The organism is Salinisphaera sp., from assembly GCF_035690525.1.
Taxonomy (GTDB): Bacteria; Pseudomonadota; Gammaproteobacteria; order Nevskiales; family Salinisphaeraceae; genus Salinisphaera.
Genome location: NZ_DASSKM010000135.1, coordinates 1 through 57,098, shown reverse-complemented (window position 1 = coordinate 57,098; position 57,098 = coordinate 1). Strand labels below are relative to the sequence as shown.

At 64.3% G+C, this 57,098-nt stretch carries 55 protein-coding genes and 3 tRNA genes (1 of these 58 running past the window's edge); 19 read left to right on the top strand and 39 right to left on the bottom strand.

Going from position 1 to position 57,098, the window contains the following annotated elements; genetic code table 11:
• The 4 genes from VFJ08_RS10360 to VFJ08_RS10345 form a co-directional block, all read right to left on the bottom strand.
• A protein-coding gene (locus VFJ08_RS10360) for a polyhydroxyalkanoate depolymerase (RefSeq protein WP_324997130.1) crosses the window boundary here: on the bottom strand, positions 1–365 show its 5' end (the start). Its footprint begins 853 nt before the window's first position; only the first 365 of its 1,218 coding nucleotides appear in the window; the start codon lies at positions 363–365; its stop codon lies off the left edge, out of view.
• Positions 366–788: 423 nt separating this feature from the next.
• Positions 789–1,046, bottom strand: coding sequence for a hypothetical protein (locus tag VFJ08_RS10355; protein ID WP_324997129.1), 258 nt, complete (start codon positions 1,044–1,046; stop codon positions 789–791).
• Positions 1,047–1,115: 69 nt separating this feature from the next.
• Positions 1,116–2,132 carry a class I fructose-bisphosphate aldolase gene (locus VFJ08_RS10350; protein ID WP_324997128.1) on the bottom strand — a complete coding sequence of 339 codons (1,017 nt, stop codon included), beginning with the start codon at positions 2,130–2,132 and terminating at the stop codon, positions 1,116–1,118.
• A gap of 83 nt (positions 2,133–2,215) precedes the next feature.
• Positions 2,216–2,305 (bottom strand) — tRNA-Ser (locus VFJ08_RS10345).
• Between the two features lie 210 nt (positions 2,306–2,515).
• Here VFJ08_RS10345 and VFJ08_RS10340 point away from each other — a divergent pair.
• The 7 genes from VFJ08_RS10340 to VFJ08_RS10310 all read left to right on the top strand — a co-directional run bounded on the left by VFJ08_RS10340 (position 2,516) and on the right by VFJ08_RS10310 (position 9,653).
• A tRNA-Thr gene (locus VFJ08_RS10340) sits at positions 2,516–2,591 on the top strand.
• A gap of 188 nt (positions 2,592–2,779) precedes the next feature.
• Positions 2,780–3,298: a GspH/FimT family pseudopilin gene (locus VFJ08_RS10335; RefSeq protein WP_324997127.1), complete on the top strand. Its 519-nt coding sequence runs from the start codon at positions 2,780–2,782 to the stop codon at positions 3,296–3,298.
• Between the two features lie 2 nt (positions 3,299–3,300).
• Positions 3,301–3,846, top strand: a complete 546-nt coding sequence (gene pilV / locus VFJ08_RS10330) for a type IV pilus modification protein PilV (RefSeq protein ID WP_324997126.1) — start codon at positions 3,301–3,303, stop codon at positions 3,844–3,846.
• Complete coding sequence (locus VFJ08_RS10325) at positions 3,843–4,694, top strand: PilW family protein (RefSeq protein WP_324997125.1); 852 nt, start codon at positions 3,843–3,845, stop codon at positions 4,692–4,694. The genes pilV and VFJ08_RS10325 overlap by 4 nt, the downstream gene beginning before the upstream one ends.
• Complete coding sequence (locus VFJ08_RS10320) at positions 4,691–5,287, top strand: pilus assembly PilX family protein (RefSeq protein WP_324997124.1); 597 nt, start codon at positions 4,691–4,693, stop codon at positions 5,285–5,287. The genes VFJ08_RS10325 and VFJ08_RS10320 overlap by 4 nt, the downstream gene beginning before the upstream one ends.
• Positions 5,288–5,502: 215 nt before the next feature.
• Positions 5,503–9,231, top strand: a complete 3,729-nt coding sequence (locus VFJ08_RS10315) for a pilus assembly protein (protein WP_324997123.1) — start codon at positions 5,503–5,505, stop codon at positions 9,229–9,231.
• A 2-nt stretch (positions 9,232–9,233) separates the two neighbouring features.
• Positions 9,234–9,653 carry a type IV pilin protein gene (locus tag VFJ08_RS10310; RefSeq protein WP_324997122.1) on the top strand — a complete coding sequence of 140 codons (420 nt, stop codon included), beginning with the start codon at positions 9,234–9,236 and terminating at the stop codon, positions 9,651–9,653.
• Positions 9,654–9,660: 7 nt separating this feature from the next.
• Here the strand turns inward: VFJ08_RS10310 and lspA are convergent, their stop codons facing one another.
• The 3 genes from lspA to murJ are packed head-to-tail and all read right to left on the bottom strand — an operon-like array spanning position 9,661 to position 12,703.
• Entirely contained in the window at positions 9,661–10,179 is a 519-nt protein-coding gene (gene lspA, locus VFJ08_RS10305; RefSeq protein WP_324997121.1) for a signal peptidase II, read from the bottom strand.
• The gene (locus VFJ08_RS10300; RefSeq protein WP_324997120.1) at positions 10,176–11,114 is read right to left on the bottom strand and encodes a bifunctional riboflavin kinase/FAD synthetase; all 939 of its coding nucleotides are present in this window, start codon (positions 11,112–11,114) and stop codon (positions 10,176–10,178) included. Before VFJ08_RS10300 ends, lspA begins: the two co-directional genes overlap by 4 nt.
• Positions 11,114–12,703, bottom strand: a complete 1,590-nt coding sequence (gene murJ / locus VFJ08_RS10295; RefSeq protein ID WP_324997119.1) for a murein biosynthesis integral membrane protein MurJ — start codon at positions 12,701–12,703, stop codon at positions 11,114–11,116. Before murJ ends, VFJ08_RS10300 begins: the two co-directional genes overlap by 1 nt.
• Before the next feature lie 187 nt (positions 12,704–12,890).
• Here murJ and rpsT point away from each other — a divergent pair, with 187 nt between their 5' ends.
• Positions 12,891–13,166: a 30S ribosomal protein S20 gene (gene rpsT / locus VFJ08_RS10290; protein WP_324997118.1), complete on the top strand. Its 276-nt coding sequence runs from the start codon at positions 12,891–12,893 to the stop codon at positions 13,164–13,166.
• A gap of 180 nt (positions 13,167–13,346) precedes the next feature.
• Positions 13,347–13,619 carry a DUF2442 domain-containing protein gene (locus VFJ08_RS10285; protein WP_324997117.1) on the top strand — a complete coding sequence of 91 codons (273 nt, stop codon included), beginning with the start codon at positions 13,347–13,349 and terminating at the stop codon, positions 13,617–13,619.
• 20 nt (positions 13,620–13,639) lie between these two features.
• Here the strand turns inward: VFJ08_RS10285 and proB are convergent, their stop codons facing one another.
• From proB to rplU, 4 genes are all read right to left on the bottom strand, one after another.
• On the bottom strand, positions 13,640–14,767 hold the full coding sequence (gene proB, locus VFJ08_RS10280) for a glutamate 5-kinase (protein WP_324997116.1): 1,128 nt from the start codon (positions 14,765–14,767) through the stop codon (positions 13,640–13,642).
• Complete coding sequence (cgtA, locus tag VFJ08_RS10275) at positions 14,754–15,824, bottom strand: Obg family GTPase CgtA (RefSeq protein WP_324997115.1); 1,071 nt, start codon at positions 15,822–15,824, stop codon at positions 14,754–14,756. Before cgtA ends, proB begins: the two co-directional genes overlap by 14 nt.
• Before the next feature lie 110 nt (positions 15,825–15,934).
• Positions 15,935–16,198 (bottom strand): 50S ribosomal protein L27, encoded by a 264-nt coding sequence (rpmA, locus tag VFJ08_RS10270; RefSeq protein ID WP_324997114.1) that lies wholly within the window; start codon positions 16,196–16,198, stop codon positions 15,935–15,937.
• Between the two features lie 41 nt (positions 16,199–16,239).
• Positions 16,240–16,554 (bottom strand): 50S ribosomal protein L21, encoded by a 315-nt coding sequence (rplU, locus tag VFJ08_RS10265; protein ID WP_324997113.1) that lies wholly within the window; start codon positions 16,552–16,554, stop codon positions 16,240–16,242.
• A gap of 161 nt (positions 16,555–16,715) precedes the next feature.
• Between rplU and VFJ08_RS10260 the strand changes: the two genes are divergently transcribed.
• Both VFJ08_RS10260 and VFJ08_RS10255 read left to right on the top strand, forming a co-directional pair.
• The gene (locus tag VFJ08_RS10260) at positions 16,716–17,684 is read left to right on the top strand and encodes a polyprenyl synthetase family protein (protein WP_324997112.1); all 969 of its coding nucleotides are present in this window, start codon (positions 16,716–16,718) and stop codon (positions 17,682–17,684) included.
• A 7-nt stretch (positions 17,685–17,691) separates the two neighbouring features.
• Positions 17,692–17,768 (top strand) — tRNA-Pro (locus VFJ08_RS10255).
• Between the two features lie 59 nt (positions 17,769–17,827).
• Here the strand turns inward: VFJ08_RS10255 and VFJ08_RS10250 are convergent.
• Positions 17,828–18,508: a hypothetical protein gene (locus VFJ08_RS10250; RefSeq protein ID WP_324997111.1), complete on the bottom strand. Its 681-nt coding sequence runs from the start codon at positions 18,506–18,508 to the stop codon at positions 17,828–17,830.
• Positions 18,509–18,752: 244 nt separating this feature from the next.
• On the opposite strand from VFJ08_RS10250, the gene pilB reads away from it, so the two are divergent.
• Positions 18,753–20,483, top strand: a complete 1,731-nt coding sequence (gene pilB, locus VFJ08_RS10245; RefSeq protein WP_324997110.1) for a type IV-A pilus assembly ATPase PilB — start codon at positions 18,753–18,755, stop codon at positions 20,481–20,483.
• A gap of 105 nt (positions 20,484–20,588) precedes the next feature.
• On the opposite strand, the gene clpA is transcribed toward pilB, so the two are convergent.
• From clpA to VFJ08_RS10220, 5 genes are all read right to left on the bottom strand, one after another.
• Positions 20,589–22,856, bottom strand: coding sequence for an ATP-dependent Clp protease ATP-binding subunit ClpA (gene clpA, locus VFJ08_RS10240; protein WP_324997109.1), 2,268 nt, complete (start codon positions 22,854–22,856; stop codon positions 20,589–20,591).
• Between the two features lie 58 nt (positions 22,857–22,914).
• Entirely contained in the window at positions 22,915–23,241 is a 327-nt protein-coding gene (gene clpS, locus VFJ08_RS10235; RefSeq protein WP_324997108.1) for an ATP-dependent Clp protease adapter ClpS, read from the bottom strand.
• A gap of 248 nt (positions 23,242–23,489) precedes the next feature.
• On the bottom strand, positions 23,490–24,512 hold the full coding sequence (gene plsX / locus VFJ08_RS10230; protein WP_324997107.1) for a phosphate acyltransferase PlsX: 1,023 nt from the start codon (positions 24,510–24,512) through the stop codon (positions 23,490–23,492).
• A 135-nt stretch (positions 24,513–24,647) separates the two neighbouring features.
• On the bottom strand, positions 24,648–24,833 hold the full coding sequence (gene rpmF, locus VFJ08_RS10225) for a 50S ribosomal protein L32 (protein WP_324997106.1): 186 nt from the start codon (positions 24,831–24,833) through the stop codon (positions 24,648–24,650).
• Positions 24,834–24,862: 29 nt separating this feature from the next.
• Entirely contained in the window at positions 24,863–25,393 is a 531-nt protein-coding gene (locus VFJ08_RS10220; protein WP_324997105.1) for a YceD family protein, read from the bottom strand.
• Between the two features lie 143 nt (positions 25,394–25,536).
• On the opposite strand from VFJ08_RS10220, the gene VFJ08_RS10215 reads away from it, so the two are divergent.
• Positions 25,537–26,127 carry a nucleoside triphosphate pyrophosphatase gene (locus tag VFJ08_RS10215; protein ID WP_349256987.1) on the top strand — a complete coding sequence of 197 codons (591 nt, stop codon included), beginning with the start codon at positions 25,537–25,539 and terminating at the stop codon, positions 26,125–26,127.
• A gap of 17 nt (positions 26,128–26,144) precedes the next feature.
• Here VFJ08_RS10215 and VFJ08_RS10210 read toward each other — a convergent pair whose 3' ends face one another.
• Positions 26,145–26,795: an HAD-IA family hydrolase gene (locus VFJ08_RS10210; RefSeq protein WP_324997103.1), complete on the bottom strand. Its 651-nt coding sequence runs from the start codon at positions 26,793–26,795 to the stop codon at positions 26,145–26,147.
• A complete protein-coding gene (locus VFJ08_RS10205; RefSeq protein WP_324997102.1) occupies positions 26,792–27,700 on the bottom strand; it encodes an RluA family pseudouridine synthase in 909 nt (302 codons plus the stop codon). The genes VFJ08_RS10210 and VFJ08_RS10205 overlap by 4 nt, the downstream gene beginning before the upstream one ends.
• Positions 27,701–28,048: 348 nt before the next feature.
• On the opposite strand from VFJ08_RS10205, the gene VFJ08_RS10200 reads away from it, so the two are divergent.
• On the top strand, positions 28,049–31,486 hold the full coding sequence (locus VFJ08_RS10200; RefSeq protein ID WP_324997101.1) for an Rne/Rng family ribonuclease: 3,438 nt from the start codon (positions 28,049–28,051) through the stop codon (positions 31,484–31,486).
• Between the two features lie 211 nt (positions 31,487–31,697).
• Here the strand turns inward: VFJ08_RS10200 and VFJ08_RS10195 are convergent, their stop codons facing one another.
• The 7 genes from VFJ08_RS10195 to VFJ08_RS10165 form a co-directional block, all read right to left on the bottom strand.
• Positions 31,698–32,201 (bottom strand): low molecular weight protein-tyrosine-phosphatase, encoded by a 504-nt coding sequence (locus VFJ08_RS10195; protein WP_324997100.1) that lies wholly within the window; start codon positions 32,199–32,201, stop codon positions 31,698–31,700.
• Positions 32,198–32,941 (bottom strand): 3-deoxy-manno-octulosonate cytidylyltransferase, encoded by a 744-nt coding sequence (gene kdsB, locus VFJ08_RS10190; RefSeq protein WP_324997099.1) that lies wholly within the window; start codon positions 32,939–32,941, stop codon positions 32,198–32,200. The genes VFJ08_RS10195 and kdsB overlap by 4 nt, the downstream gene beginning before the upstream one ends.
• Positions 32,938–33,927: a tetraacyldisaccharide 4'-kinase gene (gene lpxK, locus VFJ08_RS10185; RefSeq protein WP_324997098.1), complete on the bottom strand. Its 990-nt coding sequence runs from the start codon at positions 33,925–33,927 to the stop codon at positions 32,938–32,940. The genes kdsB and lpxK overlap by 4 nt, the downstream gene beginning before the upstream one ends.
• The gene (gene msbA, locus VFJ08_RS10180; protein ID WP_324997097.1) at positions 33,924–35,690 is read right to left on the bottom strand and encodes a lipid A export permease/ATP-binding protein MsbA; all 1,767 of its coding nucleotides are present in this window, start codon (positions 35,688–35,690) and stop codon (positions 33,924–33,926) included. Before msbA ends, lpxK begins: the two co-directional genes overlap by 4 nt.
• 116 nt (positions 35,691–35,806) lie before the next feature.
• Positions 35,807–38,116 (bottom strand): DNA internalization-related competence protein ComEC/Rec2, encoded by a 2,310-nt coding sequence (locus VFJ08_RS10175; protein WP_324997096.1) that lies wholly within the window; start codon positions 38,114–38,116, stop codon positions 35,807–35,809.
• Positions 38,117–38,216: 100 nt separating this feature from the next.
• Complete coding sequence (locus tag VFJ08_RS10170; RefSeq protein ID WP_324997095.1) at positions 38,217–38,927, bottom strand: ABC transporter ATP-binding protein; 711 nt, start codon at positions 38,925–38,927, stop codon at positions 38,217–38,219.
• Complete coding sequence (locus tag VFJ08_RS10165; protein WP_324997094.1) at positions 38,920–40,170, bottom strand: lipoprotein-releasing ABC transporter permease subunit; 1,251 nt, start codon at positions 40,168–40,170, stop codon at positions 38,920–38,922. The genes VFJ08_RS10170 and VFJ08_RS10165 overlap by 8 nt, the downstream gene beginning before the upstream one ends.
• A gap of 225 nt (positions 40,171–40,395) precedes the next feature.
• Between VFJ08_RS10165 and VFJ08_RS10160 the strand changes: the two genes are divergently transcribed.
• The 5 genes from VFJ08_RS10160 (at position 40,396) to VFJ08_RS10140 (ending at position 46,579) form a co-directional block, all read left to right on the top strand.
• Positions 40,396–40,815, top strand: a complete 420-nt coding sequence (locus VFJ08_RS10160) for a hypothetical protein (protein WP_324997093.1) — start codon at positions 40,396–40,398, stop codon at positions 40,813–40,815.
• Positions 40,812–41,858 carry an agmatine deiminase family protein gene (locus VFJ08_RS10155; protein WP_324997092.1) on the top strand — a complete coding sequence of 349 codons (1,047 nt, stop codon included), beginning with the start codon at positions 40,812–40,814 and terminating at the stop codon, positions 41,856–41,858. The genes VFJ08_RS10160 and VFJ08_RS10155 overlap by 4 nt, the downstream gene beginning before the upstream one ends.
• Complete coding sequence (locus VFJ08_RS10150; protein ID WP_324997091.1) at positions 41,851–42,732, top strand: carbon-nitrogen hydrolase; 882 nt, start codon at positions 41,851–41,853, stop codon at positions 42,730–42,732. The genes VFJ08_RS10155 and VFJ08_RS10150 overlap by 8 nt, the downstream gene beginning before the upstream one ends.
• A 47-nt stretch (positions 42,733–42,779) precedes the next feature.
• On the top strand, positions 42,780–46,283 hold the full coding sequence (gene mfd / locus VFJ08_RS10145; protein WP_324997090.1) for a transcription-repair coupling factor: 3,504 nt from the start codon (positions 42,780–42,782) through the stop codon (positions 46,281–46,283).
• Positions 46,284–46,345: 62 nt separating this feature from the next.
• A complete protein-coding gene (locus tag VFJ08_RS10140; protein WP_324997089.1) occupies positions 46,346–46,579 on the top strand; it encodes a hypothetical protein in 234 nt (77 codons plus the stop codon).
• A gap of 319 nt (positions 46,580–46,898) precedes the next feature.
• Here the strand turns inward: VFJ08_RS10140 and VFJ08_RS10135 are convergent, their stop codons facing one another.
• From VFJ08_RS10135 to VFJ08_RS10075, 13 genes are all read right to left on the bottom strand, one after another.
• Positions 46,899–47,648, bottom strand: a complete 750-nt coding sequence (locus VFJ08_RS10135) for an S-methyl-5'-thioinosine phosphorylase (RefSeq protein WP_324997088.1) — start codon at positions 47,646–47,648, stop codon at positions 46,899–46,901.
• Positions 47,645–48,223: a hypoxanthine-guanine phosphoribosyltransferase gene (locus VFJ08_RS10130; protein WP_324997087.1), complete on the bottom strand. Its 579-nt coding sequence runs from the start codon at positions 48,221–48,223 to the stop codon at positions 47,645–47,647. Before VFJ08_RS10130 ends, VFJ08_RS10135 begins: the two co-directional genes overlap by 4 nt.
• A gap of 151 nt (positions 48,224–48,374) precedes the next feature.
• Positions 48,375–49,427 carry a beta-N-acetylhexosaminidase gene (gene nagZ / locus VFJ08_RS10125; RefSeq protein WP_324997086.1) on the bottom strand — a complete coding sequence of 351 codons (1,053 nt, stop codon included), beginning with the start codon at positions 49,425–49,427 and terminating at the stop codon, positions 48,375–48,377.
• Positions 49,424–49,903 carry a CYTH domain-containing protein gene (locus VFJ08_RS10120; protein WP_324997085.1) on the bottom strand — a complete coding sequence of 160 codons (480 nt, stop codon included), beginning with the start codon at positions 49,901–49,903 and terminating at the stop codon, positions 49,424–49,426. The genes nagZ and VFJ08_RS10120 overlap by 4 nt, the downstream gene beginning before the upstream one ends.
• Positions 49,903–51,243: a 23S rRNA (uracil(1939)-C(5))-methyltransferase RlmD gene (rlmD, locus tag VFJ08_RS10115; RefSeq protein ID WP_324997084.1), complete on the bottom strand. Its 1,341-nt coding sequence runs from the start codon at positions 51,241–51,243 to the stop codon at positions 49,903–49,905. Before rlmD ends, VFJ08_RS10120 begins: the two co-directional genes overlap by 1 nt.
• On the bottom strand, positions 51,240–51,881 hold the full coding sequence (locus VFJ08_RS10110; protein WP_324997083.1) for a hypothetical protein: 642 nt from the start codon (positions 51,879–51,881) through the stop codon (positions 51,240–51,242). Before VFJ08_RS10110 ends, rlmD begins: the two co-directional genes overlap by 4 nt.
• Complete coding sequence (gene cysM / locus VFJ08_RS10105) at positions 51,878–52,774, bottom strand: cysteine synthase CysM (RefSeq protein WP_324997082.1); 897 nt, start codon at positions 52,772–52,774, stop codon at positions 51,878–51,880. The genes VFJ08_RS10110 and cysM overlap by 4 nt, the downstream gene beginning before the upstream one ends.
• Positions 52,775–52,882: 108 nt before the next feature.
• Positions 52,883–53,317, bottom strand: a complete 435-nt coding sequence (locus tag VFJ08_RS10100) for a lipocalin-like domain-containing protein (protein WP_324997081.1) — start codon at positions 53,315–53,317, stop codon at positions 52,883–52,885.
• A gap of 93 nt (positions 53,318–53,410) precedes the next feature.
• The gene (locus tag VFJ08_RS10095; RefSeq protein ID WP_324997080.1) at positions 53,411–54,175 is read right to left on the bottom strand and encodes an SDR family oxidoreductase; all 765 of its coding nucleotides are present in this window, start codon (positions 54,173–54,175) and stop codon (positions 53,411–53,413) included.
• A gap of 243 nt (positions 54,176–54,418) precedes the next feature.
• Positions 54,419–54,607 (bottom strand): alpha-ketoglutarate-dependent dioxygenase AlkB, encoded by a 189-nt coding sequence (locus VFJ08_RS10090; protein WP_324997079.1) that lies wholly within the window; start codon positions 54,605–54,607, stop codon positions 54,419–54,421.
• A complete protein-coding gene (locus tag VFJ08_RS10085; RefSeq protein ID WP_324997078.1) occupies positions 54,576–54,824 on the bottom strand; it encodes an Ada metal-binding domain-containing protein in 249 nt (82 codons plus the stop codon). The genes VFJ08_RS10090 and VFJ08_RS10085 overlap by 32 nt, the downstream gene beginning before the upstream one ends.
• 103 nt (positions 54,825–54,927) lie before the next feature.
• Positions 54,928–55,545, bottom strand: a complete 618-nt coding sequence (locus tag VFJ08_RS10080) for a trimeric intracellular cation channel family protein (protein ID WP_324997077.1) — start codon at positions 55,543–55,545, stop codon at positions 54,928–54,930.
• A gap of 71 nt (positions 55,546–55,616) precedes the next feature.
• The gene (locus VFJ08_RS10075) at positions 55,617–56,897 is read right to left on the bottom strand and encodes a M20 family metallopeptidase (protein ID WP_324997076.1); all 1,281 of its coding nucleotides are present in this window, start codon (positions 56,895–56,897) and stop codon (positions 55,617–55,619) included.
• Positions 56,898–57,098: the final 201 nt, after the last annotated feature.

Here is a 57,098-nt window from a genome sequence, read left to right as displayed (position 1 = left end):
ACCGTGGCCCGCACCAGCGTCGCATAGTGGCCGGACAGCGGTGCCGCAATCAGCAACTGCGGATCGTGGCGCCGATCGGCTTCGCGTACAAAACGTTTAAGTTGCCCGAAGGGCCACCGTTTAACGATCGTTTCGGTGACCGGAACAGTTTGGCCGTCGCACACAGTGGTATTGAGGTTGAACGCTGGCTTCTGATAGCGGCGCGTCATGTCTTCGAACACACTGGTCATGGAGGCGAAACCACGCCCAAGCGCGGTATACGACAATGGGTTCGAGGGCTGGCGCAGCAGCGTCCCCTGAACATCGGCGAGCATACGCATGGGTATGGTGGCGGTACGCCCCATTTCATGAAGATAATAAAGCATTAAACCCCCCTGCTCGGTTCGCTAATCGACCCGAGATTTTGATTATTTGGCTCTTCTGAACCGGAAAAGGATGGCTGTCGCCCAACAAGCCCAATTCAAGTACAAACTGTTAGCCCCCGATTGACCGAGTTTGTACATGGCAACAATCGTCCCAAACTCGATTCTTGACCTACGCAGGCAATGCGTCAAGTCGCTGGCTTTGGAGGGGTCGCCGGTGAACGAGGTGGTAGCCGGCAGCTTGCCGCGCCCATGATCTATGCCGCGGCGCGGCATCTGAAACGGTAGCAGCACTACACGGTCCACAGCGGCGTCGACCGCCCGGCCGTCGCCGGCCGGCCAAGCGTATCGCCGCCCTCAGCGCTTGCTCACCCAGCCAGACCAAATTGCGCGAAAGAAACGGCCGCTAATCGCCCTCGGCCAAGATCAGTACTCGATCGGCTTGGCGCAGACCGCGGCGGGTCCAGCAACAAGGCGCATGAGAAGCCAGTCACATCCGCGCCCGGATGCGCCGGCCCATGGCATAGGTCCGCCCGCTCTGGACGATGTCGCGACGGCCATCGGCGCCATATCGCTCAACCGGTCGGCGATCAGACGGGTGACCTGCAACATGGCCTGCGGGCGCCGCGCGACCAGCGATTCGAACTGCGCGCGCGGGATACGCAACAGCTGGGTATCTCGCATAGCCAGCCCGTTGGCGGAAAGCCCGGACCGCCCACGGTTCGGGCTAGCGGCCGGCGCGATGCATCGATGTCAGGCCGCGCCTTCCATATCGGGACTATACTCCCCGCGCGCGGCCGCGCTATTGTTCCGAGCGCGCCTGAGATAAGCCTGCTGGGCCGCGGGCGCGTTCTCGGCCTGGCCGCGCCATGCCTTCAACGCCGGCGTCTGCAGCGCCCGTCCGAAGGAGAACGACAGCGTCCACGGCTGCGGCCCGCGACGATTCATCGCGTCGAGATGGGCCGTCGCATCCTCGTCGTCCTGGCCGCCGGATAGAAAGACGATGCCCGGCACCGCCGCCGGAACGCAGCGGTTCAAACACTGCAGCGTCGCCTCCGCGACTTCATCGATACCGGCCTGTTGCGGACAATACTTGCCGGAAACCACCATGTTGGGCTTGAGCAGCATGCCTTCGAGCAATACGCGCTGGCCCTTTAGCTCGGCGAACACCGCGTCGAGCACCGCTTCGGTGACTTGCTTGCAGCGCGCGATCGAATGCTCGGCATTCATGAGCACTTCGGGCTCGACGATTGGCACGATGCCGGCTTCCTGACACAGCGCGGCATAGCGCGCCAGCGCGTGCGCGTTGACGCGGATGCAGTAGTCGCTCGGCCGATCCTCGGCGATATCGATCACGCCGCGCCATTTCGCGAACCGCGCGCCGGCCTCGCGGTAGCGCACGAGCCGTTCACGCAGGCCGTCCAAGCCTTCGGTGATCTTTTCTTCCGGGCTGCCGGCTAGCGGCTTCGCGCCCTGATCCACCTTAATCCCCGGAATCATACCCAGGGCGGCCAGCAGCTCGGGGAACGGCCTGCCGTCATCGGCGTTCTGGAACAGCGTTTCCTCGAACAGAATCACGCCGCTGATAAACTCTTCGGCACCGGCGGTGAATAGCAGATTGCGATAAGCCCGCCGCGTCTGCTCCGTGGATTCGACATCGATACCGGAAAGCCGCTTCTCGATAGTGCCGGTCGACTCGTCCGCGGCCAGAAGGCCTTTGCCGGGCGCCATCAACGACCGGGCCGTATTGATCAAGATCTGATCCTGCATTGCGCTCCATCCTCCATAGTAGTGATAACGGTGCGTTCGCGGCCTCTCGCCGGCCGCGTCACGGATTCGCGCAACTTGTCGTATGGCGGAGAGGGTGGGATTCGAACCCACGAGGGGCTTGCACCCCTGCCGGTTTTCAAGACCGGTGCAATCAACCGCTCTGCCACCTCTCCTGAAATTCTATGGCGCGTTGGCTGAATCGCCGGTGACTTTCGGATCACCGTCATCCAGCGCATCGCTACGATATTTTCGAGTGCAGTATGCCGGCATGCAACCCGCGCCGCCAGCGCTTGCGCGGTGGTCACGATTCCATCGCCGGTACGTCGCGACCGGGCATTGTCCGATTCGTGCGCTTTCTTTATACTCCGCGCCTCGCGCGTGTCGCCGGGGTAGCTCAGTCGGTAGAGCAACTGATTCGTAATTAGTAGGTCGGAGGTTCGATTCCTCTCCCCGGCACCAACAGTGCTTTAAAATCAAAAGATATAGGCGCCAGCGACGCAAATATGCGCGCTGGCGCTTTTTTATGGGCGCCATTCGGACTGTTGGCCACCGTCCATCGGCCCTGTAACAGCGTTCGTCGCAGTCCGCAAGAAAACTGGCTGGCTGCCGATATTGTTAAGACGAACAAGCCGTCTGGGGGGCGAGTGATGGGGGTTGCCGGCGCGCGAGGATTCACCCTCCTCGAATTGATGGTCACGCTAGCCGTAGCGGCGGTGCTGCTGACTATTGCCATTCCATCTTATCGCGGCCTGGTGCAGCGCAATGCGCTAACCGCCCAGGTCAACGATCTGGTGGGTGACCTGAACTACGCGCGCAGCCAAGCTATTACACGCGGTAAGTCCGTGTATCTGTGCACGAGCGCCGACGGCAATACGTGTGAAAACCGGGGTAACTGGAGCCAGGGCTGGATCGTATATGCGCCGATACTGAGCAGCAATACGGACCCACCGGCCATCGATCAGGTACTGCGGGTTCACGGCGCGTTGGACGGGCAGATCCAGATTACCGGCAATCAGAATATCACCCATACCGCCTACTTCGATGCCAACGGCTTTGCCATGGGCAGCATAGGCCACTTCACGGCAGCGGCGGCCAACGCGGCCGACGTCTATATCATGATCTCGGGTAGCGGACGTATTCGTACCGACGATCAACCGCCGAGTTGATCATGAGTACTACAAAAACGATCCACCAACACGGCCAGCACGGTTTCACCCTGCTCGAAGTCCTGGTGACGGTCATCGTCATTTCGATTGGCCTGCTCGGTCTGCTGGGGCTGCAGAGCGAGGCGCTTGTCAGTACGCAAATCTCCAGGGCCCGAAGCCAGGCCACGTTGGCGGCCGACAGCATGGCCGATCGCATACGCGCCAATCCGGCCGGCTCGGCCGTGAACGCCTATGACCGCGACGACGGCAACGGCGCGGGCAGCGGTCAAAGCACACCGGCCGACTGTACCGCCAGTTCCTGTACCCCTACGCAAATGGCGGCCTTCGACTTCGCGGAATGGCAGCAGCGGCTTGATCAGAGTCTGCCGGGCGGCTCGGGGACGGTCGCCTGCACGAGCAACGACGGCACGGAATGCATCGAATACGTCATCACGGTCACTTGGCAAGAACGCAATCCCGACGGCACGACCATTCCCAACGACGACACCAACTGCGGCACGAGCGACGGCATCATCAATCGCTGCTTTCAAACCGTGGTGCGGCCATGAGCGCGCGCGCCCTGCCGGCCGAGCGCGGCTTCAGCCTTGTCGAATTGATGGTCACGCTGGTCATCGCGCTGCTGTTGCTCGCCGGCATTCTGCAAATTTTGCTCAGCAATCGGCAAAGCTACGGCGTCCAGCAAAGCATGGCTGGATTGCAGCAGGACGCCCGTCTGGTCAGCTTTGTGATCGAAAATGTCGTGGCCCATGCCGGCTATCGCGTCAATCTCTATGCACCCGATGAGCGCTTGTTCCCGGCGCACGGCGACGCCGGCGACGACTTGGCGATCGCCGGCGGTGCCTTCATCGCGGCTTCGCACGGCGCCGGTCGCGATAGTGACGATAGTGTACGCCTGCGTTTCCAGGCCGCGGGCGGGGTCCACGATTGCGCGGGTAGTGAAATAGACGGTTATCCGGGTGGCCGTTCCCCCAATCAAAAGCCGCGGCCGGCCAGCGCGGATTTCGCGCTCGTGCTCGATAAGAGCGATCCCAACGACATGACGCTCGATTGCGTGATCTATGAAGACAACGATAGGCCTACCGGCGGCTCGTCGAACGGCGAAATCAAGTACGAGAGATCCTTGGTCGATAACGTCGACCGCTTCAAGATCAGCTATGGCATCGATACCAATAACAATCGCTCGGTTGACCGCTATGTCAGCACGCTAACCCCGGCAAACCAGGGCCACGTACTGAGCCTACGCCTGCAACTACTGCTCCACAGCGACGCCAATGTAGCGCCCACCGCCGTCGCTCACACCTATCGGTTTCTCGACGGCACCAGCCACACGTACAACGATCGGCGTGCGCGCTTGCTTCTGGATCAAACGGTCGCGCTTAGAAACGTACTGCCATGACTGAAACCCATCCTGCAACACGGCTCGATCAGCGCGGTTTCGTTCTTGTGACCAGCCTTATTTTTCTGGTGGTTATTACCCTGATTGCTGTCTCGGCCATCAACTCCTCAACACTTCAGGAGCGCATGGCGTCGAACCTGCGTAATAAATCGCATGCCAGGCAAAACGCAGATTCCGGCTTGCGTTACGCCGAGAACCTGGTTCGCGACCAGTCAGGCCCGCGTTTTCTTCAAATTAACTATTGTATGGACAGCAAGAAAGGGAAAAACGAAGGCGCGAGCGAATTTCGCGATGGACTACGCATTTGGGCTGAGAATGCCGTGTTCGGTTGTTCGGTAAAAGATATTTCTTCCGCGTTCCTGAGCCCGGAGTTCTGGTCTGATGACTCGAAGATTCAAATATACAGCCCTGAACCAAATGATCCGACAGCGAAATTCATTGTCGAAATACTGGAATTCCAATGCCGCGATTTAAATCCGGACACCTGCGCCCTCGGCGAAGGTAACGCTTTTTACCGCATCACGGCCCGCGCGCACGGCGCGACTCCGGCGGCGATCGCGGTCACCCAAAGCATTTACGAGCAACAAAACTGATGCGCGCCAAAGCCTGTTTTCACCGACCGGACCGGCGCCTGCTCGGGCTAGCCGGCTTTTTGATCGTCATCCTCGTGCAAATCGGCATCTGCACTCAAGCCGAGGGCAAACCTAAGCCCCAGGATGAGCAACCTCTGGATCTGGCCGACCGGCCGCTGTTCTCCGGCGCCAACGTCAAACCCAACATCATGGTCGCGGTCGACGATTCCGGCTCGATGGATTTCGAGTTGCTGTTTCCGACGAACAACGGTGTTTTGTACTGGTTGCCTTCGGATGATCACGACAACCGGGGGTTCGTGCAAGCCGACGGCAGCTACAACGACGGCGCCGGAATCAGCTATGAGTACGTGTTCCCCAACGGCTGCAACGACAGCGATCCCGGCCCGCGCGATCGCCGCATCTATTGCGGTCCCGGCAGCGGCGCCGTGCCGCCGCTGCCGAAATTCGCGTTTGCCCGCTCGCCCAACTACAACCGCTCTTATTTCAATCCCACGGTAACCTACGAGCCCTGGCCCGATATGAGCGATGCGGACCCGAAGCACGCCTACTTCGACCCGCAGCTCAGAGGCCACTACGCGGACTTGACCCGGCGCGTGGGCCCGGAAGACCCGGCCAAACTCGACGGCCCGAGCCATCCGTTTACTAACGACGGGCTATTCGGGCAATTCTTGATCGTCTCCGGCATGACCATCCCGGCCGGTATCGACTTCAACCTGCACGACGGCAATGGCTGGCAGAGTTCGGGGAATTTTCTAGATTATCTATCCGACGGCGGTTATTATTATCAATATGCCTCAATTGGCTATTTTCCGGCCACGTTTTATCTCGACCCTGCTGCTGAAAAAAAAATAAAACCACCCGACGGCTATATCGGAGACACGCTGTCGGGTTCCGGGCCTGATGGACAACCGCTGATCGGCTATCAAATCAAGCCGGATAATTTCGCTTCGCCCGCGCAATATCAGAACGTCATCCAGAACTTTGCCAACTGGTTTACCTATTATCGCAAGCGCCACTTGGCGGTGCGCGGCGGCATCGCCGCGGCCTTCGGCAAGATCAGCGGCGCACGCGCGGGCGCCTGTACAACCAGTAACGCGATCACTGGCAAGCAAAATCTGGTAATGCGCGATCTGGACGCGTCCAGCGCACGCGCCGCGTTCGTCGATTCGATCCTCGGCATCGATTTCTCACATGTGCGGGGCACTCCCAACCGGCAGGCGCTCAAGTTTCTCGGCCAGCAGCTGGAAACCAACGGCAGCATCATCACCTCGCCCTGCCAACAGAATTTCGCGATCCTGTTCACCGACGGCTACAACTCCGGCACCGTGCAAGGCATCGGCAACGCCGACAAGAACAGCCGAGCCGCCCAACAATACGGCCCGCCGTTTCCGGACGGCTACGCGAATACAATCGCCGACGTGGCGATGCATTATTACGAGGACCTGGGCCCCACGCCCAACGGCACCGCCCGCAATGAGCTACACGTGCCGGTGGCCTGCGAGACCGCCAAACCCCCGCCGTCGCTGGACTGCGAGCAAGATCTACACATGGTCACCTACGGCGTAGTACTGAACCAGCAGGGAGTCTTTTACGATAATCCCAACTATCCTCAGAAAAACGCCGATCCCTACAGCAATCCGCCGACTTGGCCCGCACCGAACACCGGCGTCTACGGCAAGGAACAAATCGACGATCTCTGGCACGCCACCGTCAATACCCGCGGCGAACTGCTCAACGCCAACACGCCGCAGGAAATCGCCCGAAGATTTTCCACCGTGCTGGATAAAATCATCAATACCCCCGGCTCGGGCAGCGGTATCGCCGCCAACAGTCGCAGCCTGTCCAACGACAGTGTGAGTTACCGGGCCAGCTTTAAAAGCGCCCATTGGAGCGGTGAGCTTGCCGCCTATCCAGCCGGACCGGACGATACGGCCAGCACAGCAGAGCCGATCTGGCAGGCCTCGACTCTGCTGACTGACATGAACCCGGACGACCGCGTGATCCTGACGTCGATCCCTCGAAGCTACGGCAAAAGGAACGATAGCATTGCCGTCGCGTTTCGTCCGGATCTGCTTCCTGATACTGACTCTACTGCCAAGTACAGGGCGCAAATTGCCTATATCCGCGGCGACCGCAGCCAAGAACGAAGCCGCGGCGGCACATTCCGCGACCGCCGCAAGAATATTCTCGGCGATATCGTCCACTCGACGCCCGTCTACGTCGGCGCACCGACGCGCGTGCGCTATCCCGTGTACTGGCAGGATTTGCGATATCCGGACAAGTCAATGCCGGAAAATGCCATCGGCGCCTACAGCGACCCCGCCGACGGCACCGGCTTCGCCCAGCAATACGCCGATCGCGAACCGATGGTCTACGTCGGCGCCAACGACGGCATGCTGCATGGCTTCGACGCCAACACGGGGCGGGAAAAGCTCGCCTACGTGCCGAGCGCCGTGCTACTGAATTTAACCAAGCTCACCGACCCGGGCTATACCCACCAATACTACGTGGATGGCAGCCCGGTGGTGGGCGACGCGGTATTCGACGGCGCCTGGCATACGGTGTTGGTCGGCGGCGAGCGCAACGGCGGACGCAGCATTTTTGCACTCGATGTTACCGACCCGTCCAATTTCTCCGAATCCGACCCGGACGGTACGGTGCTCTGGGAATACACCGACGAGGACCTCGGCAAGACCTACGGCAAGCCGTCTATCGTGCGCCTGCACAACGGTGACTGGGCGGCAATGTTCGGCAACGGCTACAACAGCGACCACGGTTGCCCCGTGTTGTATCTGGTGAGCATCAAGAGCGGCAATCTCATTGAAAAAATCACCGCCGACGACGGGCCCGGGAATAGCAACCATTGCAAGGGCGGGGGCAAGCACAAAAACGGCGGCGACGGCCTCAGTTCGCCGTTTCCGGTCGACTTGGATGGCGATTTCATCACCGACTACGCCTATGCCGGCGATTTGGACGGCAACCTCTGGAAGTTCGATCTCACTTCCTCCGATCTCAAGCGATGGCGGGCCACCAAGCTGTTCACCGCTACCGACACCAACGGGGATCCCCAGCCGATCACCACCCAGCCGCAGGTCGGCATCCATCCCTATGGCAAAGACTACGGGGTGATGGTCTATTTCGGCACCGGCAAATATCTGGAAAATGACGACGCCGTCCTGGACGAATCGGTCCACAACAGCATATACGGGATTTGGGATCCCGACGTGTTCACGGCCGACGCGGCCAAACCGGGAAAACCCAAGCCCGGCAAGCAGGCCGCGATCACGCGTGAGGAGTTGACCGCGCAGACCTTGCTCCAGAACGTGTCCGTGGATGGCGCCACTTATCGCGTGGTCAGTGCCAATTCCGTCGCCTATCAGCAAACAGACAATACAAAGGCTAAGCCTTCGCGAAAGCATGACGACGATGAGGATGAAGATGACGACGAGGACGAGGATGACGACGATGAAGACCACCGGCCACCGCCGCCATCAAACGAAGACAGCCAGCGCGGCTGGGTGCTCGACCTAACGCCTGGCGAGCTCGTCATTAGCGATCTGCGGTTGCAAGGCAGCACGGTCAGCCTCAGCACCACGATCCCCAAAACACAACCATGCATTCCGGGTGGTAGCGGCTTTTTCATGTTATTGGACGCGGCAACCGGCGGACGCACCGGTTTTCCGGCGTTCGATTTAAACGGCGACCACCTTTTCAATCAGCAAGATAAGGTAGAAGCGACCGTGGACGGCGAAACCGTCCAGATCGGCGTTTCCGGCATCGGAATCACACAAGGCGCGCCCGGTGCCGCTACATTCATGATCGATCGCGAAAACGACGGCGACCGGGTTGTACTGCCGGCAAGCGACGCGTCGTCGACACAAATCAACGTTAAAACCGATGGACAACCGGACGGCCGTCGTACCTGGCACGAAATCAGGCGCTAGACATGCGAAAAAATAACAAAGGCTTCACGCTGATCGAATTGATGATCGTGGTCGCGATCGTCGGCATCCTGGCGGCAATCGCTTATCCGCTATATCTGAACCAGGTGCGCGAAGCACGGCGCGTCGACGCCAAGAGCTCGCTGTTGAAGGCCGCCAACCGCGAGGAGCAATACTACGCGGTCAAGCACCAGTATACGGGTGAATTGGCCGATCTGGGCGTTAACGGCACGACCGAAAACGACGCCTATTCGATCAGCGCATCCAGCAACGGTAGCCAAAATTACACGATCACGGCCAAGGCCGTCGGCGATCAGGAAAACGACACCTGCCGAACGTACACGCTCGATCAGACCGGGGCGAAGAAAGCCTGGACCGGCGCGCAGCCGGGCCAGGGCGACAACGTCTCCGACGAGTGCTGGTAGCCAGGCGCTATGCGCGGCGACGCGGCAGCAGCATGTCGAGCACGATCAGCGCGGCGCCGACGCAGATCCCACAGTCGGCGATGTTGAACGCCGGGTAGTGCCAGGCGCCGATATGGAAGTCGACGAAGTCCACGACGAAGCCGCGCGTCGCCCGGTCGATGGCGTTGCCGAGCGCGCCGCCGGCCACCAGGCTGAGTGCTGCGGCCAGCAGCCGGCTGTCGTGCGGATGACGCCGCATCCAGACCAGAATCCCGACGACCACGGCGATGCTCAAGCCGACGAACAACCACGGCGTCGCGCCGCGCAAAATCGAAAACGCCGCGCCGGTGTTGTGCACGAGCGTGAGGTTGAGCCAAGGCAGCAACGGCGTCGATTCGTAGAGCGCGAAATGATTGGCGACCAATTGCTTGGTCACCTGATCGGCGGCGATGACCAGCGCGGACAGCCAGAACCAGTGGACATTCTGCAGTTCGAAACCGCGCTCGGCTCCGGACTCGTCTTGGGGCTCGTCTTGAGATTGGCTCATCGTGAACTCGTGTTGGCCAGGAGCCGCCGGACCTCGGCGACATCGGTATGCATCTGACGTGTCAACGCCTCGAGCGAATCGTAGTGCGCTTCGGCGCGAACGAAGTGGTCGAAGAATACGTCAATCCGTCGGCCATATAAATCGCCGGAGAAATCGAGCAGGTAGGTTTCCAACAGCTCGTCGCGCCCATTGACCGTCGGGCGCACGCCAAAACTGGCGGCGCCGGCGTGCTCGCTGCCATCGGCCAGCCGCACCCGTACCGCGTAGACCCCGTAACGCAGCGCCGCCGGCCGCTCCAGCCGCAGGTTGGCGGTGGGAAATCCGAGCGTACGCCCGAGTCGTTCGCCGCCGATCACGCGGCCGGTTACCCGATAAGCCCGGCCGAGCAGCCGCGCCGCGCCGGGCACATCGCCCTCGTTCAGGCACTCGCGCACACGGGTCGAGCTTACGCGGTCGCCGTCGACATAGACATCGGGCACCGGCAGCAGTTCGACCCCGCGCCGGTCGGCGAAACGCTCCAGGGTATGAATACCGCCCGCCCGACGATGGCCGAAACGGAAATCGCGGCCGACCAGGATCGCGCGCGCGCCGAGCCGCCGCTCGATCAGATCATCGAGAAATGCCTCGGGCGACAATTTGGCGAACGCCCGATCGAAGCGCGCCCGCACAAAAACATCGATGCCGAAGCAAGCCGCGTCTTCCATCTTCTCGCGTAGCGAGGACAGGCGCGGCGGCGGATCGTGCGGCAAGAAGAAAGCCCTGGGGGTCGGGTCGAAGGTCATCAGCGCGGCCGGCAGCCCAAGCTCGGCGGCACGCTCGCGCGCACGCTCGATCACGGCCTGATGACCGCGGTGCAACCCGTCGAAATTGCCGATCGTCAACACGCAGCCGCTAGCGCTTGCCGGTGCCGTACGTATGGAACGGATGATGCGCATCAACCGTGCTCTCCGATCACTGACTTTGTGCCGTTGTCCAGCCGGAACTGGTGCGGCCTGATGCCGAGCAGCCCGAGCACGACGAAATAAATCGCGACACCCACGCCGATCCATGCCGCCAGACAGCCCACGCGCACGAGCGCGCTGCGCGATATCCAAACCGCCGTGGTCGCGGTGCCGATATGCAGCACCACAGCCATTACGATGCACCCCAGCACCACGCGCCACAACAGCGCGGCCCAGCCAACGCCCGGCTGATAGGCGCCGCTGGCGCGCAGATGGCGAAACAGCAAAGCGGCGTTGACGAACGCGCCCAGCGAGCCGGCGAGCGCCAGCCCGGCATGCGGCGCGGGCCAGTGCATCAACTCGAAAATGCCCACGAAGATCAGATTCATCGCCATCGCGCTGGCCATGGAAATCACGCCGCAGCGCACCGGCGTACGCGAATCCTCGCGTGAGAAAAAACCGGTCACCAATACCTTGACCAACGAAAACCCCATGAAACCGAATGAATACGCCATCAGCGCATACTGGGTCATCAAGGTGTCGTGGGCGTTGAACGACCGATAGTTGAACAATGTCGCGACCAGTGGCCCGGCAAGAACGAATAGCCCGGCCATCGCCGGCAGTCCGAGCAGCGCCAGCAGCTTGAGCGCCCAGTCCAAAATGGCCGAAAACTCGGCGACGGATGCGCTGGCGTGGCGCGCGGAAAGCGTCGGCAGAATCACGGTCGCGATCGCCACCGAGAATATGCCGAGCGGGAACTGCATCAGCCGGTCGGCATAATAGAGCCAGCTCACACTGCCGGCCGCCAGAAACGAAGCCACGATAGTATCCAACAGCAGCGTGATCTGGGCCACCGATGAACCGAACATGATCGGCAGCATCAAACGCAGAATGCGCCGGACTTTCGCATCCACCCAGCCCCAGCGCGGCCGCGGCAGCCGGTCGATGCGCATCAAGAACGGAATTTGAAACGCCAACTGCGCCACGCCGGCGATGAACACGCCGACCGCCAGCGCGATCTCCGGACGGGCGAACAGGGGCGACAGACCGAGCGCCGCGCCGATCATGCAAATATTGAGCAGAACCGGCGTGACCGCGGGTACAGCAAATTGGCCGTAAGTGTTGAGGATACCGCCGGCCAGGGCGGTCAGCGAAATGAACAGCAGATAGGGGAAAGTGATCCGTAGCAGATCGACCGCGAGCGAGAACTGATCCGGCGAGTCGGCAAAACCCGGCGCGAACGCATAGATCAAAAGCGGCGCGCCGATCACGCCGATCACCGTCAACCCGATCAGAATCACGCCAAGCGTGCCGGCCACCGCCGAAACCAGCGCCTTGACCGCATCGCCGCTTTCCTGGTCGCGCGTCGACGACAGCACCGGCACGAAAGACTGGGCGAACGCGCCCTCGGCGAACAGCCGGCGCAGGAAATTGGGGATCTTGAAGGCGACGATAAATGCGTCCATCGCCGGCCCGGCGCCGAACATCACGGCCAACACCACATCGCGCACGAAGCCCAGAATGCGCGAGCAGAACGTCATCGCGCCGACAACGCTGGTCGACCGGGCCAGGGATGAAGCCATAAAACTGCCGGAAGCCGAAACGCTGCGCACTATAGCCTTATTATTCCGGCGATCAAACAGCCGAACTTTCTCAGCTTGATCGCAGCGGAAAGACGCCGAAAGATGACGGGTCGATGTTGACAACACGCACGCAAACCACGATAATCGCGCGCCTTTCCGGCATCCAAACTCTATTCAGGAGCTGTCCGTGGCAAATACTGCCCAAGCCCGCAAACGCGTCCGCCAGGCCACCAAGCACCGTCAGCGCAATATGGCGCAACGTTCGCTGGTGCGCACGCATATCAAAAAGGTGCAGAAAGCCATTGGCGCGAACGATCTGCCGGGCGCGCAGGAAGCCTTCAAGAATGCGGTTCCCATCATCGACCGCATGGCCGGTAAGGGGCAGATCCACCGCAACAAGGCCGCGCGCCACAAGTCGCGCCTGAATGCACAGATCAAGGCGATGGCGCAAGCGACAGGCTAAACGACGGCCAGGCTTGAGCCAGCGCACAACGAACATGCAAACCCGCCGCTCGCTCGGCGGGTTTTTTTATGTTCATCGCAGATTAGCCGAACACTACAAGCACCGGTTTTTCAGCCCACGAGCTTAACGATCTATTCAAGCTGGTTGACGCGCATTAACAGACGTTAGTGGAGGCATGGAATGAGTTCTTTAGCACTTGATACGATTCCACATGCGACTCAAGTAAGATGTACGGCCGAAGAGCTCGTGGTTTTCCTTAATGACGGTCGTGTGCTGTCGGTTCCACTCGTATGGTTTCCTCGACTTGCACGTGCTAATCCCGAGCAACTGTCGAACTTCGAGCTGCTTGACGAAGGAGAAGGTATTCACTGGCCTGGCCTTGATGAAGACATATCGGTTCTAGGTCTTTTAGAGGGGAGAAAGTCGGTGGAATATCGTGCATCGGGAACCTAATAAGGCACTATCGATTCCGATCAGACGGTGACCAGATTGTCCCGGTGGATCAGTTCCGGCTCACGGTCGTAGCCGAGAATCGCCGGAATCCGCTCGCTGGGCTGGCCGGCCAGGAGACGCGCCTCGCGCGCATCATAGTTGGTCAGTCCGCGCGCGATTTCACAGCCCTCCGGGGCGACACAAGCGACCAGATCGCCACGCCGGAAATCACCTTCGATACGCGTCACGCCGATCGGCAGCAGACTTCGCCCCGCATCGCGCAACACGCGCGCCGCGCCGGCATCCACATAGACCCGGCCGCGTACGCGGCGCTGTCCGGCCAGCCAGTTCTTGCGCGCGGCCCGGCGTTCGCCGGGCCGTGGCGTGAGCAGGCTTCCCAGCTTTTCGCCCGCCGCGATACGCGCGAGCACGCGCGGCGTGCGCCCATCGACGATCACCGTCGTCGCGCCCGAATCCGCTGCCTGCCGGGCGGCGAGAATCTTGGTCTGCATGCCGCCGCGGCCGAGCGCGCCGCCGCGCGCGCCGGCCATGGTCAGCAACTCGGGCGCATAGGCTTCGATTTCATCGATGAGGGTGGCGTCCGGGTTGGCGCGCGGGTCGGCATCGAACACCCCGGCTTGATCGGTCAGGATGATCAGCCCTTCCGCGTCGATCAGGTTGACCGCCAGCGCGGCGAGCGTATCGTTATCACCCACGCGGATCTCGTCCATCGCGATGGCGTCGTTTTCGTTGACGATGGGCACGACGCCAAGCCCGAGCAGCGTCATCAGCGTGCGGCGTGCGTTCAGATAGCGCCCGCGGTGAGAGACATCATCGTGCGTGAGCAGAACCTGGGCGGCGCGCCGGTCGAAGGCGGAAAAAGCCCGGCCATAGGCCTCGACCAGCCCGGCCTGGCCCACCGAAGCCGCAGCCTGCAGTTCGTCCAGCCGCGAGGGCCGCGCTCGCCAGCCAAGCCGGGCCATGCCCTCGGCCACCGAACCGGAGGATACCAGCACCACCTCGCTGCCCCCGGCCGCCAACGTCGCGATCTGGCCGGCCCATTCATCCAATCGCGCGCGATCCAGCCCCCGGCCGTCGGCGGTCAGCAGCGCGCTACCGATCTTGACAACCCAGCGTCGAACGCTGGGCAATGCCTCACGCGCGCTCATCGTCGGGCGATCCGGAGACGCTTTCTTTGCTTACGGCCTGTGTTTCGGCAGCGGCCGCCTCGAGTGCATTCATCGCCGCGTCGATCAGCACATGCAGCGAATCGGGCCGAATCGCCGATATCGTATAGATTGGGCCCGGCCAGTCCAGTTCGGCGACGACCCGTTCGCGCAGTTCGTCCACGGCCTCGGGTTCGAGCGCGTCGATCTTATTCAACAGCAACCAGCGCGGGCGCTCGGCCAGCACCGGGTTGAAACGTTCGAGCTCTTCGCTGATGGTCCGGATCTGCGCGACCGGATCACGGCCCTCGATATCGGCCGCATCGACCAAGTGAAACAATAGCCGGGTGCGCTGCACATGACGCAGGAACCGGTGGCCGAGCCCGATGCCCTCGGCCGCACCCTCGATCAGCCCCGGCAGATCGACCAGCGTGAAGCTGCGAAGCGGCCCCGCACTCACCACGCCGACCTGGGGCACGAGCGTGGTGAACGGATAATCCGCGATGCGTGGCCGCGCCGCCGAAATAGCCGATAGCAACGTGGATTTTCCCGCGTTCGGCAGGCCGACGAGGCCGATATCGGCCAGCAGCTTCAGCTCCAGGCGCAGTTCGCGAACCTCGCCCGGGGTGCCGTCGGTCGTCTTGCGCGGCGCTTGATTGGTGCTCGACTTGAAGCGTGCGTTACCCAGCCCGTGGTAGCCGCCCTTCGCCACGCACAGCGTTTCGCCGTCGCGCGTCAGATCGCCGATCAACTCCTGGGTCTCGCGGGCGTAGCAGAGCGTACCGACCGGTACCGGAAGATAACGATTTTCGCCCTTCGCGCCGGTGCGGTTCTTGCCTGCGCCGTTCGCGCCGCGCTCGGCCTTGAACACGCGGTTGATACGGTAATCGTAGAGCGTGTTCAGATTGTGATCGGCGATCAGGTAGACGCTGCCGCCGTCGCCGCCGTCGCCGCCGTCCGGCCCGCCGTGCGGCACGTATTTTTCGCGCCGGAAACTCAGGCAGCCATGACCGCCGTCGCCGGCTTCCACGCGAAGATTGGCTTCATCAACGAATTTCATGCGATCCGCCCTCAGCGCGGGATGATGAACGGCTTATCGATGCGGCACAAGCGAACATAAAAAAGCCCCGCCGAAGCGAGGCTTTCGCGATCGCGAGCGGCGAAACTTTATCAGTCAGCGGCCGGAACGACCGAGATGAACTTACGGTTCCGCGGCCCCTTGACGGCGAAGTTCACGGTGCCGTCGACGCCGGCGTAGAGCGTGTAGTCCTTACCGGTGCCGACGTTGGCGCCCGCATGGAAGGTGCTGCCGCGCTGGCGCACGATGATATTGCCGGCCCGGACCTGCTGGCCACCGAATTTCTTCACGCCGAGGCGTTTCGATTCGGAATCGCGACCGTTGCGGGTGGAACCGCCTGCCTTTTTATGTGCCATGACTGTATTCCTCCGATTCGAGGGTATCGATTACGGGTCGCTTATGCGCCCGGAATCGCGGTGATCTTGAGCTGCGTATAGTGCTGGCGGTGGCCGTGCTTGCGACGATATTTCTTGCGACGCTTGAATTTGATCACTTCGATCTTGTCGGCACGGCCATGATTCTGCACATCGGCCGAAACCGCCTTGCCGTCGAGCACCGGGGTGCCGACCTGGACGTTATCGCCGTCGGAAATCAGCAACACGTCGGACAGCTCGATCGTGCTGCCGGTTTCGGCGTCGAGCTTCTCGACGCGTACCACATCGCCTTCAGCGACCCTGTACTGTTTTCCGCCGGTACGGATTACCGCGTGCATGTCCACTCCAAACGCAGATTGCGGGCGCATACGGCCCGTTTAAAGAGCGCGAATGATACGGCTTCGCGGCGTGCCGGTCAACGCCTGCCCGCGCCTTCCCGTTTCTTGACAGAATGCGGCCGCAGCCCTAACTTTGCCGCTGTTTTTACGATTTCGGACCGATGATTATCCAGCCGCTGTTCCAGCCGGTCGACGATGACATGCGCGCGGTCGACGCGCTGATCCGTGAGCGGCTGAGTTCCGACGTCGTTCTCATCAACACGTTGGGCGAATACATCATCTCCAGCGGCGGCAAACGCATCCGTCCCGCGCTCGTCGTACTCGCCGCCCGCGCCGCCGGTTACGTCGGCGAGGCCCATCATCTGCTGGCGGTGATCATCGAGTTCATCCATACCGCCACCCTGTTGCACGACGATGTGGTCGACGAGTCCACGTTGCGCCGGGGGCGTGAAACCGCCAACAACGTCTGGGGCAACGGCGCCAGTGTGCTCACCGGCGATTTCCTGTACTCGCGCGCGTTCCAGTTGATGGTGGAACTCGACTCGTTCGAGGTGATGAAGGTGCTGGCCGACGCCACCAACCGCATTGCCGAAGGCGAAGTCATGCAACTAATACACACGCATGACCCGGACCTGTCGGAACAGGATTATCTCGAGGTCGTCGATCGCAAGACCGCCAGCCTGTTCTCGGCCGGCTGCCGTCTGGGCGCGCTGCTCGCCGGCCGCACGCCCCGCGAATGCCAGGCCATGGCGGATTTCGGGCGCCATCTCGGCGTCGCGTTCCAGGTCGTGGACGATGCGCTCGACTACGGGCACGGCGACCACACCTATGGCAAGAATCTGGGTGACGATCTGGCCGAGGGCAAGACCACCCTGCCCCTGATCTGTGCGCTGGCGCGTTCCGAAGAGGCCGATGCGGCACCGTTGCGCCGGGCGATCCGCGATGCCGACCTCGGCGCCATGGATTCTATTAAAAAGGCCATTGAATCCACGGATGCGATGACATACACTTTTGGCCGCGCCGACGAGGCTGCCCGGAGCGCTATCGATTGCCTGGCCCCGTTCGAGTCGTCGCAGTTCAAGGATTCCTTGGTTTCACTGGCCGAATTTTCGGTTCAGCGCCGATCCTGAACAGTATCGGAGTATAGCTCAGCTTGGTAGAGCGCCACCTTCGGGAGGTGGAGGTCGTAGGTTCAAATCCTGCTACTCCGACCATTTTCAGCCGCTGCCGTACCCGGCGACATGGCGCTTTCGGCGTCTAATCGGGGCGAACCCTAAAAGAACGATTTGTTGTTCTCGATCCAGTATTGTCTCCGCGCGACATAATCAGCCGGATATTGCGCCTGTTCGATCGGGGGCAGCGCGTTGTAGTAATCGATACAAGCCTGGAAGAACTCGTCGTTCCGGCCGGTCGCACGGTATTCGGCTTGAGCGGCAGCTACGACTTTCTTGCTCCAAGCCTCATATCGATCATATTGCTCCAGCCAAGCCGCGCGGCGCTCGTTCGTAGTATAGCTGCCGCTGTCGTCGTACATCACCAGCGTGAGCTGATGGTCCGACAGCTTTTTGAACGGATTCCCCGTAGCGCCGCCCCGGCCGTAGTCTTGGGCAAAGGCGGTTGCCTGCTTGGCCCGAGCCAGCAACGCGGGGTCATCGGTATCGGGCACTTCGCGCGCCGCGGCGGCCGCATTATAGGCCGGTCCGCTGAATTGATTTCGTAATAGCGTCGCTTTTCCGGCTAGTTCCGCCCGGCTCATGGCGGGCTCGCGCCGTTTCGCGCGGACCACGCTTTGCGCGAGTTGACGCCTGGTGGCGCGCAGCGAAACATCGCCCTGAGAGACGTTATCGAACTTGAAGTTCGATGCGGTACGCTCGTCGGGCGCGAAGCCCGCACGCTCGGCGTTTTCGGGTCTTGCCGCAGCGGTTAATACGTTTGTGTCAATGCCGATGGCCACTATGCGCTCCGGTTTGCGAATATCTATCTCTGCGCCTATCGGCCACCGGGTCGGGAGCTTGAATTACAGCGCCGGTTCGAGCCGAGGCTTTCATGATCGGCCGCCGATGAGCGAATCGGCGGATTCGGCGCATGACATGCGCCCAATAAACCGCCTACAATCGAATCCGCCATTTGTACGTGCCACACGGCGTACCCGGCGGCCGGATCGAGCGGATCGGCCACTATTCGTACGTCGCGCAACCATGCCGAAAACCCAACGCCCGACGCGTCAAACGGCCCTCGGCGGCCTAGCGCGACAACTCGTCGAAGACGGCCTCATCGAACACGAGGAAGCGCTTCGTATTCAGAGCGAAGCCCAGCTTAACGAAGAGTCGTTCGTCGCCCGCGCCGTGGCCACGCGCGCGCTGAGTGCGGCGGTTCTGGCGCGCGCGCTGGCGCATGCGTTTTCCATGCCCCTGCTCGATCTGCGCGCCGTGAATCTCGATCACGCACCGGTCGACGCCGCGCCCGAGAGCCTGATCCGCAAGCACAGCGCCCTACCGATCTTTGGCCGCGGGCGTACGCTGTATCTCGCCGTCGCCGACCCCACGAATCTTCAGGCCCTGGACGAGTTCCGGTTCAACACCGGCCGGCATATCGAAGCCGTACTGGTCGAACAGGACAAGCTCGAACGTGCGATCGAGACGCGCTTCAATGCGCTCGACAGCGTCATGGCCGGGCTCGACGATGTCGCGCTGGACAATCTCGCGGTCGAACAGGACAGCGGCGAGACCAGCGGTGCCGAGTCGCTGCGGGCCGATGCCGACGACGCCCCGGTGGTGCGGTTCGTCAACAAGGTGCTGCTGGATGCGATCAACCGCGGCGCATCGGACATCCATTTCGAACCGTACGAGCAGCGCTATCGCGTACGCCTGCGCCAGGACGGCGTGCTGCAAGAGGTCGCCTCGCCGCCGGCCGCCCTCGGCATGCGCCTGTCCGCCCGTCTCAAGGTCATGGCGCGCCTGGATCTGGCCGAGCGCCGTATCCCGCAGGACGGACGCATCAAGCTGAGTCTGTCGAAGAACCGGTCGATCGACTTCCGTGTCTCGACCTGTCCGACGCTGCACGGCGAGAAGATCGTGCTGCGAATTCTCGATCCTACCAGCGCCCAAATGGGCATCGAGGCGCTGGGCTACGAAGATCACCAGCGCGCGATCTTCGAAACGACCATCCACAAGCCCTACGGCATGGTGCTGGTCACCGGCCCGACCGGCAGCGGTAAGACGGTGTCGCTGTACACCGCGCTCAATATCCTCAATACCGCCGATCGCAACATTTCGACCGCGGAGGACCCGGCCGAAATCAACCTGCCGGGCGTCAACCAGGTCAACGTGCAACCGCGCGTCGGTCTGACCTTCGCCACTTGCCTGCGCGCGTTTCTGCGTCAGGATCCCGACGTCATCATGGTCGGCGAGATCCGCGATCTGGAAACCGCGGAAATCGCGATCAAGGCCGCCCAAACCGGGCATATGGTGCTGTCGACGGTGCATACCAACGACGCGCCGCAGACGCTCACCCGCTTGATCAACATGGGCGTTCCGGCCTATAACATCGCCGCCTCGGTCACTCTGATCATCGCGCAGCGGCTGGCGCGCCGTTTGTGTCCGCAGTGCAAGACCGCGGCCGAGATTCCGCCGGACGCGCTGGTTGAGGAAGGCTTTGCCGCCGACGAACTCGATCAACTCACGGTCTACGAAGCCAATCCCAAAGGCTGCGATCATTGCACCGGCGGCCACCGCGGGCGCATCGGCGTCTACCAGGTCATGCCGGTCACCGACGCCATCGGCCAGATCATCATGTCGGGCGGCAACGCCGACAATATCGAGCGCCAGGCCGAAAGCGAAGGCGTGCTCACGCTGCGCCAGGCCGGGCTCAACAAGGTGCGCGCCGGCATCATCAGCCTGGCCGAACTCAACCGCGTAACGGTGGAATAGCCCTAAAAAGCCCGGGCGGAAACCCGCCCGGGTTGATTCCACACCCGGCCCGAAGCCGGTACGCGCTCGTCGTACCGGCTTCTTTTTCCTTCAAATCCGTGTCGTTCAGGCTTGCTCGGGCATCTTCTCGTTCGACGACACGTCCAGATCGAGTTCGCCGTCGACCACGCGGACCACGACGCGCCCGCCGTTGGCCAGTTCGCCGAACAACAACTCCTCGGCGAGCGGCTTCTTGATGTTTTCCTGGATCACGCGGCCCATCGGGCGCGCGCCCATCTGCTCGTCGTAACCGCGTTCGGCCACCCAAGCCCGGGCTTCCGGCTCGACCACCAACTCCACGTTGCGCTCCTCGAGCTGTGCTTCGAGTTGCAGGACGAACTTGTCGACCACGCGCTCGACCACCTCGCCCTTGAGCGCCGCGAACTGGATGATCGAATCCAGCCGGTTACGAAACTCCGGCGTGAAACCGCGGCGGATCGCTTCCAGGCCGTCCGAGCTGTTGTCGCTCGGATTGAAGCCGATACCGCGGCTCGCCATCGCCTCGGCGCCGGCGTTGGTCGTCATCACGAGAATCACGTTGCGGAAATCGGCCTGCCGGCCGTTGTTGTCGGTCAGGGTGCCGTGATCCATGACCTGCAACAGCAGGTTGTAGATATCCGGATGCGCCTTCTCGATCTCGTCGAGCAGCACCACCGAGTGCGGCTGCTTGGTGACCGCCTCGGTGAGCAGGCCGCCCTGGTCGTAGCCGACATAGCCGGGCGGCGCGCCGATCAGGCGCGACACCGTATGCCGCTCCATATATTCGGACATATCGAAGCGGATCAGATCGACCCCGAGATGCAGCGCCAACTGGCGCGTGACCTCAGTCTTGCCTACACCCGTCGGGCCGGCGAACAGGAAGGAGCCAATCGGCTTATCGCGGTTATCCAGGCCGGATCTGGACATTTTGATCGCGCTGGCCAGCGAGTCGACCGCTTGATCCTGACCGAAGATGACCAGCTTGAGATCGCGGTCCAGCGTGCCGAGCACCGCGCGATCGTCCCGGGAAACCGTCTTGGACGGAATCCGCGCGATGCGCGAGACCATTTCCTCGATATCGCGTACCTGCACCGTCTTGCGCCGCTTGGTCGACGGGCGCAGGCGCAGGCGCGCGCCCGCCTCGTCGATCAGGTCGATCGCCTTGTCCGGCAGGTGCCGGTCGTTGATGTGACGCGCCGCCAATTCGGCCGCCGCCTCCAGCGCCGGCTGCGTGAAACGCACCTGATGATGTTCCTCGAAGTGGTTCTTCAACCCCTTGAGGATCTGCACCGTGTCGGCCACGCTCGGCTCCGGCACGTCCACCTTCTGGAACCGGCGCGCCAGCGCGCGATCCTTTTCGAAAATGTTGCGGAATTCCTGATAGGTGGTCGCACCCATGCAGCGCAACTCGCCCGAGGCCAGCTTCGGCTTGAGCAGGTTGGACGCGTCCATGACGCCGCCCGAGGCCGCACCCGCGCCGATCACGGTATGGATCTCGTCGATGAACAGCACCGCGCCCTTCTGTTTGCCGAGTTCCGCGAGCACACCCTTGAGGCGCTTCTCGAAATCGCCGCGGTATTTGGTGCCGGCGATCAGCGCGCCGAGATCCAGCGCGTAGATCACGCTTTTCGACAGAATATCCGGGACGCGGCCTTCCACGATCATGTTGGCCAGGCCTTCGGCGATCGCGGTCTTGCCGACGCCCGCCTCGCCGACCAGCAACGGATTGTTCTTGCGTCGGCGGCACAGGGTCTGAATCACCCGCTCGATCTCGTGCTCGCGACCGATCAACGGATCCACGTCGCCTTCGGCGGCCCGGCGGTTGAGATTGGTCGCGTACTGTTCCAGCGGCGATGCGTTGGATTCGCCGCTGTCGTCGGTCTGGGCCTGGCCGGCGCCGCCGGCGTCGCCCGACTCCTCGCCCGACTTGTTCACGCCGTGCGAGACGAAGTTGACGACATCCAGCCTGGTCACGTCCTGTTCGCCGAGCAAGTAGACGGCATGCGACTCCTGCTCGGAAAAGATCGCGATCAGCACGTTGACCGCGGTCACTTCTTTCTTGCCGGAGGACTGGACATGATAGACCGCGCGCTGCAACACGCGCTGAAAGCCCAGCGTCGGCTGGACCTCATGATCCTCGCCCGCCGGCACAACCGGTACGTGCGTATCGATGTAGTTCTTGAGCTCGCGCTCGAGACGTTGAATATCCGTGTTCACGGCCTCGAGCACCTCGATCACTGCCGGGTTGTCCAGCAACGACATCAACAAATGCTCGACGGTGAGCATTTCGTGATGCTGACGGCGCGCGACCATGAAGGCGGCGTCGAGTGCAGTCTGCAGTTCTTGGCTGAGCATTTTGCGTCCCCGAACTTGGCGTTCGATTTAAACCTGCGAGGCGAATCCACAGCGCCTGTCAGGCCTCTTCCATAGTACACAACAGCGGGTGCTGGTGTGCGCGGGCGTGGTCGTTGACCATCTGCACTTTGGTCTCCGCGATCTGCGCGGTATAGGTGCCGGCCACGGCCCTGCCCCGTGTGTGAACGGTCAGCATGATCTGTACCGCTTTATCGCGGTCGTGCGTGAAATAGGTCATCAGCATTTCGACCACGAATTCCATCGGCGTGTAATCGTCGTTGTGCATGACGACCTTGTATAGCGGCGGCTTCTTGGTCTTCGGCTTGTCGGGCGCGACCGCGGTACCGCTGTCGTGCCCGATCTTCGGTTTGTCGGTGTCAGTCATGTCGATTCCTGGTACTCGTCCGGCGCGAAATTCGACGCACGGGCGGCACCCGCCGATTGAATGAAGAGATAAATACGGCGGTACAGCCGCACGAACCCGGCGCCACAAGCGCCGGCCGTGCAGGCCGTCATCGACCCGATTATGCGATCCGTAACCATCAACGGCTACAGATATAAGGTCGGAAAAGTGGCGAATCAATCGTTGCCGGCCCGATTCGCCGAACGAGATCGAACCAGACGATAGGCGGCCTATTCGCCGAGGTTGTGCGCCAATTGCTGACGGATACGGCGCGGTACGCTCTGGGCGACCTCGAGCCGCGCCACCCCGATCGCGCTGGCGAACGCGGTGGCGTCCGCATCGCCGTGCGACTTCACGACCGTGCCCTGCAGGCCGACCAGGGTAGCGCCGTTATACTGGCGCGGGTCGACGCGATTGCGAAACGCGTTGAGCACCGGCATGGCCAGCACGGCCGACGCCTTGGTCAGCCAATTGCGCGTAAATTCCTCGCGTAGATACTGGGCGATCAGCTTACCCAGGCCCTCGCTAGTCTTGAGGGCCACGTTGCCGACGAAGCCGTCGCAAACCACCACGTCGACATCGCCGATAAAAATATCGTCGCCCTCGACGAAGCCGATGTAGTTCAAGCCGCTGGCCGAAAGCAACCGGCCCGCGTCCTTGATCTGCTGATTGCCCTTGATCTCTTCGGCGCCGATATTGAGCAGGCCCACGCGCGGCTGCTCGACGCCGTGCACCGCGCTGGCCAGCACCGCGCCCATGACCGCGAACTGGAACAACTGCTCGGGGGTGCTTTCGGCGCTGGCGCCGAGATCGAGCATCAGCGTATGCCCCTGACGCGAGGGGATCGGCGAGATGATCGCGGGGCGGTCGATGCCGGACAGCGTCTTGAGCACGAAGCGCGCGGTGGCCATCAACGCACCGGTGTTGCCCGCGGACACACAGGCATCGGCTTCGTCGGCCTGCACCAGATTGACCGCCACCCGCATGGAGGAATCTTTCTTCTGACGCAGCGCCCGCGCCGGCGACTCGTCCATATCGACGACCTCGCCGGCATGCACGATATCCAGACGATCGAACAGCGCCGCGGTCTTGCTCCGGCCGCGGCGCTCGGCAACCAGGGCTTCCAGCGCAGCCGAATCGCCGACCAGCCGGAGCGCGATGTCGTCGTGCCGGCCCAGGCTCTCGATCGCGGCGTCGACCGTCACGGCGCTGCCGTGATCGCCGCTCATGGCGTCTACGGCGATCCGGATCATGCCGGGCACGCCGGTCTGAAAAATCGCTGCACCCGCTTCATCCCCCCGCCTTTTGCCGGACGCAAAAGCGCGCAACGCCCGTTGCCTGGACGCTGCACTACCGGCTTGATACGACGATATCGGTCGCTTGAACGATTAAATGTCGTCGTTGGTCTCGACCACGCGCCGGCCACGATAAAAACCGTCGCGCGTGACATGGTGACGCCGGTGGGTTTCGCCGGTCGTCTGGTCGATCGCCAGCGTCGGACGATTCATGCGCGCATGCGTGTTGCGGCGCTTGTCGCGCTTGGAGCGGGATTTACGGTTCTTTTGAACGGCCATAGCACTGCCTTCGGTTGTCCAGTTCGGTCTTATCGCGACCGGTCGTCATCGCGCTTGAGCGATGCCAACGCCGCGAACGGATTCGGTTTTTCGCGCGCCGGCCTGTCCTCCGGCGTTTCCTGTTCGGTGTCGTTGTCGTAGGCCGCCCGGCATTGCGGGCGGTCGCACTGCACGGTCATCGGCAGCGCCAACAGCAGTTCGTCATCGACCAGCGCATGCACATCGAGCATATCGCCTTCGGCCAGAATCGGCTCCCATGCACGCGGCACCGCCGCGGCCGCCTCGTCGCCGGCGACAACGATCCCGGCCACATCGGCATCGATCGCTTTTTCGGTCGGCTGCAGACAACGTTGGCAAGCCAGCACCAGCGTTGTCTGTACCCGGCCGGTGAGCACGACCCGACGCTGGGCATCTTCGTTAAACACCAACCTCACGTCGACCGGCGCGCCCGAATCGGCGACCACGACTTCCCGCGTGCGAGGCAGTTCCGAGAGCGTCAGATACCCTTCCAGAAGCACCTCGTCCAGCGCCCGCCGGCGATAATCGATCTGCCGCGTCAATGGCTGCCCTGACGACATGGCGCGCGATAATAGGCACGGCGGCGGCGCAAGTCAAAGCATTTCGCCCGATCGATGCGCGACGTTGGGCCGGCGGGCGGCTTGTTTTATGCTCGCCCGCATCTTTTTCTTCGCCCAAAGCTCTTATGCCCACTCGCCAACCTGCCGTGATCCTGGCCTCTAGCTCCGTCTGGCGCCGACAGCTGCTGCACCGGATCGGCCTACAGTTCGAGACTATATCGCCCGATATCGACGAAACGGCCCGCGCCGGCGAGGCCAGCGACGCGCTGGCCTGCCGTCTTGCCCGCGGCAAGGCCGGAAAAGTGGCGGCCGTCCGGCCGGACGCGGTGGTCATCGGCTGCGATCAGGTCGCGGATGTCGAGGGGCGAATTCTCGGCAAACCGGGTACCGCCGCCCGCGCGCGCGAACAATTGAAGATGCAATCGGGCAAGACCGTGATTTTTCATACCGGTTTGTGCGTCTATGCGCCGAACCTTGCCGAGCCCCGGTTGCATCTGGAAACGGTGACCACCCGTTTTCGCGATCTCGACGAAGCCGAGATCGCTCGCTATGTCGCCGCCGAGGATGTCACCGCCACCGCCGGCAGCCTGAAATCCGAGGGGCTCGGCATCACGCTGGTGGCGGCGATCGAATCCAACGATCCGAGCGCATTGGTCGGGCTGCCGTTGATCGGGCTACGCGCCCTGCTCGCCGAGGCCGGCATCGCCTTGCCCTGAGGCGCTGCCTGGGCGCTCTACCCGGCGAGCCAGACCGGCAATGCCCGTATATCGTCGATCACGTCGATCGCGCCGGCGCGACGCAGCCGAATCTCGTCGTGCACGCCGCAGCGTACGGCCAGCGCGTCGATACCGGCGGCCCGCGCCATCACCATGTCGTATTCGGTGTCGCCGACCATCAACGCGGCTTCGGGTTCGGTTGCGGTGCGCAACAGGATGTCGGCGATCATGTTGGGTGCGGGCTTGGGCACCGATTCGTCTGCGCAGCGGGTGATCCGGAACAGGGGCCGCGATCCGGTGGCCTGCATCGCCCGGTCCAGCCCGCGCCGGTTCTTGCCGGTGGCCACGGCCAGCTCGAAGCCCCGCACGCTCAGTTCTTCGAGCGCATCGCGCGCGCCCTCGAACAGGCGCGGCCCGGCACGTGGCCAGCCATAGCGCCGGCGGTAGCGGCTGATTCGATCGCGTACGCGCGCCGGGTCCAGCTCGGGGAACAGGCGGGCCAGCACGTCCTGAATGCCGAGCCCGACCAGTTCGCGCATTTGCGCGGGTGTGCGCTCGGGCAACCCCGTGTCCTGGATCGCCTGTTGTAGCGTGCCCACGAGTTCGCCGGCCGAGTCCATCAACGTGCCGTCCCAGTCGAAGATGATGAGCTCGTAATCGCGTTTCATCCCACACCGCTCAGCCGGTCGATGACCGCGACGAGATCGTCCGCCAGCGGCGCATTAAAGCAATGCCGCACGCCGCGAAAATCCAGTGTCACCGAAGCCGCATGCAGCGCCAACCGGTTCAGACCGCGCTCGCGCCATACCGAGGCCCGGGCGTTGGGGCCGTATTTATCGTCGGCGGCGACCGGATGCCCACAGTGCGCGGCGTGCACGCGAATCTGATGCGTGCGGCCGGTGCGGATCGCCACGTCCATGCGCGTGGCGTCGCGATAGAACGCCACCGGCCGGAAATACGACAGGCTGGCCCGCCCGCCGACGCGATCGACGGTCACCACGCGCTCGCCGGCGCGCTCGATGTCGCGCGACAACGGCGCATCCACCTCGATCGCGCCGTGCGGCCAGCGCCCCTCGACCAGCGCCACATAGCGCTTATTCGCCGCTGCGTCGTTGAGCCCGGCGCGCAGATCGTCGAGCGCGGCGCGCGAACGCGCGATCAGCAGACAGCCGCTGGTCTGGCGGTCGAGCCGATGCACGAGTTCGAAGTATTCGCCCGGGCGGGCCGCACGCAGCACTTCGATCAACCCGAAACGCAGGCCGCTGCCGGCGTGCACAGCCAGGCCCGCCGGCTTGGCGAACAGAAGATAATCCGCGGTCTCGGCCACGATCGCGGACCGGACCTTGTGCATCAAGGCGTCGGGCGGACGCCCCGGGCTCGCCTTGATCGGCTGGCGGACCGGCGGGATGCGCACATCATCGGACTCGGCAAGACGCGTGCCGGGCTTGGCGCGGCCCTTGTTCACGCGCACTTCGCCGCTGCGGATGATTTTGTAAACGCGCGACTTGGGCACGTTTTTGAACACGCGCAGCAAAAAATTATCCAGCCGCATGCCGGTATCGTCGGCATGCACGCGAACGTGTCGTACTTGAGGCCGCTGCGATGTCAGATTACACTCCCAAGGTCGCGCATACGCGGTACGTCAAAAGTTGATGTTGCCAGCGAGCGCCGACCGACAGTCATTTCGAACACGCCGGTGCTTAAGCGCGTAAAGCCTACCACGGCTTGCCGGCACGGCGGTTCCCGAGTATCGAGTCATCCATTCATCTAATGCGCTCCTGTCTGACCTTCGTAATCCCCCTTCTGCTCGCCGCGATGGGCGGCGAGCGCGCGCGGAATACGTTGCGGTCGATTGCGTGGCCGCGCGTCCATACGCGCGCGGCCCGCGTCGCCAGTCGAGCGCGCCACCGGATTCCATTCAATGAAACGTATTTTGGTCAACGCCACCCAGTCGGAAGAACTGCGTGTGGCCATCGTCGATGGACAGAAACTGCATGACCTCGACATCGAGGTCGGCTCCAGAGAACAGCGCAAAGCCAACGTCTACAAAGGTCGCGTAACCCGGGTCGAACCGAGCCTCGAAGCCGCGTTCATCGATTACGGCGGCAACCGCCACGGCTTCCTGCCGCTTAAAGAAGTCGCCAAATCCTATTTCGGCAAGGCCGATGGCGGCCAAAACAACGGCCAAAACAACGGCAAGTCCAGCCTACAGGAAGGCCAGGAAGTCATCGTTCAGGTCGAAAAGGAAGAGCGCGGCAACAAGGGTGCGGCGCTGACCACCTATATCAGCCTCGCCGGGCGCTATCTCGTGCTCATGCCCAATAACCCGCGAGCCGGGGGCGTGTCGCGCCGCATCGAAGGCGAGGAACGCGACGAACTGCGCGAGGCGCTCAACGAAGTACAGGTGCCGAACGGCATGGGCGTGATCGTGCGCACCGCCGGCGTCGGCCGCTGCGCCGAGGAACTGCAGTGGGACCTGGATTATCTGGCCCAGGTCTGGAAAGCGATCAACGAGGCCGCCGCCGAGCGCAAGGCGCCGTTCCTGATCTATCAGGAATCCAACGTCATCATCCGCGCGCTGCGCGACTATCTGCGCGACGACATCGGCGAAGTGCTTATCGATCAGCCGGATGTCTATGAGACCGGCCGCGAATTCATGCAGCAGGTCATGCCGCATGCGCTGGGCAAGCTCAAAAAATACACCGACGAAACGCCCCTGTTCTCGCGTTTCCAGGTCGAGTCGCAGATCGAGTCCGCTTTCGAACGCGAGGTCACCCTGCCCTCCGGCGGCTCGATCGTGATCGACCATACCGAGGCCATGACCTCGGTCGACATCAACTCGGCACGCGCGACCAAGGGCGCGGGGATCGAGGAAACCGCGTTCAATACCAACGTCGAGGCCGCCGAGGAGATCGCCCGCCAGCTGCGCATCCGCGATCTCGGCGGGCTGGTGGTGATCGACTTCATCGACATGGAGAGCGCCAAGAATCAGCGCGAGGTCGAGAACCGACTCAAGCAGGCGGCCAAGGTCGATCGCGCGCGGGTGCAAATCGGACGTATCTCGCGCTTCGGCCTGCTCGAAATGTCGCGCCAGCGCTTGAAGCCGTCGTTGTCCGAATATTCCAGCCAAGTGTGCCCGCGCTGCCTGGGCCGCGGCTCGATCCGCAGCGTGGAATCGCTGTCGCTGTCGATCCTCCGCCTGCTCGAAGAAGAAGCGATGAAGCCCGGCACCGGCCGCGTGATCGTGCAGTTGCCGATCCCGGTCGCCGGCTTCCTGCTCAACGAGAAACGCGGCGATCTGGCCGATGTCGAGAGCCGCGCCGGGACGCGTATCACGCTCGTGCCGAACACCGAACTCGAGACCCCGCACTACGAGATCAAACGGGTCCGCGGCGATCAGCTCGCCGAGGAAGACAACAACGCCGCCAGCTACAAAATCGACACCCAGGTCGATATCGAAAAACCGGCCGAGCCGGAACATCACAACGGCGCGAGCACGGCGCGCGAAGAGCCCGCGGTCAAGCGCGTAGTGCGCCCCGAAGCGCCGGTAATCGAGCGTGGCGGCAGCAACGAGCCACCCGCGATGCATCCTCCGGCTGTCACCATGACGGCCTGGCAACAGCTCTGGGATGCGCTGCGCCGTATCTTCGGCGGCGAAACCGACGGCCTGCCCGAATCCGGACCGACCGGCCGCGGGGCAACGACTCGAAAGACCACCGCCGACAAACGTAACGAAGACGCCGCACCGGCGCGCCCGCCCTCGCGCGCCGGCGGCGCGAACGCCGGCGCGCGCGGCGACAAGACGGGCGATGATAATGAAGCCCGCGGCACCGGTAACGGCCGTGGCCGCACGCGCCGTCGCGGCGGACGCAACCGTAGCCGCAACGGCGAAAACGCCGCCCAAGGGTCGGACAAGCCCGCGAACGACACCGCGAAGCAAACCGAAAAGCCGGCCGCCGCAGGCAGCCGGAAGAACAGCGGCAACCCGACCGAGGCGAAACGCGGCGCCGGGCAATCGCAGAAGAACGACCAACCGAACAAGGACGACAACACGCAGGCCAAGCGCAACGAAAACGATCAGCGCGGCGGCGGCCAAACAAACAGCCGCGATCAGCGCAAGAGCGACGACCGCGCCGATACATCCGAGGCCGCGAATCGCGCCCAGTCGGACGAAAGCCACCAGGACAGCAACTCGGGCGAGGCCAAGCGCGGCCGCCGACGCCGCCGGGGCGGGCGCGGCCGCCGAGGCGGGCGCAAGCGCAACAACACCGACGCGAGCGATACCGACAACCAGAATCAGGCCGGCGGCGACGATACGGCCGAGCGCGCCGGGCCCGACGACACCGGCTCGGCGGAAAACGAAAAGCGCGAAGACAAGCCGTCGTCCCCGTCGGACAAAAAGGCCGCGGCCGACAACGCCGGGCAACAAAAACAGCCTCGGCGCGAGACTTCCCCGTCGACCGACGAGCGACCCGACAACGGTGAAACGGCGTCCGAGACCAAAGACCAGACCGAAGACAAGACTAAGGCCGACAAGCGCGGGAGCGAGAACAGCGAACCGAAGCGCAAGTCCGGCGCCGAGTTGCCCGAAGTCGAGGAAAAGCCCTGGTCCGCGGTGACCGCCAGCGAAAACGCGCGCAGCGCCAGCAGCCGCCACGGCGACGCGGCAATGCGCGACGACGACGCCGTCACCCGTTCCGGCGCACAGGCCGAACAAAAGCCAGAGACCGAGGACGAAAACAAGCCGCAAAAGACCCGGCCCAAGCGCAGCCGGTCGAAGCGCAAGGACTCGGCCGTCGACGACGCCAAGGACAACCAAAGCCAGGACCAGGACCAAGCGGCGGCAGTCGAAACGCCCGCGGCGGCTACGGGCGCCGAGAATGCCGAAGCCAATGCGAAAGACCAGGCTAAAGTCGAGTCCGGGACCGGCCGCGAGCCGGCGGCCAAGCCGTCCCCGCAAGCGCCCGGCGAACACGACGCCGACAAGAACGCGGACGCGGCGCCGCCAAACGCCCAGGCCAGCCGGCCCTCGACCGCGAAGCTAAAGCAGGTCGAAACGACGGCGGACGCGGCTAAATCGCAGACCGATGTCGACGACACCGCGATCGACGACACCGCCGATACCACGGTACGGGCCGCGGACGACGAGCCGATGGCCGAAGCCGAGCCGCGCGCCAAAGCGGCGAGCGTGGTCGATGATCAGGCGCCAAAAAAGGCCGAGCGCAAGCTCAAGCAGATCGAAACCCGCGGCGCCACCGCAAACGACGCCGAAGAAAGCCCGGACCACAACAAGGATACCGAAGCCGCTACGCAAGCCGCGGCCGATAAACCCGCGGCCGAGCACGGCAAATCGAGCTGATCCCGGCTCAGCGCCAACGCCCGGTTCGGCCGGGCGCCGGCGTTATACCAACCTGCAAAAGCAATGACCTACCGGCCAAAAAACAGTCCGCTAATAAACGCGAATAAGACGCGCTTATGCGCTTTCCTCGCTTTCATTCGCGTTTATTAGCGTTCATTTGCGGACGAATTCTGGCTTCATGAAGATCGATCAATCTTTATGAGGGTTGGTATTACGCTGTGTCGAGGCGCGCGCGGATATCGGCGATCAGGCCCTCGACGCAGGTTTCGATCATGTCGAGCACGCGTTCGAAACCGTTCGGGCCGCCGTAGTAGGGGTCGCCCACCGGCTGCCCCGCGTGTATGGGGCTGAAGTCGCCGAGCAGCGCGATGCGCTCGAGCAACTCGCCGCGCCCGCCGGCCAGTGCGCAAAGATCGGCCCGATTACCCTCATCCATCGCGATCAGGTAATCGAAGGCGGCGAGATCGGCCGGCGCGACCTGACGTCCGCGTAACGCGCTCATATCGTAGCCCCGCCCGGCCGCCGCGTCCCTGGCCCGCCGATCCGGCGGATCGCCCACGTGCCAAGGCCCGGTTCCGGCCGAGTCCACCCGCACGCGGTCGGCGAGCCCGGCGGCTTGCAGACGTTGGCGCATGATGGCTTCGGCGGTCGGCGAACGACAAATATTGCCAAGACACACGAACAGGACACGGATTTCGGCGCTTGGGTTGGTCATGTGCGTTGCATTTTGCGTTCGACGAGGGCGAGATCGGCTTCGGTATCCACCCCCGGGCCCGGCAGGGCGACCGCGTCGACCAGAGCGATCGGCAGGCCGATCTCGAAGGCCCGGAGCTGTTCCAGCGATTCGCAGCGCTCCAACCGCCCCGGCGGCGCCGCGGCAAACGCGCGCAGGGCGGCCACACGATAGGCGTAGATGCCCAGATGACGGCGCGCCATGCCGGCCAAGTCGGTGTTGTCGCCATCGCGTTGAAACGGAATCGGCGCGCGACTGAAATACAGCGCCCGACCCGCGGCGGCGATCACTTTCACGATATTCGGGTTGATGAAGTCCTCGGCCGTTTCGATCGGCGTGGCGGCGGTGGCGATGGCGGCGCCCGGGTCGTCGACCAGCGCCCCGGCGACTTGATCGATCAACGCCGGCGGCATCATCGGCTCGTCGGCCTGAACATTGACCACGATCGCGTCGTCGGCCCAGGCCCGGCCGGCCACCACCTCGGCTATGCGGTCGCTGCCACAGCCGTGATCGGCGCGCGTCATCAGCGCGCGCGCGCCGGCGCCCTCGGCCACGGCCGCGATCTGCGCCGAATCCGTGGCCACGATCACCGAAGCGGCCGAACTCGCGGCCGCGGCCCGGCACACGTGCTCGATCATCGGCACGCCCGCGATCTCGCGCAGGACTTTGCCCGGCAGACGCGTACTGGCGAGCCGGGCCGGGATGACGACGTGGAAATTCATGAACTCTTACCGGCAAAGCGCGCAAGCAGCGCATCCAGCGCACGCTCGCAGGAAACGGACAGCCGCGTGATCACCGGCACCGCCCACCAGTGCGTACGCGCGAAAGCGGCGCATTTTACGGCATCCTTTTCGGTCATGAGCACCGGGCGATCGTCGCCGAAGTCCAGATCCTCGGGACGATAGCGATGATGATCGGGCACGGGATGCCGGATCAGGCTCAGGCCCGCTTGCTCCAGCATGTCGAAAAAGCGCGCCGGCTCGCCGATTCCGGCTATCGCATGGACCGCGGCACCACGGAAGTCGTCGAGCCGGCGCGTGCGCTCGTCGGCGAGACCATAGGCCGCGCCCGCCTCGAGCCAAAAATCGCGCCGCACGCCGTGCACACATTCCATATTCACCGCCGCCAGACGCGTGCGCGGTTCGCGCAGCGGCCCGGCCGGCAGCAGCCAGCCGTTACCATAGCCGCGGCGCGCATCCACCACGGCGATTTCGGCGTCGCGCGCCAGCCGGTAGTGCTGCAAACCATCGTCGGCGATGATCAGATCGACATCGGCGCGCGCCAACAGATGGCGTGCCGCCGCCACCCGATCGGGGTCCACCACGACCGGCACCGCCGCGCGCCGCGCGATCAGCACCGGCTCGTCGCCGGCTTCGGCGGCGGGCGTATCGGCCGCTACCGACAACGGATAACACGCCGACCGGCCGCCGTAACCGCGGGCGATCACGCCGGGCCGCAAGCCGAGCGCGCGCGCGCGTTCGACCACCGCGAGCGTGAGAGGTGTCTTGCCGCTGCCACCCACGCCGAGATTGCCGATCACGATCAGCGGCCGTGCGACGTGCTGCGCGCGCAGCCAACCCCGGCGATAAGCGGTCCGGCGCAGCGCGACAATCGCGCCGTAAATCGCGGCCAGGGGAATGAACGCCGCGATCGAGCGCTGGCCGTACCAGCGGCGCTGGATGGCCCTCGAAAGCGCCGACCCGCTCACACGTTGTCCGGATGCGCGAACTGGATCTCGTGCAGGCTGCGATAATGCCCACGGTGCGCCATCAGTTCGGCGTGGCTGCCCTGCTCGACCAGCCGTCCATCGTGCATCACCACGATGCGATCGGCGTCCTGAACGGTCGACAGCCGGTGCGCGATCACCAGCGTCGTCCGGTCGCGCATCAGGTTGTCCAAGCCTTGCTGAATCGCCTTTTCGGATTCGGTGTCCAGCGCCGATGTCGCCTCGTCGAGGATCAGAATCGGCGCATCCTTGAGCAGGGCCCGGGCGATCGCTATGCGCTGGCGCTGCCCGCCGGAGAGCATCAGCCCGTTCTGGCCCACCAACGTGTCGTAGCCCCTCGGCAACGATTCGATGAATTCGGCGGCGTAGGCGCGCTTGGCGGCCTCCTCGATCGTGGCCCGATCGACGCCGCCCAGCGCGCCGTAGGCGATATTGCCGGCGATGGTGTCGTTAAACAGCACGACGTTCTGGTCGACCAAACTGATCTGGCGCCGCAAGTCGGCCAGCCGATAATCGAAAACCGATACCCCGTCGAGCGCGATTCGCCCGTGCTGCGCGTCGTAGAAGCGCGGCAGCAGCGAAAGCAGCGTCGACTTGCCGCTGCCCGAGCGGCCGACAAAAGCGATCGTCCGGCCCGGCTCAACGTTGAAGCTGATATCCCGCAGTACATCGTGCTCGCTGCCCGGGTAGCGGAACGACACGCCCTCGACCTCGATCCGCCCCGCGGCCCGCTCGATCGCGCGCCTGCCGCGATCCGGCTCGCCCGGCTCGTCGATCAGCTCGAAGATCGCCCCGGCCGCGGCCATGCCGGCCTGGATGGTGGCATTGACGCCGGTCAACCGCTTGATCGGGCCCATCATGCCCATCATGGCGCCGAAAAACGTCGCCAGATCGCCCGGCGTCATCACGCCGCCGCCGGTGTTGCGCACCGCCACCGACACCACAAACGCGATGGCAATGGCGGCGATGAACTGAATCACCGGCACGCTGGCCGCACTCGTGGTCGCTTTACGCATGGCGATGCGCTGGTTGCGCTCGTTCACGCGCTCGAAGGCGCCGCGTTCGTACGCCTCGCCGCCGAACACCTTGACCACGCGCTGGCCGGTCAGCACTTCTTCGCTGATATGCGTGATGTCCCCCATCGACTGCTGGATGCTCGCGCTGTAGCGCCGGAACCGCTTGGATACGTGGCTCACGATCAGCGCGATGATCGGCCCGACGGCCAGCGTGATCAGGGCCAGCGACCAGTTGATCCAGAACATCAGCAGCGTGAAGCCGACGATACGCAGCGAATCCTGGATCACGATGGTAATCGCGCTGGTCGCCGCACCCGAGATCTGGCTCGTGTAGTAGGTCAGCATGGCGGTCGTGCGGCCGGTCGTGTTGCGGTCGAAGAAGCTCGCCGGCAGATGCAGGAACTTCTCGAACACGTCCGAGCGCACGTTGTAGACCACGCGGTTGGCCACCCAGGCCATACCGTAGTTCGACACGAAGCCCGCGATGCCGCGCATGATGAACAGGCCCAGCATGAAAATCGGGATCCAGTGGATCATCCACGGGTCGCGATCGACGATGCTGCCGTCGAGCAGCGGCTTGAGGATATAGATCAGCGCGGTGTCGGTACCGGCATAGATCGCCATGCCGATCGCCGCGAAGCCCAACCATTGTTTGTAGCGCCAGCTATAGCGCAGCAGCCGGGGGTAGATTTCCCCCATCGGCATGTCGGTATGGATCTTCTTGCGCACCAACTGGATTGCTCCCTGACGCCGGCGCCCACGGCGGCCGGCTGGCTCGGGCGAGCGATTTTGTCGAACTGCTCGCCATGACCAACGCGCATGATAATCATGCGTCTGATCCGCGGCTACCCGCTACCCGGCCGCGGCTGTTGCCAGAAGCGACGGTACCGGTAACGCCAGCGCACCACGCGTGGATCGTGCGGCGATGGCCAGGCGACCTGCAGCGCGCCTCCGGTCGCGGTGTCGAACAGCGCAATCCCGCGCGCGCGGTAGCGCTCGACGACCACCGGGCGCGGAAAGTTCCAGCGGTTGTGCCATCCCGCCGACACCAGCGCGACTCGGGGCGCCACCGTATCGAGCAGCGCCGCCGACGACGAGGTGGCGCTGCCGTGATGTGGCACCACGAGCACATCGCTGGCCAACGCCGCGCCCATGCGTGCCACCAGCTCGCGTTCGCCCGGCGCCTCGATGTCGCCGGTGAGCAGCGCGCTGGCGCGCGCAGAATGAATACGCAGCACGCATGAATGTTGGTTGCTCTCGGTTGCCGTGGCGGCCCGTTTGGCCGTGGGATACACCAGATCGAAAGTCACGCCGTCCCAGCGCCAATGCTGACCGGCGCGGCATGGATCGTCACTCCGGGCGCCTTGCCGATGAACCACGTCGGCCTTGTCCATGATGGCGGCGGCGCCACCGATATGGTCCATATCGCCGTGGCTGATCAGGAGTCGGTCGACGCGGGTGCGCCCGACTGCGCGCAGATACGGCACCACGATCATGGCGCCGGCGTCGAATCCCGTGCGGTAGGCCGGCCCGGCGTCGAACACCAGCGTGTGATGCGCGGTGCGCACCACGCTCGCCAGGCCTTGGCCGACATCGAGCACGGTCAGCCGGAAGCGCCCGGGGGCAATAACCTGCCCCGGCGGCCGCCAGCCGATCAACGCGGGCAGGACCAGCATCGCTCCGAGCGCACGAATACGCCATGGCATCGGCAGCGCGGCGAGCCCAAGACCGGCGACCGCCAGCAGCAGAGCGATTGGCCCCGGCAGCACATGATGAAACGCGGCCAGCGGCCAACGCGCGGCCCATTCCAGGCCGGGCCAGGCCGCGCCGAGCAGCGCCGTAATATGACCGAGCAACCAGCCGCCGGCGCCGCTCGGCGCGATGATCGCGGCGACCACGCCGAACAGCACCGCCGGCACGACGACACCGGCCGCCGGAATGAGCAGCGCATTGATCAGCGGCGCGGCCAGCGAGGCCTGGCCGAAGAACCAGAGCGTGAGCGGCATGAGAACGATCACCAGCCCGATCTGAAAATACAGCGCCTTCATCCACCACGGCCCGCGCGCCAGCGTGGCGATCCAGATCAGCCAGCCCACGGCCGTGAACGACAGCCAGAACCCGGGCGCAATCACCGCCGCCGGATGCCAGGCGACCACCGCCAACGCCGCCCAGGCCAGGGCGCGTCCGGCGCCGATTTCCCGTTCGACGACGATCGCGATAAAAAACGCCGCGGCCATGATCACCGCGCGCTGGGTCGGCACCGCCCAGCCGGCGAGCGCGGCGTAGGCCAGCGCGCCCGCCATGGCCGCCACGGCGGCAATCCGCCGGGCGTTGCGCGCCCAGGGCGAACGCAGCGCCAGCCACTTTGCGATCGCGAACAACAATCCGGCGATCAGGCCGATGTGCAGGCCGGAGATCGCCACCAGATGCGTGGTGCCGGTGGCGCGCAGCGTCGACCACTGCGCATCGGTGATGTGTTGGCGCACGCCCAGCGACAACGCCTCGATCAGACCGCGCATCGGCCGCTGGTCGAGTATCGGCGCCAGACGCTGCATCGCCTGGTAACGCAGCCGGTCGACGCTCCAGCGCGGCGGCGCACGGCAGGGGCTGGAATCGCGTACGTAGCCGGTGGCGTCGATGCCCTGGCGCCAGAGCCAGGCGGTATAGTCGAAGCCCCCGGGGTTGGCCGAGCCGTGCGGCGTCGAGAGCTTGGCCTTGATGTGCAGACAGTCGCCGGGCACAAGCCGCGGCGCATCGCTATACCAGGACAGCCGCAACCGGCGCGCCGGCTCAATGGTTTGCATCGGGTCGGTCTGTACCTGGAACCGCGTGCGATAGCGGCCGACCTCCGACAAACCGACCACGTGACCGGTCAGCGACACGATCTCGCCGTCGGCCGCCGCCGGCAGCCGATCGGCCATCTGATGCCGCGCCTGAATCAGGCTCCAAGCCGTCAGCATGCACGTCAACGCCAATAGCGCGCGACCCGGGAAGCGCAGCAGACAAAGCGCAAGCGGGGCGAGCAGCCAAGCGGGGCTCGGCAGGCTGGGGCATTGATAGACCGCGGCCACGGCCGCCACCGCGACGGCCGCGATCAGCCGGATATCGTCGAGCACCGCGAACGCCGGCATCGCGCCGGCCGACCGATGGCCCATCATTTCCCCCCAAGCCGCGGCCGATCGGGCGGCCGCTCTCCCCGAATCAGAGACTAGAGCTTGGCGAGGTTTTGCGCCACCGCGCGCCCGGACTCGGGAGTCAGGTCAGATCGGTGAGCGCCGCCGGCGCGAGCCGGCCGTCGGTCAGGCTCCAGATTTGGTCCATGCGCTGTGCGAGCTGGCGATCGTGGGTGACCATTACCAGGCTGGTGCCCAAATCGGCGTTCAACCCGAGCATGAGATCGAACACGCTCGCCGCGGTGCGATGATCGAGATTGCCGGTCGGCTCGTCGGCCAGAATGCAGGCCGGCCGCGTGACCAGCGCCCGGGCCACCGCCGCGCGCTGGCGCTCGCCGCCGGACAGTTCCGTCGGCTTGTGTTCGAGCCGCGCGCCGAGGCCGACCTTTTCCAGCAGTTCGCGGGCGCGCTTCAGCGCCGGGCCGTTGGGACCGCGCCGAATCAGCAGCGGCATGGCCACGTTTTCGATCGTGGTCAGCTCGGGCAACAGATGATGGAACTGATAGATGAAACCGAGCTTTTCGTTACGCAGCCGGCCGCGGGCGGCGTCCGATAGGTGGGTCATGTCCTGGCCGGCGATATGCACCGTGCCTTTGCTGGGCATATCCAACCCGCCGAGCAAATGCAGTAGGGTGGATTTGCCGGAGCCCGAAGCCCCGATCACCGCGATTCGCGCCCCGCTCGGCACATCCAGATCGACGTCTTCGAGCACCGTGACCGGTTCCCGGACCTCGGTAAATGTCTTGGTCAGCCGCTTCGACGACAGCACCAGTTCCGTTGGCTCATCACTCATAGCGCAGGGCCTCCGCCGGCTGCACGCGCGCCGCGCGCCAGGCCGGGTACAGCGTCGACAGGAACGACAGCAACAGCGACAGCCCCGAGATGCGGATCACGTCGGCCTCGTGCAGCTCGCCCTTGAGCTGGCTGATGTAGTAGACATCGGCCGACAGCAGATCGGTATGCAGCACCTTTTCCACGAACGGCACGATGTTTTCCATATTGATCGAAAGCAGCACGCCGAGGATCACGCCGATCACCGTGCCGATCACGCCGATCAGCATGCCTTGGATCATGAAGATCGCCATCACCGACTTCGGCTTCATGCCCAGCGTGCGCAGGATCGCGATATCGCCCAGCTTGTCGGTGACCACCATCACCAGCATGGACACGATATTGAACGCCGCCACCGCGATGATCAGACTCAAGATGATGAACATCATCGTCTTCTCGGTGGCGATCGCGTGGAAAAAGTTCGCGTTCTGCTCGGTCCAGTCGGTCACGCGGTAACGATAAGGCAGCGACTGCGACAGCTGATACGAGACCTGCGGCGCCTTGAACAAGTTTTTGAGCCGTAGCCGCAGTCCGGTCACGCCGTCGCCCATGTGATAGAGCGTCTCGGCGTCCTGCATCGAGATCAGGACCATGCCGTTGTCGTACTCGTACATGCCGACGGAGAAGATGCCCGACACATGAAAACGCCGGAAGCGCGGCACGATGCCCGCCGGCGTGACATTGGCCTCGGGGATCAGCAGATCGACGTCGTCGCCGATGCCGACACCGAGCCGGCGCGCCAGATCCACGCCCAGCACCATGTTGTACGTGCCGCCCTGCAGCGAATCGAACGAACCCGCGACCATATGGCTGGCCACGTCCGATACATGCTTCTCGCGCGCCGGTACCACGCCGCGCAGCAACACGCCCGAAATCGCGCGGCCGCTGCGCACCATGCCCTGGCCGGAGACATAGGGCGCCGAGGCCATCACCTGCGGTATCTTCCGGTCGACCTGCTTGCGCAGATCCTGCCAGCCTTGCAACGCGCCGTCGGTCGCCTGAATCTCGACGTGCGCCGCCATGCCCAGGATGCGATTGCGCAGTTCCGATTGGAACCCGTTCATCACCGACAGCACCGTGATCAGCAGCATCACGGCCAGCGCGATCCCGCCCATCGATATCGACGAGATGAACGATATAAAATGATTGCGCCGCTTGGCGCGCGTGTAGCGCAGGCCGAGCGCCAGTTCGAGCGGTCTAAACATGGCCGCGCATTAAATCACACAGACGACGATCGGCACAGCAACGCATCGCGTGCTCCAGTAGTAACAGGAGGGTGTTTACAAAACGTAGCGAGCGCAGTCAGTTCGAGCACGCCCGGAGCGCAGGAAGCGCAGCGTATAAATAATACGTGAGCATTTCGAGCACCGGACGGGCTCGAAATGGCAAGCGCAGTAGTTTTGCAAACACCCTCTAAGCGAGATATGAATATGCGGCTAAGAGCGCATCAAACACGATTGGTTCACGGCGCCGCGCTCTTGTTCGTGGTCAACGCCGCGGGCGCCGGAACGCTCCACGCCGCCGACTATGCCAGCGGAAGCTACGGCGCCACGAACATACCGGATGCCAGCGCGCGATCGGCCGCACCGGCGAAACCGCCGGTTACGCGCACGCCGATAACCCCAAGCATCGACGCCGGACCGCATCGGGGCGAGACCATGGCCGTGGTACGCGCCCGCTACGGCGCGCCGCGCTCGACCCGCGGCCCGGTCGGCCAGCCGCCGATCACGCGCTGGAATTACGATCGCTACCATGTTTATTTCGAAGGCGATCGCGTGGTTCACACCGTCGTGCCGGCCGATCCGGAACCGCTTTATCACGTCGATGACCTCGACCGAACCCGCCCATGAGCGAGCGCTGTCTGCCGCCCGAATGGGCGCGTCAGAGCGCTACCCTGCTGGTCTGGCCGCGGGCCGACGGCGACTGGGGCGAGGGGCTGACCGCGGCACGCGATAGCGTTCAGGCCATGGCCGCCGCGCTGGCCCGGTTTCAGCGCGTGCTCGTGGTCGCCCCGGACGACGAAGCCGCCACCGACATCGCGACACGTCAGCGGGCCGAAACTCTGCCGGGCACGCGGTTGGAGACACTTCAACTGCCCGCCGACGATATCTGGGCACGGGATACCGGCCCAATCACGATGCAAGAAGCGGGCCGTCGCGTGTTCGTGGATTTTCGCTTCGACGGCTGGGGCGGCCGCTTCGACGCGGCCGCCGACGACGCGCTCACCTTGGCCCTGTACGAAACCGGCCGGCTGGGCGCGGGCGACTACCGGCGCAGCGCGACGGTACTGGAAGCCGGCAGCATCGAATCCAACGGCCAAGGCGCGCTCTTGACCACCGAGCGCTGTCTGATCGGCGCCGGCCGGCGCAACCCGGGTTTCGAGCGTGGCCACGCCGAGACGCTGCTGGCCGACACGCTCGGCGCGAACATCGTGCACTGGCTCACCCGCGGCGATCTCATCGGCGACGACACCGACGGCCATATCGATACGCTCGCGCGCTTCGTCGCCCCCGACACCATCGCTTACCAGGGCTGCAGCGACCCGCGCGACGCGCACCACGGCGAACTGGCGGCCATGGCCGGCGAGCTGGCCGCGCTGCGCGATGCCTACGGCGCGCCCTACAAGCTGATTCAACTGCCGCTGGCCGCACCGCAATACGATCGGCACGACGGCCACCGACTGCCGGCCGGCTATGCCAACTTCCTGATCGCCAACGGCTGTGTGCTGGTGCCGGCGTTCGACGATCCGGCGGACGCCGAGGCCGCCGCGATCATCGGCCGCTGTTTTCCCGATCGCGAAATCATTTCCATCGACAGCCGCGCATTGATCCGCCAGCACGGCGGGCTGCATTGTGCGGCGATGCAAATTCCTCATGACCGGCCCCATGACTGATACCTCTATTCTTACCATCGCCGTCGCCCAGTACGCCTGCGCCGACAACGCCGAAACCAATCTGGCCACCGCCGAGCGCTATATCGCCGAGGCCGGCGCGGCCGGCGCGCGCCTCGTGCTGCTGCCGGAGCTGCACAACACGCCTTATTTTTGCCGGCGTGAGGACCCGGCGATGTTCGACTACGCGGAGCCCGTCCCCGGCCCGTCGAGCCGGCGGCTGGCGGCCGCGGCGAAAAACGCCGGCGTGGTGGTCGTGGCCTCGCTGTTCGAGCGGCGCGCGGCCGGCATTTATCACAACACCGCGGTCGTGCTCGACAGCGACGGAAGTCTCGCCGGGCGCTATCGCAAAATGCATATTCCGGACGACCCGGCGTACTACGAAAAATACTATTTCACGCCCGGCGACCTCGGCTTCACGCCGATCGATACGCAGGTCGGGCGGCTGGGCGTGCTGGTGTGCTGGGATCAGTGGTATCCCGAGGCCGCGCGCTTGATGGCGCTGGCCGGCGCCGAGCTGCTGATCTACCCATCCGCCATTGGCTGGGACGATGCCGACGACGACGCCGAACAGGCGCGCCAGTTGGCCGCCTGGCAGGGCGTACAGCGCGGGCATGCGATCGCCAATCACCTGCCGGTCGTCACCTCGAACCGGGTTGGCGTCGAGGGCGGCCCAAACGCCGAAATCCGGTTCTGGGGCCACAGCTTCGTGTTCGGGCCGCAAGGCGAAACGCTGGCCGAGGCCGGCACGGACGGCGCGCTTGTCACCGCCGAACTCGATCTGCATCGCAGCGAGACCCTGCGGCGTATCTGGCCGTTCTTCCGCGATCGGCGGATCGATGCGTTCGGCGAACTGACGCGGCGTTTTCGCGACTGAACCGGCTCGTCGCCGCCGGCTCTCTGTGCAATAATCCGCGCCCTCTCATGGCAGTCAGCACGCCCCACATCACCGCTCCGAGTCCCCTCGCCCCGCCGCCGCTCGTGCCCGGTAGCGCCGCGCGCTGGACCGGCCTGGCCGGCGCGGCCACCGCGCTCGCGTTGGTTTCGGCCGCGGCCGCGCGCGACGGGCTGACCGTGGCCGTGGTCGCCGACGAGCACCGCGCCTATCGGCTCGAAGAGGAACTGCAGTTCTTCGCGCCGGACGATCTGCCGGTTCATCATTTCCCCGACTGGGAAACGCTGCCCTACGACGTATTCTCGCCGCATGCGGATATCATCTCGCAGCGGCTGTTGCTATTGCTGCGGCTGCCGTCGATGGGGCGCGGTATCCTGATCGTCGCCGCGGACACGCTGCTCCAGCCGCTGCCGCCGCACGCTTTCGTCGATGGGCGGGCAATGGCGTTCACGCTCGGCGAGCGCCTGGATTTCCACGCTCTGCGCGAGCGTCTGCAGGCCGCCGGTTATGCCGCGGTTTCGGAAGTGCGCACGCACGGCGAATTCGCGATTCGCGGCGCGGTCATGGATTTGTACCCGACCGGTTCCGATCGGCCCTACCGGCTCGATTTGTTCGACGACGAGATCGAGACCATCCGCGCTTTCGATCCCGAAACCCAGCGCTCGACCGAGAAAATCGACTCGATCCGGCTGTTGCCGGCCCGCGAATTCCCGCTCGACGCCGAGGCGATCAAGTCGTTCCGGCAGCGCTATCGCCAACGCTTCGACGGCGACCCGGGCGCCAGCCTCATTTATCGCGATGTCTCCAGAGGTGTGCCGCCGGGTGGCATCGAATCTTATCTGGCGTTGTTCTTCGACGAGATCGCCGCGCTGACCGACTATCTGCCCGCCGACGCGGCGCTGGTCGAGCTCGGCGACGTGCACAGCGCGCTGAACACCGCCTGGGGCGCGATCGTGGATCGTTATGAGCAGCGCGGGGTGAATCCCGAGCGCCCGATCCTGGCGCCCGACGAAGCGTTCGTGACGCGGCAGACGCTGAAATCGGCCTTCGACGGCCTCACCGGCGCGCGCATCGTCGATAGCTATACCGGCGATACGGGCGGCGCGGTGTTTGCCGCGGCGCCGGCGCCGCCGCTCGCCGGCGCGGATGTCGCCGCCACCGGGCGGGCGTTGCGCGAATTCTTCGATTCCTTCGATGGGCGCATCCTGATCACCGGCGACTCGGCCGGCCGTCGCGAGGCGCTGCGCGACTGGCTGACCCAGCTCGGGCTGGCGCCCGCGCGGGCCGCGGGCTGGCGCGAGTTCGCCGATGGCAACAAGCGCATCGCGGTCACCGCCGCGACGCTGGAAGCCGGTTGTCTGCTGACGGCCGATCATTTGGCGATCATCGCCGAGAGCCAACTCACCGGCGCACGACCGCCGGCCAAGACGCGCCGGCGAGCGCCGGTGCGCGATCCCGAAACCGCGATCCGCGAGCTGACCGATCTGGCGCCCGGCGCGCCGGTGGTGCATCAAGACAACGGCGTCGGCCGCTATCAGGGCTTGATCAAGCTTGCGGCCGGCGGCATCGAGAACGAATTCGTCACCATCGAATACGCTGGCGGCGATCTGCTGTACGTGCCGGTGGCCTCGCTACATTTGGTGCATCGCTTCACCGGCGGCGATGCCGAGACCGCGCCGTTGCATCGGCTCGGCAACGATCGCTGGTCCAAGGCGCGCAAGAAAGCCGCGCAGCAAGCGCGCGATACCGCCGCCGATCTGCTCGAAATCCAGGCCAAGCGTGAATCCGCCCAAGGCGTGGCGATGCAACCGGACGAGGCCGATTACGCGAAGTTCTCGGCCGCCTTCCCGTTCGAGGAAACGCCCGATCAGCAGCGCGCCATTAACGAGGTCATGGCCGATCTGTCACGCGCGACGCCGATGGACCGGGTGGTCTGCGGCGACGTCGGCTTCGGCAAGACCGAGGTCGCGCTCAGATCCGCGTTCGTGGCCGTGTCGTCCGGGTATCAGGTGGCCGTGCTGGTGCCGACCACTCTGCTCGCCCAGCAACATTATCAGAGCTTCGCCGACCGCTTTGCCGACTGGCCGGTCAGAATCGGCGCGCTGTCGCGCATGCGCACGGCCAAGCAGCGCGACACGCTGCTCACCGAAATGGCCGCGGGCTCGCTGGATATCGTGATCGGCACGCATCGACTGCTGGCCCGCGACATCCGCTTCAAGAAGCTCGGCCTGTTGATCGTCGACGAGGAGCATCGCTTCGGCGTACGCCACAAGGAGCGGATCAAGAGCCTGCGCGCCCAGGTCGATCTGCTCACGCTGACCGCCACACCGATCCCGCGCACGCTCAATATGAGCCTGTCCGGCCTGCGCGATCTGTCGATCATCGCCACCCCGCCCGAATCGCGGCTGGCGATCGAGACGTTCGTGTCGAAATACGACGGCGTCATGATCCAGGAAGCCGCGCGCCGTGAGATGCGCCGCGGCGGCCAAATCTATTACGTGCACAACAAGGTCGCCGACATCGACCGCAAGGCGCGCGATTTGGCCGAATTGCTGCCCGAGGCCCGCATCCGGATCGCCCACGGGCAGATGCACGAGCGCGAACTCGAACAGGTGATGCTCGATTTCTATCATCGCCGCTTCGATATCCTGCTCTGCACCACGATTGTGGAATCGGGCATCGACGTGCCGAGCGCGAACACCATCATCATCGACCGCGCCGACACCTTCGGTTTGGCCCAGCTGCATCAGCTTAGAGGCCGCGTCGGGCGCTCACATCATCGGGCCTATGCCTACCTGCTCACGCCCGAGGATTCGGCCGTGATGACGAGGGACGCCGAAAAGCGGCTCGACGCCCTGGCCTCGCTGCACGATCTGGGCGCCGGCTTCGCGCTGGCCACTCACGATCTGGAGATCCGCGGCGCCGGCGAACTGCTCGGCGAAGGCCAGTCCGGCCAGATTTCCGAGATCGGCTTCGATCTGTACCGTCAGATGCTCGATCGCGCCGTGGCCGCCTACAAGCGCGGCGAAGTGCCGGACGCCGATGCCGACGAGTTGATGGGCGCTACCGAGGTGGAACTCGGCGTGGCCGCCCTTCTGCCCGAGAATTACATCCCCGACGTGCACATGCGGCTGGTGCTCTACAAGCGCATCAGCGCGGCGAGAAGCGGCAAGGCGTTGCGTGCGCTCAAGGTCGAACTCATCGACCGTTTCGGTCTGCTGCCCGGGCCGGCCGAGAATCTGTTCGCGGTCACCGGCCTCAAGCTGCAGGCCGCGCCGCTGACATTGGCCAAGCTCGAAGCCGGACCGGATGTCGGACGACTGCATTTCGGCAAGTCGAGCAAGATCGACCCGGCCACGCTGATCGCGCTGGTCCAGGCCGATGCCCAAGCCTATCGGCTGGAGGGCGATTCCAGGCTCGTGTTCTTCCGCGATATGCCGGATATCGCGACCCGTATCGAGCGCGTAGCCGAACTGCTGGAGAAATTGGGTGCGCCGCCGATTGACGACGCGACAGAGGCCATTACCGGCTGAGATCTTGCCGGCTGCCGCGATCGATACTATTGTTGAAATATTCAACAATGCCGGAGTCAGTCGTGAGCACGGTCAATTTCTCGGTGCCCGAGGATGTCAAGGAAGCCTTTAACCGTACGTTCGAAGGCCAGAACAAGAGTGCGATCGTTGCGGATCCGATGCGAGAGGCGATCGACCGCGCGAACCGCAAGGCACGCGCCCGGGACGCCTTCGAAGCGCTGACGGCAAGACGGCATCTGCGACCATCGGCGAGTGACGAGGACATCCGTCGAATCCGCGACGCGATGCGCGATTGAGCTACACGATCGATGCGAGCGTCGTCGTCAAATGGTTGTTATACCAACCTGCAAAAGCAATGACCTACCGGCCAAAACAGTCCGCAAATAAACGCAAATGCGCGCGAATAAGACGCGCTTATGCGCTTTCCTCGCTTGCATTCGCGTTTATTAGCGTTCATTTGCGGACGAATTCTGGCTTCATGAAGATCGATCAATCTTTATGAGGGTTGGTATTAGCTCTCCCATTTGGTCGACTGCACGGTTTCATACCGCGCGGTCGAAAGATATTTGATTTGCGGGCGATTTTCTTTTTATATGCCTTGGTGTTTCCCGAAAGTCAGATCGTCGGAACGACCGATTCCAGCAATCGCTCGATATCGATCATGCCGCGGGTCAGTGTCGCCTTGATTTCGGCGTGGATCGCGATTCCGCCGGTGCGGCCGGCGGCCTTGTTCACGACCACCGCCGCACAGGCGTAGGACAGGCCGGCTTCGCGGGCCAACGCGGCTTCCGGCATGCCAGTCATGCCGACGATGTCGCAGCCGTCGCGTTCCATGCGGTCGATTTCGGCCGCGGTTTCCAGTCGCGGGCCCTGGGTTACGCCGTGCACCGCCGCGTCGGCCGGTTCGAAATCCAGAGCGGTCGCCGCGTCGATCAACGCCTGTCGAAGCGCGGGCGTATACGGATCGGTGAAGTCGATGTGATCGAGTTCGCCGCCCTCCGGATCGTCGTAGAAGGTATGCGCCCGCCCCCAGCTATAGTCGACGACCTGATGCGGGATCACGATACGCCCCGGCGTCATCGTCTCGCTGATGCCGCCGACCGCGGCGATCGCGATCACTTGCCGGCAACCGGCATCGGCCAGCGCGCGGATATTGGCGCGATAGTTGATCGCATGCGGTGAGATCCGGTGGTCGCGGCCGTGCCGCATCACGAAGCAGACTTCGCGTCCGGCGAAACGGCCGCGCACCAGCGGGCCCGAGGGTGCGCCGTAGGCCGTCTCCGGCCACGCCGGCTCGTCCTGTTGGGTGACGCCGGCCAGTTCGGCCAGCGCTGTGCCGCCGATGATGCCGATCGGCGCCGTCACGTCGATTCGTGTTCGCGGCCGATCGCCCAGACCCCGGGCAGTTGCCGGAAATAGCCCTTATAGTCCATGCCCGAGCCGAAGACATAGCGATCCTCGACGGTGCAGCCCACGTAGTCGGCCTTGAGCCCGGGCGCACGGCGGTCGTGGTCCTTGAGCAGCAGCATCGCCGTGCGCACGGACGCCGCCCCCTGGCCGCGGATCGAGTCGAGAATCGCGGCCAGCGTGTGCCCCTCGTCGATGATGTCGTCCACGATCAGCACATGCCGGTCGGCCAGCCGCAGACCCGGGCTGACCTTCCACACCAACGCGCCGCCGGCGGTTTCACCGCGATAGCGCGTGGCATGCAGATAGTCGAGTTCGAAGGGAAAGGCCAGCCGTTTGCCGAGTTCGGCCGTGGCCTGCAGTCCGCCCAGCATGACGCACACCACCACCGGGTCGAGCGCGGCCAGATCGGCGGTGACCTCGGCGGCCATCCGGTCGTAGGCGGCGTCGATTTCGGCCTTGCTGATTAGGCAATCGGCGCCTGCATAGACGGCCTTGGCTTCTTCGTAGCGCTGTCGGTCGAAACCGCTCATGATCTCCCCTGATTTGTTGTTCACCGGCGTCGTCCGGGCCTACTTGGCCTTGATCGTTGGCGATGTCGTGTTACGCATCGGATTGTACCTTTTCGACATCGATCCATCGCCATGCCTCATCGTTGTCGGCCTTCCTGTTCGACTCGAACCATCATGCGGCGCTCATCAGCTGCGCGGCGATCTCGCGCGCGGCGCGCAGACGCCCAGGGTCGGACTCGGCCGGGTCGGGCTCAGCATGACGGCGCGACCGATCAAGCCGATCGCCCAGCGCCGCTCGGCGTTCACGGCCTGCATCCGGCGCGCCGTCGGCCACGATGCGGCGGGCCACCAGGGCCGCCTCCCGATCGTTGCATACCGGCAGGTAGTCGCAACCGGCGGCCAGCGCGCCGCGCGTGCGCTGGGCATAATCGCCGAGCGCGGCCGCGCCGCCCATGCTCAGGTCGTCGCAGAACACACAGCCGTCGAAGCCGAGTTCGCCGCGTAAAATCCCATCGATCCAGCGCGACGAGAGGCTGGCCGGGCGCTCGTCGACCGCGGTGAACCGCACGTGCGCCATCATCACCGAGGCGATGCCCTGATCGATCAATGCGGCGAACGGCGCCCAGTCGCGCTCGAGTTCGCCTCGCGGCCGGTCGTCGACCGGCAGTTCGGCGTGGGAATCGGCGGCGACATAGCCGTGGCCGGGAAAATGCTTGGCCGTGGCCGCACTGCCCGCCTCGGCGAGCCCCCGCGCATAAATTGCGGCCAAGTCGGCGACCGCGTCCGCGGTTTCGGCGAGCGCACGGCTGCCGATGACATCCGATACGCCGTAGTCGAGGTCGGCGACCGGCGCCAGCGGCATGTCGACGCCGGCCGAGCGCAGCTCCGAGGCCGCCAGCCAGGCCAGTTCGCGGGCCGCCGCGCGCGCAGCCTCCGGGTCTTCAAGATACGCGCGGCCAAGCGCCCGCATCGGCGGGATCGGGGTAAAACCGTCTCGGAAACGCTGTACCCGGCCGCCCTCGTAATCGGCGACGATCAGCAAGTTGGGGCGCACCGCGCGCATCGCCGCCGTCAGAGCGCCCAGCTGCCGTCGGTCCGTGTAGTTGCGCGTGAACAGGATCGCGCCGCCGACGGCCGGATCGGCCAGCAGGCGGCAATCGTCGTCGGTCAGCGACTTGCCCTCGACATCGATCAGCAACGGGCCGGGCGCCGCGGCCGCGCTCATCGATCGTCGCCCCACCGGCTGTACGGAGAAAACGCCAACGCGTGGTTGTAGTAGCGCACGTCGTCGGTGATCTCGTCGCCGAGCCAGGCGGGCCGCTCGAAGCGGGCCGCCGGGTCGTCGAGCTCGATTTCGGCGACCACCAGCGGCGCGTTGGCGCCGGCGAATTCATCGATTTCCCAGGTGTGCCCGGCATGATCCAACCAGTGGCGAACCTTCTCGACCGGCGGCGTGAGGGTAAGACGGTCCAGAATCTCGCGCGCCTCGGCCATCGGGATCGCGTATTCGTACTCGGCGCGCGACGTACCCACCTGGGCGGCCTTGATGTTGAGATTCGCGGCGTCGCCTTCGATGCGCACGCGCACCGAGGCGCGGCCCGATTCGTTGAGATAGCCCTGCGCGAAATGCCGGCTGGCATGGGCCGCCCCGCGCCAACCGTCGTCGTCGACGAGGAACTTGCGTTCGATCTCAAGTGCCATCAGGAGCCTCGGCTCGGTTTTTCGAAAACCGCCATCGATTCGATGTGCGCGGTATGCGGGAACATATCCATCACGCCGGCCGCGGCCAGACGATAACCGTGCCGTCCGACCAGCGTGGCCGCGTCGCGCGCCAGGGTCGCCGGGTGACAGGAACAGTAGACGATACGCGACGCGCCGGTGGCGGCCACATGGCCGAGAACTTCGGCCGCGCCCGAGCGCGGCGGGTCGAGCAGTACCTTGTCGGCCTTGTCCGGCTGCCAGGCCGGGCGCGGCGCCGGCTCGAACAGATTGTCGACGTGGGCGCTCACGTTGGTCGCGCCGTTGCGCGCCGCGTTCTCCCGCGCGCGCTGAACCAGCCCGGCCTCGCCTTCGACCGTGACGACCTCGCCGGCGGTGCGCGCCAGCGGCACGGAGAAATTGCCCAGCCCCGAAAACAACTCCAGCACCGTCTCCCCGGGCTGCAGATCCAGATGCGCGAGCGCGACATCGACCATCTTGCGGTTGATCTCGCCGTGGATCTGCACGAAATCGTTCGGTTCGAAGTACAGGCGCGCCCCAAAGGCCGGCAAATCATAGTACAGCGGCTCGGGGGCGCCGGTCAGCGGCGTGATGGTGGTTTCGTTGCCGGGCTGAAGATAAAGCACGAAACCGGTCGCGCGAGCGTATTCGGCCAGCCGCTCGCGATCGGCCGGGCTCGGCTGATCGAGCACACGAAAGACGAGCGCCACGTGATTGTCGCCGGCCGCGACCTCGATCTGCGGGATCGCGCTGCGGATCGACAGGTCGTCGATCAGGCGCCCGAGTTCGGTCAGCCGGTCGCCGACGTCGGCCACCAGCACCTCACAGCGCGACAATTGGGCGATAAACGGCGCGCCGCGTTCGCGAAATCCGACCAGCGTGCCGCCTTTTTTCGGCACGTGCTTCACCCCGAGCCGCGCCCGGCGGCGATAGCCCCAGCGCGCGCCGGTCAGCGGCTCGAGCATGCGCTCCGGGGCGACGCCGCCCACCCGTTCGAGCGTTTGTACGAGCTGACGCTGCTTGAATTCCACCTGTGCCGCGGGCGAGGCATGCTGCAGGACACAGCCGCCGCAAATACCGAAATGAGCGCAGCGCGGCGTCGTCCGATCGGCCGAGGCCGAGAACAGCGTGGCCATCTCGGCCTGTTCGTAGTCGCGCTTGACCTTGACCGGCCGGTAAAGCGCCTGTTCGCCGGGCAGCGTGTCGGCGACGAAGATGGCCTTGCCCTGGACGTGCCCGACGCCGCGGCCGTTACTGGCCAGATCGGTGATATCGACGACGCCGCGCTCGGGTGGCTTTTTGCGCTTAAGCCGACGGCTCATGCGCTGTTCTCGAACCGGATTTCGGACAGCCGCGCCTCGCGCTTGGCGCGCTCGCCGGCATCGATGCAACCGGTCACGTACTGCCAGCGCAGCCAGAGCCGATAGCGCGCGATCGCGCGTGCGACCGTATCCGGCGCGCCCCGGGTCGTATCCAGCCCGGCCATCAGTTGCAGACACGCCAATTCGACTTCGTCGGCCGGCGCCGGATGGCCGGCGGGCGCGGGCGCGGCGCGCTCGGCCAGAGCGCGGGCGCGCGCCGCGGCAAACGCCGCAGGCAAAACGCGCGCGTGCGCCAGCGCCCGGGCAGCCAACAGCGCGCGTGCGGCACCGTCCCAATCGACCAAATCGACCGCGCCGGCCGGCCAAGCCGCGAACAGCGCCTCCAGCCGTTCGGGCTCGGTCGCCGCCGCCGGGCCGACCAGACGCGGCCCGGCAGCCCCGTCGTCGATCACGGCGGCCAACGCGTCGATGCAGCGCAGATGGCCGGGCAGATCGGCCCGGCCCCAGCGCTGCATATGAACCTGTCCGAGCGCCCGGGCCACGCCGGCATCGTCCAGCTCACCGTAATCGGCCAGCCGGCGCGCGGCGGCCGCATCCAGTACGGTATGCGCGACCAGAACGACCGTGGCGGTCGTCACGGCTTGTCGTAAACGCCGGTCGAGAGGTAACGATCGCCGCGATCACAGATGATCATGGCGATAGTGGCGTGCTCCACCTCGGCGGCGACCGTGAGCGCGGCGAACACACTACCGCCCGACGACGGGCCGGCGAAGATGCCTTCCTCGCGCGCCAGCCGTTTCATCGTGGTCTCGGCGTCGGCCTGCTCGACATCGATAATACGATCCACGCGCCGGGGCTCATAGATTTCCGGCAGATACGCTTGCGGCCAGCGCCGAATACCGGGAATCTTGGACTCGCCGGCCGGCTGCACGCCGATGATCTGAATATCGGGATTGACTTCCTTGAGGTAGCGCGAGCAGCCCATGATCGTACCGGTGGTGCCCATGGTGGCCACGAAATGGGTGATCCGGCCGTTGGTGGCGTCCCAGATTTCCGGCCCGGTGGTTTCGTAGTGCGCACGCGGATTGTCCGGATTGGCGAACTGGTCGAGCAGATAGCCTTCGCCGTCGTCGTGCATCTGCCGGGCCCGATCGCGCGCGCCTTCCATGCCCTCGGCTTCGGATATCGGGACGATCTCGGCGCCGTAGGCGCGCATCGAGGCCCGGCGTTCCTCGCTCATGTTCTCGGGCATGAGCAGGCGCATCCGGTAGCCTTCCATGGCCGCGACCATCGCCAGCGCGATGCCGGTGTTGCCGCTGGTGGCTTCGATCAGGGTATCGCCCGGCCTGATCTCGCCGCGCTCAGCGGCGCGCCGGATCATGGAATACGCCGGGCGGTCCTTGACCGAACCGGCCGGATTGTTGCCTTCGAGCTTGGCGAGCACGACGTTGTCGGTCTCGCCCGGCATGCGCTGCAGGCGGGTCAGCGGGGTGTTGCCGACGAAGTTCTGGAGTGTGGGATAGCTTTTCATAGCGCCATTCTAGCAGCGCCCCAGCGGCGCGTTAATGGCCGTTAATGCGATTGAAAAATAAAGACGTGTAGGGTCTCGTCTCCTTGTCGGACATCCAGCGGGCGATCGTCAACTACTTGCCTTGGCGCGGCGCCATTCCAGATAAGACATCACCTCTTGTCCGCCTGACATAATCGATTCTGCGCTGCTCAGGTGGAGCACGTTGCCTTCGAGCGACACGATGCGCTGCTGCGTCTGCCCCGTCCAGTTCGGAAACAGCGAGACATGCATGGAATGGAACAGTGCCTGTTTGTCCTCGTCGACATAGTAGGCGCCGGAATAGGCGATGTAGGTCGATGCTTCTTGCCGATATTCGTCGGTCGTGCCATCGAACCAGTCGCCGGAGGCGAACGGGGCCCTATCGGGCGCCATCAACTGGGCCGACATGTAACCGTCGGGCGTGTAAAGAATCAGTCCCTTGGGATTTTCGCCCAGCGGATAGGTGGTCGGAGAACCATCGACCGGTTTCTCAACGTACGACGCCAGTTTCCAGGCGCCGATCAACTGCTCGCGAAGCGTTTTTACTCATGGCCTTCTGCCTGTTCGATTGGAAATAGCAAGAATTGCGACAGGGAGCGAATTGCCCGGCCAAGGGTTTTAGTTGCTCTGTAGATCGCCATCGATGGGCAGTATTTGGCCGGAAATCGATTGAGCCGCGTCGGAGGCGAGAAACACCGCCAGCGCGCCGATATTCGCCGGATCGACGAAGTGCTTGAGCGACTGCTTGGCCAACGCGTCCTCGGTCGCTTGTTCCAGTGTCTCGTGTGCCTGCTCGGCGCGGCCTTCAAGCACGTGGTGTATGCGTTCACCTTTGACCGCGCCCGGCGCAATTGCGTTGACGCGAATGTCATACTCGCCCAGCTCCATGGCCAGCGTCTTGGTCAGACCCAGCAGGCCCCACTTGGTCGCGCAGTACGGGCTGCGATTGGGATAGCCAAAACGCCCGGCGGCCGACGACATATTGATGATGACGCCCGCAGCGGATTGCTTGAGATGGGGAATAGCCCGCTGCGTCGTGTAGAACGTGCCGTTGAGGTTAATTTGGACCACCTGTTCCCATTGCTCGAGCGGGAGGTCTTCGGCGGCCAGGGTCGGGCCGGATATGCCGGCGTTGTTGACCAGCACATCCAAACCGCCCAATGCCTCGGTGCCGGCCTGGATCATGCCGGCGATGGCCTCCGGCTGAGACATGTCGCACTCGGCGATATGGACACCGGGCAACTCGTCGCGTACTCGCGCGAGCGCCTCCATATCGATATCGCAGATAAAAACCTGCGCGCCTGCAGCATGAAACGCTTCAGCAATGGCGTGCCCGATGCCCGAGGCCGCCGCCGTGATCAATACCCGTTGCGGCTGATTCATGATGAAAATTTCCTCTTGGGCAGGTTGTTCACATTCTTCCTATCGAGAATGAGCAGATGAAACCACCTTACTCAAGCGAATTTCATCGTGAACAATACGGATGAACCCTGTCCCTCGCTGGGCATGCACAAGCCAGTGAAACCACACGCCCAGAATCTTTTACGAGTCCGAAATCGCCTAATGCAAGGCTTGCCGCCCAGCATCCGTCGCCGCGCGCCTTTCGCGCACCGCCTCGGACAAGCCCTAAGGCCCGGCCTTGCGCAGTGTCAGGTTGATGCGATGCGATCCGGCGAAGGCGTGATCCGCCGCTTTGAGCGGCGCGATGCCGTGATAACGCAGGCGCGCCGGGCCGCCCCAGACCACGACATCGCCGTGGGTGATCGGGATGCGTAGCGGCCGATCACCGCGCCTCCAGCCGCCGAACAGGAACACGGCCGGCGCGCTCGGCGGCCTCGCGCGTTGCGTAAAACGCGACGTTCTCGCGCTTAGGCGCGCGGGAGGAGCAGCTCGGCCGGCAATACACGCCGGTCGTTTTGACTGCGTAGAAGAAATCGCCGTCGGCGGCGGCATCGTTTGCCGTGACCGCCTGCCAGCGCTGGTTATCACGTTTGGCGCTCGGCATCTTAACGGACTCTTGTAGTTCGATCATGACGGCTTTCCTTACGATGTCCTGATGTTGGACAGGTTAGAGCCGGATCAAGGCCGTCGCATTTATTGCTGCGTTAATCATTCGGCATGACCGATCCCACGACTCACGTGTCCGGCGGCCGCGCCGTGGGTAAATGCCAGCCGTAACGGAAAGCCATCACCCGTAAGGCAAAGCACAGCAACCCGCCGACAATCGTGGTGATCAACGCCGGAATACCGAGCACATGGCCGATCACCACCACGGCCGCGCCGGCCAGTCCGGCCAAGGCATAGATATCGGCGCGCAATACATTCGGTATCTGGATCGTCAGCAGGTCGCGCAGCATGCCGCCGCCGACCCCGGTCAACATGCCGAGCAATGCCGCCATCAGCGGGTTGAGGCCATAGACCAGCGCTTTTTCGGCGCCCGAGACCGCGAAGAACGCTAAACCTGCGGCATCGAACCACATCACCGGGTAGCTGAACCGGTCGACGATCCGGTACCACACATAAGTGATCGATCCGGCCAGCACTGAAACGCCGAGATAGGGCCAGTGCGCGATAGCCGCCGGCGGTACCGCGCCGATCAGCAGATCACGCGTGATACCGCCGACGTTACCCGCGGCAAACGACAGCACCAGCACACCGAAGATATCGAGCCGATGCTTGACCGCGGCGATCGCCCCGCTGATCGCGAACACGAACGTGCCTCCGAGATCAAGCAGCAGCAACAATAAATCCACCCTATATCATCCTCGGAATCCCGCGCCTGTATCGGGCGAATCTTTTTCCTATTCTGACGCGATTCAGCCCACTATAGCCGCACGCTGTACGCCGCCAGCCAGGGCCGCGTGGCGACCACCATCGCCTCGACCCCGGCTTCCAATGTCGGGTGGATCACCGGCAGGAAACCCGCGTTGTGATTGGTTGGAATTTCATTGATGCGATCTTCCGCTCTGGCTTTCTCATAAATGTCGGGGTCGGTGCCGCCGACAAACCAGAATACGGCGGGTACGTGCCACTCGGCGCCGAACGACCCGAAGTCTTCGCTCGCCGGCGCCGGCCCCGTCTCATGGACGCGATCGGCGGAAAAATGCGCACGAAACGACTCCACCACGCGCTGGCTCGCCTCTTCGTCGTTAACCACCAGATTGTAACGATCCAGCGGCGTGATCTCCGGGGCCCTGGGCGCGCCCGAGGCCGCGGCCTCGGCGTTGACGATCCGCTCGATGGCGGCGAGCACGCGCTTGCGCACGGCCTCGTCGAAGGTGCGCACATTGAGCTTGATGACGGCCTCGTCGGGGATGACGTTTTCCTTGCTACCGGCGGTCAGCGCGCCGACGGTCACCACGGCCGATTCGACGGCCGCGACCTCGCGGGAGACGATGGTCTGCAGCCGCAGCACCGTGGCCGCCGCCATGACCACGGGATCGATACTGGCCTGGGGCATCGAGCCGTGGCCGCCGCGCCCGAACAGCCGAATCTCCAGGCTGTCGGCGGCCGCGGTAATCACCCCGGTACGGCCGCCGATGGCGCCCGCCGGGCCGACCATCACGTGCTGGCCCAGCACGACATCGGGCTGGAGAAAGCGGTCGAACAAGCCATCGTCGATCATGGCCTGGGCGCCTTCCGCGGTTTCCTCGGCCGGCTGGAAGACGGCCATGACGGTGCCCTGCCAGGCATCGCGAGCCTGCGCGAACAGCGTGGCCGCCCCGACCAGCCACGCCACGTGCATGTCATGGCCGCAGGCGTGCATGACCGGCACGGTGTTGCCCTCGCCGTCGGTGGCCGTGACTTCGCTGGCATAGGCGACGCCGGTCGCCTCCCGGACCGGCAGCGCATCCATGTCGGCGCGCAGCATGACCGTCGGCCCGTCGCCGTTACGCAGCAGGCCGACGACGCCGGTCTTGCCGATGCTGGTGGTCACCTCATAACCGGCCGCGCGCAGCCGCTCGGCCGCCAGATCGGCGGTCCGGGTTTCCTGCATGGACAGCTCCGGGTGCGCGTGTATATTGGTATAGAGCTTTTCCAGGTCCGGGAGCAGGTCGTGGAGATTCGCCAGTATCGGGTCGGAAAAGTCCAGCTGTTTGTTCATGGGCTTACTCCTTTACGCCAAGACAACAGGTTTTATTCTTTGTCTCTAGCACCCCGAAAACGCCTGATATGGATTGACCTGTCAACTACGACTTGTGACTGATTCATGATTTGTGTGCTGCAGCATGCCCTTGGAACAGAACACGGACGGCTGATGCGACGGTAGATCACTCTGATATACGTGGATTGGGTACCGACCTGA

Coding starts and splice junctions, on each gene's coding strand:
- VFJ08_RS10130 (WP_324997087.1), bottom strand. CDS start 48,223: ATGAGCGGTTTCGACCGACAGCGCTACGAAGAAGCCAAGGCCGTCTAT.
- proB (WP_324997116.1), bottom strand. CDS start 14,767: ATGAGCGCGCGTGAGGCATTGCCCAGCGTTCGACGCTGGGTTGTCAAG.
- VFJ08_RS10200 (WP_324997101.1), top strand. CDS start 28,049: ATGAAACGTATTTTGGTCAACGCCACCCAGTCGGAAGAACTGCGTGTG.
- VFJ08_RS10150 (WP_324997091.1), top strand. CDS start 41,851: ATGACTGATACCTCTATTCTTACCATCGCCGTCGCCCAGTACGCCTGC.
- VFJ08_RS10160 (WP_324997093.1), top strand. CDS start 40,396: ATGCGGCTAAGAGCGCATCAAACACGATTGGTTCACGGCGCCGCGCTC.
- cgtA (WP_324997115.1), bottom strand. CDS start 15,824: ATGAAATTCGTTGATGAAGCCAATCTTCGCGTGGAAGCCGGCGACGGC.
- VFJ08_RS10085 (WP_324997078.1), bottom strand. CDS start 54,824: ATGATCGAACTACAAGAGTCCGTTAAGATGCCGAGCGCCAAACGTGAT.
- VFJ08_RS10335 (WP_324997127.1), top strand. CDS start 2,780: ATGGGGGTTGCCGGCGCGCGAGGATTCACCCTCCTCGAATTGATGGTC.
- clpS (WP_324997108.1), bottom strand. CDS start 23,241: ATGACTGACACCGACAAACCGAAGATCGGGCACGACAGCGGTACCGCG.
- VFJ08_RS10310 (WP_324997122.1), top strand. CDS start 9,234: ATGCGAAAAAATAACAAAGGCTTCACGCTGATCGAATTGATGATCGTG.
- VFJ08_RS10155 (WP_324997092.1), top strand. CDS start 40,812: ATGAGCGAGCGCTGTCTGCCGCCCGAATGGGCGCGTCAGAGCGCTACC.
- VFJ08_RS10165 (WP_324997094.1), bottom strand. CDS start 40,170: ATGTTTAGACCGCTCGAACTGGCGCTCGGCCTGCGCTACACGCGCGCC.
- VFJ08_RS10095 (WP_324997080.1), bottom strand. CDS start 54,175: ATGAATCAGCCGCAACGGGTATTGATCACGGCGGCGGCCTCGGGCATC.
- VFJ08_RS10355 (WP_324997129.1), bottom strand. CDS start 1,046: ATGCGAGATACCCAGCTGTTGCGTATCCCGCGCGCGCAGTTCGAATCG.
- VFJ08_RS10170 (WP_324997095.1), bottom strand. CDS start 38,927: ATGAGTGATGAGCCAACGGAACTGGTGCTGTCGTCGAAGCGGCTGACC.
- VFJ08_RS10195 (WP_324997100.1), bottom strand. CDS start 32,201: ATGACCAACCCAAGCGCCGAAATCCGTGTCCTGTTCGTGTGTCTTGGC.
- rlmD (WP_324997084.1), bottom strand. CDS start 51,243: ATGAGCCGTCGGCTTAAGCGCAAAAAGCCACCCGAGCGCGGCGTCGTC.
- mfd (WP_324997090.1), top strand. CDS start 42,780: ATGGCAGTCAGCACGCCCCACATCACCGCTCCGAGTCCCCTCGCCCCG.
- murJ (WP_324997119.1), bottom strand. CDS start 12,703: ATGGCTTCATCCCTGGCCCGGTCGACCAGCGTTGTCGGCGCGATGACG.
- nagZ (WP_324997086.1), bottom strand. CDS start 49,427: ATGAGCGCGGCCGCGGCGCCCGGCCCGTTGCTGATCGATGTCGAGGGC.
- VFJ08_RS10285 (WP_324997117.1), top strand. CDS start 13,347: ATGAGTTCTTTAGCACTTGATACGATTCCACATGCGACTCAAGTAAGA.
- VFJ08_RS10315 (WP_324997123.1), top strand. CDS start 5,503: ATGGATTTCGAGTTGCTGTTTCCGACGAACAACGGTGTTTTGTACTGG.
- VFJ08_RS10350 (WP_324997128.1), bottom strand. CDS start 2,132: ATGCAGGATCAGATCTTGATCAATACGGCCCGGTCGTTGATGGCGCCC.
- rplU (WP_324997113.1), bottom strand. CDS start 16,554: ATGCACGCGGTAATCCGTACCGGCGGAAAACAGTACAGGGTCGCTGAA.
- rpmA (WP_324997114.1), bottom strand. CDS start 16,198: ATGGCACATAAAAAGGCAGGCGGTTCCACCCGCAACGGTCGCGATTCC.
- VFJ08_RS10210 (WP_324997103.1), bottom strand. CDS start 26,795: ATGAAACGCGATTACGAGCTCATCATCTTCGACTGGGACGGCACGTTG.
- kdsB (WP_324997099.1), bottom strand. CDS start 32,941: ATGAATTTCCACGTCGTCATCCCGGCCCGGCTCGCCAGTACGCGTCTG.
- VFJ08_RS10320 (WP_324997124.1), top strand. CDS start 4,691: ATGACTGAAACCCATCCTGCAACACGGCTCGATCAGCGCGGTTTCGTT.
- VFJ08_RS10325 (WP_324997125.1), top strand. CDS start 3,843: ATGAGCGCGCGCGCCCTGCCGGCCGAGCGCGGCTTCAGCCTTGTCGAA.
- VFJ08_RS10215 (WP_349256987.1), top strand. CDS start 25,537: ATGCCCACTCGCCAACCTGCCGTGATCCTGGCCTCTAGCTCCGTCTGG.
- VFJ08_RS10120 (WP_324997085.1), bottom strand. CDS start 49,903: ATGGCACTTGAGATCGAACGCAAGTTCCTCGTCGACGACGACGGTTGG.
- VFJ08_RS10300 (WP_324997120.1), bottom strand. CDS start 11,114: ATGCGCATCATCCGTTCCATACGTACGGCACCGGCAAGCGCTAGCGGC.
- VFJ08_RS10260 (WP_324997112.1), top strand. CDS start 16,716: ATGATTATCCAGCCGCTGTTCCAGCCGGTCGACGATGACATGCGCGCG.
- cysM (WP_324997082.1), bottom strand. CDS start 52,774: ATGAAAAGCTATCCCACACTCCAGAACTTCGTCGGCAACACCCCGCTG.
- plsX (WP_324997107.1), bottom strand. CDS start 24,512: ATGATCCGGATCGCCGTAGACGCCATGAGCGGCGATCACGGCAGCGCC.
- pilV (WP_324997126.1), top strand. CDS start 3,301: ATGAGTACTACAAAAACGATCCACCAACACGGCCAGCACGGTTTCACC.
- pilB (WP_324997110.1), top strand. CDS start 18,753: ATGCCGAAAACCCAACGCCCGACGCGTCAAACGGCCCTCGGCGGCCTA.
- rpmF (WP_324997106.1), bottom strand. CDS start 24,833: ATGGCCGTTCAAAAGAACCGTAAATCCCGCTCCAAGCGCGACAAGCGC.
- clpA (WP_324997109.1), bottom strand. CDS start 22,856: ATGCTCAGCCAAGAACTGCAGACTGCACTCGACGCCGCCTTCATGGTC.
- VFJ08_RS10075 (WP_324997076.1), bottom strand. CDS start 56,897: ATGAACAAACAGCTGGACTTTTCCGACCCGATACTGGCGAATCTCCAC.
- VFJ08_RS10175 (WP_324997096.1), bottom strand. CDS start 38,116: ATGGGCCATCGGTCGGCCGGCGCGATGCCGGCGTTCGCGGTGCTCGAC.
- lspA (WP_324997121.1), bottom strand. CDS start 10,179: ATGAGCCAATCTCAAGACGAGCCCCAAGACGAGTCCGGAGCCGAGCGC.